At 66.6% G+C, this 53,965-nt stretch carries 47 protein-coding genes (1 of these 47 running past the window's edge); 19 read left to right on the top strand and 28 right to left on the bottom strand.

Translation table 11 applies throughout. The features are described from left to right. The 4 genes in view from ACVOJ1_RS14625 to ACVOJ1_RS14640 are tightly spaced (each overlapping or abutting the next) and all read left to right on the top strand, a layout consistent with a single transcriptional unit that may run on beyond the window. Positions 1–75, top strand: the 3' end of a protein-coding gene (locus ACVOJ1_RS14625) for a TolC family protein (RefSeq protein WP_430542967.1). The gene continues 1,332 nt to the left of window position 1, outside the view; 75 of the gene's 1,407 nt are visible here — the last part of the coding sequence; the start codon falls outside the window, past its left edge; the stop codon is at positions 73–75. Continuing rightward, entirely contained in the window at positions 68–1,078 is a 1,011-nt protein-coding gene (locus tag ACVOJ1_RS14630; protein ID WP_346475542.1) for an HlyD family secretion protein, read from the top strand. Before ACVOJ1_RS14625 ends, ACVOJ1_RS14630 begins: the two co-directional genes overlap by 8 nt. Then, positions 1,063–2,250, top strand: a complete 1,188-nt coding sequence (locus tag ACVOJ1_RS14635; protein WP_164150758.1) for an ABC transporter permease — start codon at positions 1,063–1,065, stop codon at positions 2,248–2,250. The genes ACVOJ1_RS14630 and ACVOJ1_RS14635 overlap by 16 nt, the downstream gene beginning before the upstream one ends. Then, complete coding sequence (locus ACVOJ1_RS14640) at positions 2,247–3,371, top strand: ABC transporter permease (protein ID WP_111185859.1); 1,125 nt, start codon at positions 2,247–2,249, stop codon at positions 3,369–3,371. The genes ACVOJ1_RS14635 and ACVOJ1_RS14640 overlap by 4 nt, the downstream gene beginning before the upstream one ends. Before the next feature lie 66 nt (positions 3,372–3,437). Here ACVOJ1_RS14640 and ACVOJ1_RS14645 read toward each other — a convergent pair whose 3' ends face one another. Further along, positions 3,438–3,800 (bottom strand): glycine zipper 2TM domain-containing protein, encoded by a 363-nt coding sequence (locus tag ACVOJ1_RS14645; RefSeq protein WP_081284341.1) that lies wholly within the window; start codon positions 3,798–3,800, stop codon positions 3,438–3,440. A 292-nt stretch (positions 3,801–4,092) separates the two neighbouring features. On the opposite strand from ACVOJ1_RS14645, the gene ACVOJ1_RS14650 reads away from it, so the two are divergent. Next, positions 4,093–4,788 (top strand): response regulator transcription factor, encoded by a 696-nt coding sequence (locus ACVOJ1_RS14650; RefSeq protein ID WP_227255210.1) that lies wholly within the window; start codon positions 4,093–4,095, stop codon positions 4,786–4,788. On the opposite strand, the gene ACVOJ1_RS14655 is transcribed toward ACVOJ1_RS14650, so the two are convergent. Beyond that, positions 4,730–6,112: a sensor histidine kinase gene (locus tag ACVOJ1_RS14655; protein WP_197571951.1), complete on the bottom strand. Its 1,383-nt coding sequence runs from the start codon at positions 6,110–6,112 to the stop codon at positions 4,730–4,732. The genes ACVOJ1_RS14650 and ACVOJ1_RS14655 overlap by 59 nt on opposite strands. Before the next feature lie 202 nt (positions 6,113–6,314). Here ACVOJ1_RS14655 and ACVOJ1_RS14660 point away from each other — a divergent pair, with 202 nt between their 5' ends. From ACVOJ1_RS14660 to ACVOJ1_RS14680, 5 genes are all read left to right on the top strand, one after another. Then, on the top strand, positions 6,315–8,606 hold the full coding sequence (locus ACVOJ1_RS14660; RefSeq protein WP_111185865.1) for an ESPR-type extended signal peptide-containing protein: 2,292 nt from the start codon (positions 6,315–6,317) through the stop codon (positions 8,604–8,606). Between the two features lie 59 nt (positions 8,607–8,665). Then, positions 8,666–10,543, top strand: coding sequence for a S8 family peptidase (locus tag ACVOJ1_RS14665; RefSeq protein WP_164150750.1), 1,878 nt, complete (start codon positions 8,666–8,668; stop codon positions 10,541–10,543). A 51-nt stretch (positions 10,544–10,594) separates the two neighbouring features. Further along, positions 10,595–11,980 carry a GGDEF domain-containing phosphodiesterase gene (locus ACVOJ1_RS14670; protein ID WP_111185869.1) on the top strand — a complete coding sequence of 462 codons (1,386 nt, stop codon included), beginning with the start codon at positions 10,595–10,597 and terminating at the stop codon, positions 11,978–11,980. A 229-nt stretch (positions 11,981–12,209) separates the two neighbouring features. Then, the gene (locus ACVOJ1_RS14675; protein ID WP_193395636.1) at positions 12,210–12,866 is read left to right on the top strand and encodes a chemotaxis protein CheW; all 657 of its coding nucleotides are present in this window, start codon (positions 12,210–12,212) and stop codon (positions 12,864–12,866) included. After that, the gene (locus tag ACVOJ1_RS14680) at positions 12,856–13,137 is read left to right on the top strand and encodes a hypothetical protein (RefSeq protein ID WP_146256219.1); all 282 of its coding nucleotides are present in this window, start codon (positions 12,856–12,858) and stop codon (positions 13,135–13,137) included. Before ACVOJ1_RS14675 ends, ACVOJ1_RS14680 begins: the two co-directional genes overlap by 11 nt. Before the next feature lie 18 nt (positions 13,138–13,155). On the opposite strand, the gene ACVOJ1_RS14685 is transcribed toward ACVOJ1_RS14680, so the two are convergent. After that, complete coding sequence (locus ACVOJ1_RS14685) at positions 13,156–15,981, bottom strand: M16 family metallopeptidase (RefSeq protein WP_346480576.1); 2,826 nt, start codon at positions 15,979–15,981, stop codon at positions 13,156–13,158. A 191-nt stretch (positions 15,982–16,172) separates the two neighbouring features. Beyond that, entirely contained in the window at positions 16,173–16,748 is a 576-nt protein-coding gene (locus tag ACVOJ1_RS14690) for a DUF6624 domain-containing protein (RefSeq protein WP_346480577.1), read from the bottom strand. A 294-nt stretch (positions 16,749–17,042) separates the two neighbouring features. On the opposite strand from ACVOJ1_RS14690, the gene mutS reads away from it, so the two are divergent. From mutS to katG, 3 genes are all read left to right on the top strand, one after another. Continuing rightward, positions 17,043–19,598, top strand: coding sequence for a DNA mismatch repair protein MutS (mutS, locus tag ACVOJ1_RS14695; RefSeq protein WP_253119072.1), 2,556 nt, complete (start codon positions 17,043–17,045; stop codon positions 19,596–19,598). 137 nt (positions 19,599–19,735) lie between these two features. Further along, positions 19,736–20,344 carry a DUF937 domain-containing protein gene (locus tag ACVOJ1_RS14700; RefSeq protein ID WP_346480578.1) on the top strand — a complete coding sequence of 203 codons (609 nt, stop codon included), beginning with the start codon at positions 19,736–19,738 and terminating at the stop codon, positions 20,342–20,344. Positions 20,345–20,491: 147 nt separating this feature from the next. After that, on the top strand, positions 20,492–22,732 hold the full coding sequence (gene katG / locus ACVOJ1_RS14705) for a catalase/peroxidase HPI (protein ID WP_283219447.1): 2,241 nt from the start codon (positions 20,492–20,494) through the stop codon (positions 22,730–22,732). Between the two features lie 108 nt (positions 22,733–22,840). On the opposite strand, the gene ACVOJ1_RS14710 is transcribed toward katG, so the two are convergent. Both ACVOJ1_RS14710 and ACVOJ1_RS14715 read right to left on the bottom strand, forming a co-directional pair. Further along, positions 22,841–23,248 (bottom strand): RNA-binding S4 domain-containing protein, encoded by a 408-nt coding sequence (locus tag ACVOJ1_RS14710; protein WP_053518953.1) that lies wholly within the window; start codon positions 23,246–23,248, stop codon positions 22,841–22,843. Between the two features lie 9 nt (positions 23,249–23,257). After that, on the bottom strand, positions 23,258–23,494 hold the full coding sequence (locus ACVOJ1_RS14715; protein ID WP_053518955.1) for a hypothetical protein: 237 nt from the start codon (positions 23,492–23,494) through the stop codon (positions 23,258–23,260). Positions 23,495–23,556: 62 nt separating this feature from the next. Between ACVOJ1_RS14715 and ACVOJ1_RS14720 the strand changes: the two genes are divergently transcribed. Continuing rightward, positions 23,557–25,014: an MATE family efflux transporter gene (locus tag ACVOJ1_RS14720; RefSeq protein ID WP_053518957.1), complete on the top strand. Its 1,458-nt coding sequence runs from the start codon at positions 23,557–23,559 to the stop codon at positions 25,012–25,014. A 19-nt stretch (positions 25,015–25,033) separates the two neighbouring features. On the opposite strand, the gene ACVOJ1_RS14725 is transcribed toward ACVOJ1_RS14720, so the two are convergent. The 10 genes from ACVOJ1_RS14725 to ffh form a co-directional block, all read right to left on the bottom strand. Beyond that, on the bottom strand, positions 25,034–25,441 hold the full coding sequence (locus ACVOJ1_RS14725; RefSeq protein ID WP_053518959.1) for a DUF1801 domain-containing protein: 408 nt from the start codon (positions 25,439–25,441) through the stop codon (positions 25,034–25,036). A 38-nt stretch (positions 25,442–25,479) separates the two neighbouring features. Next, positions 25,480–25,914, bottom strand: a complete 435-nt coding sequence (locus ACVOJ1_RS14730; protein ID WP_053518995.1) for a DUF1801 domain-containing protein — start codon at positions 25,912–25,914, stop codon at positions 25,480–25,482. A 79-nt stretch (positions 25,915–25,993) separates the two neighbouring features. Then, positions 25,994–26,374 carry a DUF6404 family protein gene (locus ACVOJ1_RS14735; RefSeq protein ID WP_053518961.1) on the bottom strand — a complete coding sequence of 127 codons (381 nt, stop codon included), beginning with the start codon at positions 26,372–26,374 and terminating at the stop codon, positions 25,994–25,996. Between the two features lie 82 nt (positions 26,375–26,456). After that, a complete protein-coding gene (rplS, locus tag ACVOJ1_RS14740) occupies positions 26,457–26,858 on the bottom strand; it encodes a 50S ribosomal protein L19 (protein ID WP_053518963.1) in 402 nt (133 codons plus the stop codon). Positions 26,859–27,012: 154 nt separating this feature from the next. Next, complete coding sequence (gene trmD / locus ACVOJ1_RS14745; protein ID WP_053518966.1) at positions 27,013–27,771, bottom strand: tRNA (guanosine(37)-N1)-methyltransferase TrmD; 759 nt, start codon at positions 27,769–27,771, stop codon at positions 27,013–27,015. Positions 27,772–27,773: 2 nt separating this feature from the next. Further along, positions 27,774–28,286: a ribosome maturation factor RimM gene (gene rimM / locus ACVOJ1_RS14750; RefSeq protein ID WP_053518968.1), complete on the bottom strand. Its 513-nt coding sequence runs from the start codon at positions 28,284–28,286 to the stop codon at positions 27,774–27,776. 44 nt (positions 28,287–28,330) lie between these two features. Continuing rightward, positions 28,331–28,591, bottom strand: a complete 261-nt coding sequence (gene rpsP / locus ACVOJ1_RS14755; RefSeq protein ID WP_005415733.1) for a 30S ribosomal protein S16 — start codon at positions 28,589–28,591, stop codon at positions 28,331–28,333. A gap of 137 nt (positions 28,592–28,728) precedes the next feature. Further along, positions 28,729–29,511 (bottom strand): aminotransferase class IV family protein, encoded by a 783-nt coding sequence (locus ACVOJ1_RS14760; protein WP_346480579.1) that lies wholly within the window; start codon positions 29,509–29,511, stop codon positions 28,729–28,731. Continuing rightward, a complete protein-coding gene (locus ACVOJ1_RS14765; protein WP_111186816.1) occupies positions 29,508–30,584 on the bottom strand; it encodes an NAD(P)H-dependent flavin oxidoreductase in 1,077 nt (358 codons plus the stop codon). The genes ACVOJ1_RS14760 and ACVOJ1_RS14765 overlap by 4 nt, the downstream gene beginning before the upstream one ends. A gap of 90 nt (positions 30,585–30,674) precedes the next feature. Beyond that, entirely contained in the window at positions 30,675–32,051 is a 1,377-nt protein-coding gene (gene ffh, locus ACVOJ1_RS14770) for a signal recognition particle protein (protein ID WP_346480580.1), read from the bottom strand. Positions 32,052–32,173: 122 nt separating this feature from the next. On the opposite strand from ffh, the gene ACVOJ1_RS14775 reads away from it, so the two are divergent. Further along, entirely contained in the window at positions 32,174–32,968 is a 795-nt protein-coding gene (locus ACVOJ1_RS14775) for a cytochrome C assembly family protein (protein WP_346475529.1), read from the top strand. Positions 32,969–33,047: 79 nt separating this feature from the next. On the opposite strand, the gene ACVOJ1_RS14780 is transcribed toward ACVOJ1_RS14775, so the two are convergent. From ACVOJ1_RS14780 to radA, 3 genes are all read right to left on the bottom strand, one after another. Further along, a complete protein-coding gene (locus tag ACVOJ1_RS14780) occupies positions 33,048–35,354 on the bottom strand; it encodes a tetratricopeptide repeat protein (protein WP_263177827.1) in 2,307 nt (768 codons plus the stop codon). A 48-nt stretch (positions 35,355–35,402) separates the two neighbouring features. Beyond that, complete coding sequence (locus tag ACVOJ1_RS14785; RefSeq protein WP_346480581.1) at positions 35,403–37,259, bottom strand: ATP-binding protein; 1,857 nt, start codon at positions 37,257–37,259, stop codon at positions 35,403–35,405. Between the two features lie 198 nt (positions 37,260–37,457). Next, the gene (radA, locus tag ACVOJ1_RS14790) at positions 37,458–38,834 is read right to left on the bottom strand and encodes a DNA repair protein RadA (protein WP_053518980.1); all 1,377 of its coding nucleotides are present in this window, start codon (positions 38,832–38,834) and stop codon (positions 37,458–37,460) included. A gap of 149 nt (positions 38,835–38,983) precedes the next feature. Between radA and ACVOJ1_RS14795 the strand changes: the two genes are divergently transcribed. Next, positions 38,984–41,041: a putative bifunctional diguanylate cyclase/phosphodiesterase gene (locus tag ACVOJ1_RS14795; RefSeq protein ID WP_164150733.1), complete on the top strand. Its 2,058-nt coding sequence runs from the start codon at positions 38,984–38,986 to the stop codon at positions 41,039–41,041. 115 nt (positions 41,042–41,156) lie between these two features. Here the strand turns inward: ACVOJ1_RS14795 and cyoD are convergent, their stop codons facing one another. From cyoD to cyoA, 4 genes are read right to left on the bottom strand one after another with little or no spacing between them, the layout of a single operon-like run. After that, positions 41,157–41,498 (bottom strand): cytochrome o ubiquinol oxidase subunit IV, encoded by a 342-nt coding sequence (gene cyoD, locus ACVOJ1_RS14800; RefSeq protein ID WP_053518984.1) that lies wholly within the window; start codon positions 41,496–41,498, stop codon positions 41,157–41,159. Continuing rightward, on the bottom strand, positions 41,498–42,130 hold the full coding sequence (gene cyoC / locus ACVOJ1_RS14805) for a cytochrome o ubiquinol oxidase subunit III (RefSeq protein WP_253118952.1): 633 nt from the start codon (positions 42,128–42,130) through the stop codon (positions 41,498–41,500). Before cyoC ends, cyoD begins: the two co-directional genes overlap by 1 nt. After that, positions 42,127–44,124, bottom strand: a complete 1,998-nt coding sequence (gene cyoB / locus ACVOJ1_RS14810) for a cytochrome o ubiquinol oxidase subunit I (protein WP_053518988.1) — start codon at positions 44,122–44,124, stop codon at positions 42,127–42,129. The genes cyoC and cyoB overlap by 4 nt, the downstream gene beginning before the upstream one ends. Positions 44,125–44,126: 2 nt before the next feature. Further along, complete coding sequence (gene cyoA, locus ACVOJ1_RS14815; RefSeq protein WP_164150731.1) at positions 44,127–45,167, bottom strand: ubiquinol oxidase subunit II; 1,041 nt, start codon at positions 45,165–45,167, stop codon at positions 44,127–44,129. 322 nt (positions 45,168–45,489) lie between these two features. On the opposite strand from cyoA, the gene ACVOJ1_RS14820 reads away from it, so the two are divergent. From ACVOJ1_RS14820 to ACVOJ1_RS14830, 3 genes are all read left to right on the top strand, one after another. Continuing rightward, positions 45,490–45,912 (top strand): VOC family protein, encoded by a 423-nt coding sequence (locus ACVOJ1_RS14820; protein WP_197572119.1) that lies wholly within the window; start codon positions 45,490–45,492, stop codon positions 45,910–45,912. Between the two features lie 378 nt (positions 45,913–46,290). After that, positions 46,291–47,151 carry a hypothetical protein gene (locus ACVOJ1_RS14825; RefSeq protein ID WP_346480582.1) on the top strand — a complete coding sequence of 287 codons (861 nt, stop codon included), beginning with the start codon at positions 46,291–46,293 and terminating at the stop codon, positions 47,149–47,151. An 11-nt stretch (positions 47,152–47,162) separates the two neighbouring features. Beyond that, positions 47,163–47,663 carry a hypothetical protein gene (locus tag ACVOJ1_RS14830; protein WP_346480583.1) on the top strand — a complete coding sequence of 167 codons (501 nt, stop codon included), beginning with the start codon at positions 47,163–47,165 and terminating at the stop codon, positions 47,661–47,663. A 943-nt stretch (positions 47,664–48,606) separates the two neighbouring features. On the opposite strand, the gene ACVOJ1_RS14835 is transcribed toward ACVOJ1_RS14830, so the two are convergent. From ACVOJ1_RS14835 to ACVOJ1_RS14855, 5 genes are read right to left on the bottom strand one after another with little or no spacing between them, the layout of a single operon-like run. After that, a complete protein-coding gene (locus tag ACVOJ1_RS14835) occupies positions 48,607–48,783 on the bottom strand; it encodes a hypothetical protein (RefSeq protein WP_263177825.1) in 177 nt (58 codons plus the stop codon). 58 nt (positions 48,784–48,841) lie between these two features. Beyond that, the gene (locus ACVOJ1_RS14840; protein ID WP_346480584.1) at positions 48,842–50,524 is read right to left on the bottom strand and encodes a TonB family protein; all 1,683 of its coding nucleotides are present in this window, start codon (positions 50,522–50,524) and stop codon (positions 48,842–48,844) included. Further along, positions 50,521–51,939 (bottom strand): hypothetical protein, encoded by a 1,419-nt coding sequence (locus ACVOJ1_RS14845; protein WP_346480585.1) that lies wholly within the window; start codon positions 51,937–51,939, stop codon positions 50,521–50,523. The genes ACVOJ1_RS14840 and ACVOJ1_RS14845 overlap by 4 nt, the downstream gene beginning before the upstream one ends. A 4-nt stretch (positions 51,940–51,943) precedes the next feature. Further along, positions 51,944–52,699: a PP2C family serine/threonine-protein phosphatase gene (locus tag ACVOJ1_RS14850; protein ID WP_346480586.1), complete on the bottom strand. Its 756-nt coding sequence runs from the start codon at positions 52,697–52,699 to the stop codon at positions 51,944–51,946. A 2-nt stretch (positions 52,700–52,701) separates the two neighbouring features. Further along, on the bottom strand, positions 52,702–53,382 hold the full coding sequence (locus tag ACVOJ1_RS14855) for a vWA domain-containing protein (protein WP_277381510.1): 681 nt from the start codon (positions 53,380–53,382) through the stop codon (positions 52,702–52,704). Between the last annotated feature and the right edge of the window lie 583 nt (positions 53,383–53,965).

Here is a 53,965-nt window from a genome sequence, read left to right on the forward strand (position 1 = left end):
CTGGAGATCAGTGGGCAGATGGACCGCTTCGAGGAATTCCGGCGTCGCGCAGATGAGGTGATCGACCATGAGTGACGTATTGCAGGATGAAGCGACACCACCAGGCAAGCGCCGGCTTGGCCGGATCCTGCTCGTGGTGCTGCTGGTAGTGGTGGCGCTGGGCCTGTGGTTCGCCTGGCGCAGCCCGGCCGACCAGATCCAGGGCATGGCCGACGCGGACACGATCAACGTCGCCGCGAAGATCACCGCCCGTGTCGCCGAGCTGAAGGTTCGCGAAGGCGACCGCGTGCAGGCCGGTCAGGTCGTGTTCCTGCTCGACAGCCCCGAAGTGACGGCGAAGGAACAGCAGGCACGCGGCGCTCTGGCCGCTGCGCAGGCGGTGGCCGACAAGGCTGCCGAAGGTGCGCGCAGTGAGGACATCCGTGCTGCCGAAGCCAATTGGAAGCGTGCCGAAGCCGGAGCAACGCTGGCCGAAGCCACCTACCGCCGCGTGCAGAACCTGTTCAACGAAGGGGTGATGACCCGGCAGAAGCGCGACGAAGCACTCGCCCAGTCCACCAGTTCGCGCGAGCTGGCCCGTGCCGCCCGTGCGCAGTACGACATGGCACTGGCCGGTGCGCGGGAACAGGACAAGCGTGCCGCGCAGGGCCAGGTACAGCAGGCGCAGGGCGCCGTGGCCGAAGTGGATGCGGCCCGCGTCGAAGTGGAGGGCCGTGCACCGGTGGCCGGCGAGATCAACAAGCGCATGGCCGATCCCGGCGAGCTGGTACCCGCCGGCTATCCGGTATTCACCCTGGTCGACATCGATCGCATGTGGGTATCGATGAACCTGCGCGAATCACAGATGCAGGGCCTGAAGGTCGGCAGCACGCTGCGTGGCAGCGTGCCGGCCCTCGGTGAGGACAGCGAGTTCAAGGTCTACTTCATCAACCCGGCCGGCGACTATGCCACCTGGCGTACCACCCGGCAGTCGTCCGGCTACGATGTCCGCAGCTTCGAGGTGCGGGTGCGCCCGGTACGCCGCATCGAGGGCTTCCGCCCCGGCATGAGCGTGCTGTTCGCATGGCCCCAGCACTGAGCCCTGGTGGCAACGGCTTTGCTGCTGCCTGGCAGCGCGAGCTGCGGGGTCTTGGTGGCAACCGTGCCGACCTGGCGCTGGTCACGGTGCTGCCGCTGCTGATGCTGGTACTGATGGCCTGGATGTTCACGCCATCGGTCATGCGCGATGTACCCATCGCCGTGGTCGACCTCGATCACAGCAGCGACAGCCGGCAATTGCTGCGCATGCTCGATGCCAGCCCGGGGGTCCGCGTCGCCCGCCAGCCCGCCGACATGGACACCGCGCGCTCGCAGCTGCGCAGCCTGGAGGTGTTCGCAGTGGTGCTGGTGCCGCGCGACGTGACCCGTCAGGCCCTGCGCGGCCGCCAGGGCACGGTGTTCGCCTATTACAACGCCACCTACATGACCACCGGACAATCGGCCGCGCGCGATATCGCCGATGCGGTGTCGGCCTGGAATGCACGCATGCTGCGCGAGCGCATCGGCCTGCAGGTGGGGCCCGCAAAGCTGCGCGCCGCCCCGATCGCCGTGCAGTCCGACATCCTCTACAACCCGGCACGCAGTTATGAGCTGTTCCTGCTGCCGCTGATCTTCCCGGCCGTCCTGTCGCTGGTGCTGGCACTGGCCGTGGCCGGAAGCGTGGGCCGGGAAATCCGCGATGGCACGCTGCCGGCCTGGCTCGGTGACACCCCGTGGGCCTCGATCGCCGGCAAGCTCGCGCCCTACGTACTGTTGTTCGCGTTGTACGGCGCGCTGGGCGTCGGCTACCTCGCATGGCTGCGCGGGGACGGCATCGCCGGCAGTCTGCTCCTGCTGCTGGCTGCGCAGCCGGCGTTCTACCTGGCCACGGCCGCATATGCGCTGTTCTTCGTCGGCCTTGCCCGTGACATGGGTACCGCGCTGTCGGTGGTCGGCCTGACCATCGGCACCGCGCTGGCCTTCTCCAGTGCCACCTTCCCGGTACTGGATGGCCCGCTGTTCACCCGCATCTGGCACCAGCTGCTGCCACTCAGTGCGTACATCAAGGTGCAGACCGAGCAGCAGTTCGTCGGCGCACCGCTGTCCGTCTCGCTGTGGCCATTGGCCACGCTGGTGTTGATGTCGGTGGTGGCCGGCGGCATCGGCAGCCTGCGGTTGATCGCTTTCGGCCGCACCCCGGAGGCCGCGCGACCGGCCGGAGCCGACGCATGAGCACGGTCTGGCGCAGCCTGCGGCAGACCCTGCTGGCGGTGCTCGGCGACCGCTATGCCATCGTGGTGATGGTCGGTGCGGTCATCCTGTACTCGTTCTTCTATCCCGCCGCGTACCGCCACCAGGTGGCCGGCAATCTGCCGGTGCTGGTGGTCGACCAGGATCACAGTGCCACCAGCCGCGAACTGCTGCGCATCCTCGATGGCCTGCGCGTGGCGCGCGTGGTTGGCCAGCCGGCGGATCTGGACAGCGCGCGCCGGCAGCTGGAAGCGGGGCATGCCGAAGGCATCGTGCTCATCCCCGCGAACCTGGAGCGCGACATCCTGCGTGGCCAGCCAGCCAAGCTGGTCCTGCTGGGCAATGGCGCCTACCTGGGACGCGCCAGCTGGGTGCTGGGCAGCATCGCCGATGCGCTGGGCACATTCGGCCGCGACGCCGCCGTGACCCAGGCCGCGTTCATGGGCGCGCCGCAGGCAGCGCCGGTCACGCTCGTGCAGCGGCCCCTGTACAACACGCAGGAAGGCTATGGCAGCGCCATCGTACCCGGCGTGGCCGAACTGATCGTGCACCAGACACTGCTGATGGGCATCGGCGTACTGCTTGGAGGGCGGCGTCTGGTACTGGGCCGCCGGCTGCACTTCGATCTGCCGACCCTGGCAGGCATGGCGATGGGCTTCGGCCTGATCGGGCTGTTCGGCCTGTTCTACTACGCCGGCTTCACCGCCTGGGTACAGGACTACCCGCGCGGCGGAAATCCGCTGGGCCAGCTGCTGGGCGGCACGCTGTTCATTGCCGCCACCGTGGCCTTCGGGCTGTTCATCGGCAGCTTCTTCCGCACCCGCGAACGCGCCTTCCAGTACATCATCGCCACCTCCATTCCTCTGTTCTTCCTCGCCAACCTCTCCTGGCCGGCGGTGATGACGCCCCGCCCGCTGGTGTGGCTGGCGCAGCTGCTGCCGACCACCTCCGGCATCAATCTGATGGTGCGGTTGAACCAGATGGACGCACGCCTGGACGAAGTCAGCCGTGAACTTGCCACGCTCGCGGCGCTGCTGGTGATCTACGGCGGTCTTGCCATCTGGCGGCTGCATGGCAGGCCGTCGGGCGGGGTGCGCCCCTGAGCACAGACAAACGCCGGCACGGAGCCGGCGTTCGTTGCATCACTACGTGGAAGGGGAAAACGGCGATCAGCGGTAGACGCGCTCGCAGCGACGTTCCACCACCCGATCGCCGGTCTTCTGCTGGTGGTTGCCCTGGATCTGTCGTCCGGCGGCGCCGCCGGCGACTGCACCGGCGACGGTGGCGAGCTTCTTGCCATTGCCGCCGCCCACCTGGTTGCCCAGCAGGCCGCCCACCACCGCACCTGTGGCCGTACCGGCAATGCGGTTCGGATCGCGCGAGTTGCGCTGGACTTCAACGTTCCTGCATTCCACACGGCTGCCGTCGTTGAACTTGCGGCCTTCATCGCGGGGCCCGTAGGTCTGCGCACCCGCCATCGACGATGCCGCCATCAGGGTGCCCAGCACGAGCAGTCGGGTCGAGGTCTTCATGGCCAGCTCCTGTCTTCCGGGATGGGTCCAGTCTCCGCCTGCCGCTGGCAACTACGAGTGAAATCGGTGTCATCAGGACTTCATCGGCCATGCGTCGTTCATGAAGAGAACCGCGGCCATGGAACGATCCAGCGCCTGGCAGAGGCTCCCGTTTGGTCGCCGCGAAGGGAATCGGCCCCCTGCATCGGTGCGCCGACCCGCGCGGCCCCTCCCGGGGGCAGCGCGCATGCGGCTATGATCAACCGACAAAGGGCGCAGGCATCTGGACGTGGATGTGCAGGAATCAGAAAGCTTGAGGGTAGCGGTATTGGAGGACGAGCCTGCCCTGCGCGAGCGCATCATCCTGCCAGGCCTGGCGCGCTATGGATTCCTGGCGACCGGCTACGCCAGCGTCGCCGCCTTCCGCGCCGGAATGGAGAGACAGCCCGCCGACCTGCTCGTGCTCGACGTGAGCCTGCCTGACGGCGATGGCTTCAGCCTGGCGCGCGAAATGCGCCAACGACAACCGGGCCTCGGCGTCATCATGCTGACCAGCCTTGCCGATGTGAGTGATCGTATCCGCGGCCTGACCGAAGGTGCCGACGTGTATTTTTCCAAGCCGATCGAGATCGATCTGCTGGCGGCGGCACTGCACAGCCTGGCACGACGGATCGCCACGCCGGCAACAGCGAACCGGTCACTGCCCGGCTGGAGGATGAGTGAGGACCAATGGGGCCTGATCGCGCCCGACGGCACCTCGGCCGCGCTCACCCGCAGCGAGCGCAGCCTGTGCGCGGAACTGTTCCAGCACGCCGGAGCGCTGGTGTCACGCGAGCAGCTGATCCTGGCCATTGCAGATGATTCAGACGATTTCGATGCGCACCGGCTCGACGCCATGGTCTACCGGCTGCGCGTGAAGGCACGCAAGCGCTGTGGCATGGAACTGCCTCTTACGGTGGTTCATGGCCGGGGATACATGCTGAATCCTGCCGGGCGCACGGCAGGCTGATCAGGAACGTCGTTCCTTCGCCACAGATGCTCTCGACGCCGATGCCACCGCCGGCCTCTGTCACCAGCTCGTTCACGACCGCCAGCCCCAGTCCCGTGCCCGAATCCGCCGGCTTGGTGCTGAAGAAGGGTTCGAAGATCCGGGCCGCCACCTCGGCGCGCATGCCGCTGCCATTGTCACGCAGGTGGATCCGGACGCGATCTCCATCGCGGTCGATGTCGATCTCGAACCGCCCGTGATCGCTGAGCGCATCGCGGGCGTTGGACGCGATGTTCAACAGCATCAGCTCGAACTGGCTGCGGTCCATCCGCACCGGCGCCGCTTCACCATCGCTGCGCACGGACAGTACGATCCCCGGCCCAAGCAACTGGCGCAGCATCGACTCAAGTTCCCGGACCGCCTGCGCGGCATCAAACACGACGGCCTGCTCGCCATCACGACGGCTGAAACGGAGCAGCCGCCGGCTGATGGCCATGCCACGCCGCGCGGTCTCCTCCACGTCTGACAGGTGGCCTTCAAGCTGCACCAGACGCTGCCGGCTGCCTTCGCCGTCGTCTTCATGCCGCTGGTTGGCGAAGCCGACGATCACCGCAAAGATGTTGTTGAAATCATGCGCCATGCCGCTGGCCATGCGTTCGGTGATCTCCTTCTTCTGCGCATGGATCAGCTGGGCATGGGTGCGCTCGCGTTCGCGCATCTCTTCGGCAAGTTGCCGCCCGCGCTCGTTCGACTCGCGCAGGCTTTCGCGCAGAGCCTGGGTCGTCCGGTCGATCAGCAGTGTGACCAGCAGGTAGGTGAACAGCAGTGGGGGCAGGTTGTAGAACGCACGCGCGGGAGCATCGGCGAAGACGCTCATCGCATCGCGTCCTGCACCCAGCACCACGCTGCCCACCAGGACCGCCAGCGTGGTCCACAGCGCGCCGCGACCAAGCACCAGACCACTCAGCACGAGCACCAGCATCTGGGCGAGCTGGTCGGGCATCTGCCGTTGCAGGCCGTTCACGCCCAGATTGATCGTGGTGACCAGCAGCATGGCACCGATCAACAGCTTGACCGCCGCAGCGAACGCACCACGCCGCGTCAGTGCCAGTCCGATCCATGCGGCGGCGCCGATGGACAGGCTCATCGCCAACGAGGCATGCGTCGACCAGTGCACCTCGCTCGAGACCAGTTGGGACCAGGCCACGATCACCGCGAAGGCCAGGGTCGCCGGGATGGTCACCCCCAGGAACAGGAGCAGCAGCTGGATGACGCGCGCGTTGCGGCGGTCCACCGGGTCTTCGATCGGCGCCCGGTCCAGCCAGCGCAGGAATGAACGGAGCATGGGCGGCGTGAAGAGATGGCGAGAAACCGATCATATTTCTGTCAGGAGTTGCAGTCGACATGCCCCCTCGGTGGGCCTACGTTCATGTTGTCGGCGGGCGCCTACGCCACTGCCGTGACACGACGACTACACCGCCCCACTCGTCGACCCCCTGCGGGCAGCCACGACGAAGGGCCTGCACTCCAGATCGAGGATCAGAGCAATGAACCGGATTTACCGTATCGTGTGGAACGCCGCGCTGGGCCGGCAGGTGGTTGTGTCCGAAATCGCGTGCAGCCGGACGCGGTCCGGGCGCCGCCGTCAGGTCGCGGCGCTGCTGGCCACCGGCTCGCTGCTGGTGTCCTGCTCCGCCCTGGCCAGCGGGATCGTTACGGCGCTGGGCGTCGAGCAGGTGTCCGCGCCGGAGCAGATCGTGTACGCCGCCGATGTCGAGGCTGATCCAGTGCCCTACCTCGCCGCCACCGGCAGCGAGGACAGCAATGCCGGCGCCTACGCCGACGGCGACAACGCGCTGGCCGCAGGCGAGGCGAGCGCCGCGGTCGGGGAAGGCACGACCGCGCTTGGCGCCGGCAGCGTGGCCTACGCCAACCGCGCCACCGCGGTGGGCAATGAAGCGCTGGCCATCGCCGACTCGAGCACCGCGATCGGCGGCATGCTGGACATCGACTACCAGTCGCAGAACCCGTATGGCGTAGTGCTGTTCCAGCAGACCGCCGCCACTGGCGTGGCGTCCACGGCGCTGGGCGCCGGCGCGCAGGCCGAAGGTGACTTTGCCACTGCCGGGGGCGCCGGCGCCCTGGGCAGCGGCAAATCCAGCGTGGCGATCGGCGGCATTGCCGACGATCTGGAGGACCAGATCGGGGAAGGTTTTGCCGGCCAGCTGCTGCAGAACACGCAGGCCACCGGTCGCCTTTCCGTGGCCGTCGGCGGCGGCGCGCAGTCCACCGCCTATGCAGCCATCTCCCTGGGCGGGCTGGCCAGTGCCAGCGCTATCCGCTCCACCGCGATCGGCTACCGCGCGGTGGCCAGCGCATATGACGCCATGGCCGTCGGTGACCGGGCCCAGGCTCTGGGCGAGTTCTCCAATGCGTTCGGTTCGGGCGCACTGGCCCTGTACGACCTGACCGTGGCCGTGGGCAGCAATGCCCGGGCGGGCGCGCTCAACACCACGGCCCTGGGCGCCAACGCGCTGGCCCTGATCGAGGGCGCCACCGCAGTCGGTTATGGCGCCTGGGCCGCCGGCAAAGGCAGCGTGGTGGTCGGTGACGGCATGACCTGGAATGGCGATTTCTGGGGGGATACACCGCGGCTGTTCACCAACAGCGTGGCGATCGGCACGGATTCGGACGTGTGGGGCAGCGAGTCGGTGGCGATCGGCGGCGGCGCAACCGTGGGCGACCCGTCGTTCGTCGACGGCGTGACCCACCCCGTCGACCGCGCGGTGGCGCTCGGTGCAGGCTCTTACGCCGATCGTGACAACACCATCTCGGTGGGACGCGCAGGCAGCGAACGCCAGATCGTCAACGTGGCGGCCGGTACGGCGGCAACCGATGCGGTCAACAAGGCACAGCTGGATGCGGTGTCGGGTGCGCTCGGCAATTTCGCCGACAGTTTCGCAGCCATCGATGTGCAGATCGGCAGGCTGACCACCCGACTGGATGACATCGAGGCGGACGTCGGTGCAGGTCATGGCCGCAACGATCAGGTCGCCGTGGGAGGCGATTCCGCAGCCCAGGCGGGCGAAGGGACCAACGCCGTGGCAGTGGGATCCGGGGCGACCGCCAACGCGGACAACAGCGTGGCGCTGGGCGCCGGCGCCTACGCCCATGGACCCAACGACACGGCGTTGGGCGGCAACGCGCGGGTCAATGCCGACGGCAGCACGGCCGTCGGTGCCAACAGCCGCATCAGTGCCCAGGCCAGCAACGCCGTGGCCCTGGGTGAGTCGGCCTCCGTCAGCAGCGCTTCCGGCACCGCACTCGGCCAAGGTGCCAGCGTCACCGCCGACAACGCCGTCGCATTGGGGCGCGGCTCGGTCGCCGATCGCGCCGACACGGTGTCGGTCGGTGCCAGCGGTGCGGAGCGCCAGATCACCCATGTGGCCGCCGGTACCCAGGCGACCGATGCGGCGAACGTGGGCCAGGTCAATGCCGGTGTCAACGCGGCGAAATCCTATACCGATGCACGGTTCACCGCATTGAACGATTCCTTCGAAACCTATCGTACGGACGTGGACCGCCGCCTCAGCTCGGTTGATCGCCGCCTGGACCGCCAGGGCGCGATGAGCGCGGCGATGCTGAACATGGCGACCAACGCCGCAGGCACCCGCAGCGAACGCGGGCGCATCGCGGTCGGTGCGGGCTTCCAGAGCGGCGAGCAGGCGCTGTCGGTGGGCTATGCACGGAAGATCGGGGAACGCGGCTCCTTCAGTCTGGGCGGGGCCTTCAGTGGTGGCGAATCCTCCGCAGGCGTGGGCTTCGGCATCGACCTGTGACAGAGCGACACCGACCACTCCCGCTCCGACGCACTTCACCCTTTTCCTGGAGACCCACCATGTCCATCCACACCTCACTGGCCGCTGCAATCGCTTCGGTGTTGATCACCACCAGCGCCGCCCATGCCGCACCACGCCTGGATACCAGCAAGGTGATCAAGCGCAACGTGGCTGCCGCCACATCGACCGCCCAGCCGTCGGTCGGCCAGCGCTTCATCGTCAAGACCACCGGCACCACCACCCAGTCACGCAGCCTGTTGACGCAGTCGCTCGCCAGCTCGGCGCAGCGTTCAGGCATCACCACGGCGGCTGCGGCGACGGCACGCGCAGCCGCCCGTCCGGCCGCCAGGGCCAGTGTCCTGCGCAACATGGCCGTACCTGGCTGGTACGTGGTGCAGACCTCACGCCGGCTCAACTCCGCCGAGACGGCAGCCTTCGTCCGCGAGCTGGCGGCCGAACCCGGCGTGACGTCGGTCGAAGTGGACCGGCTCTACCAGGCGCTCGACACCGGGCGCGGCATGGTGCAGCCGAAACTGATCCCGAATGATCCTCAATATGCCCAGCTGCAGTGGAACTTCCACGATCAGACCGGTGGAGTACGCGCCGACCAGGCCTGGGACATCTCCACCGGCGCAGGCGTCGTGGTGGCGGTGATCGACACCGGCGTCGTGGAAAACACGCCCGACCTGAAGGACAACGTGCTGCCGGGCTATGACATGATCTCCGACCGCTTGATCTCCCGTCGCGACACCGACGCCCGCGTCGCCGGTGGCTGGGACCAGGGCGACTGGATGGAAGCCAATTACTGCACGGCGCTGGGCGCGCCTCCGCACGCCGCCCGCGACAGCTCCTGGCACGGCACCCACGTCTCCGGTACCGTCGCGCAGCAGACCAACAACGGTGTCGGTCTGGCCGGTCTGGCCCACAACGCCAGGATTCTGCCGGTGCGTGTGCTGGGTTCGTGTGGCGGGTACGGCAGCGACATTGCCGATGGCATGTTGTGGGCGGTCGGTGCGACCGTTGCCGGCCTGCCGGTCAATGCCAATCCGGCAGAAGTGCTCAACATGAGCCTGGGCAGCAATGGGCCCGACGCCTGCCCGCAGATCTACCAGGACGCCATCGACGAAGTGAACCGACGCGGTGCGATGGTGGTGGTGGCAGCCGGCAACTCCAACGCCGATGCCGGCACCTACACGATGTCCTCCTGCAAGGATGTGATCAGCGTCGGCGCCACGCGTGTCACCGGCGGCAAGGCCAGCTACTCCAGCTGGGGCAACCGGGTGGATCTGTCCGCGCCAGGTGGCGGTGGAGGTGTTGATGGAGACCCGAACGGCTACATCTTCCAGATCGTCAACACGGGCACCACCCGCCCCACGACCGAGTTCGGCATCGGGGGATATACCGGCACCTCGATGGCATCGCCCCATGTGGCCGCGGCGGCAGCGCTGGTCCAGAGCGTGGCCACCACGCCGCTGCGCTGGGATCAGATGCGGGACCTGCTGAAGTCCACTGCGCGTCCTTTCCCGGCCAGCATTCCCACCAGCACACCGATGGGCGCGGGAATCCTCGACGCCAATGCACTGGTAACCGCCGCGACCACCGAACCCTGCGATCCCACCGTCGAGAGCTGCACCCCGCCGAATGTGGAACTGAGCAATGCAGTCGAACTGCGCGGGCTGTCAAGCACCTCCGCAGAGCGGACCTACAGTTTCACCGCCCGGGCCGGCACACCGTTGACCATCATGACGCTGGGCGGCAAAGGCGACGTATCGCTGTATGTAGCGGCGCAGCGCGTCCCCAGTGCCTCCGATTACGATGCGAAATCAACCCGACCGACCAATTCGGAGTCGGTGCGGATCGGCTCGCCCTCGGCGGTCACCTACATGATCCGCCTCACGGGAACATATTCCGGGTTGACCCTGGTAGCCCGGCAGTAAACCTCAAGGGCGGCGCCACTCCGCGCCGCCCTCGATGCCCGGGGTCCTTCGATGGAAAGCCTGCCCAGGAAACTCTCCTTGACTGATCGGCGCACGTTGCCGTCCCTCATCGGGGCGGTGACACGCCCCCTGCGGCCGCATGCGTTGTCCAGCCGCCACGGGACCTCCAGCGGGCTGCTGGACAGACATACCTTCACGATCGACTACACCACACGATCATCCCGGTTACCGGGCCGATCGCCCGTCGCCGTCCTCGTCGATGTCCTTGACCTGCCGAATGCCGAGCCCTGTCAGGCCTTCGGCATGGCCTCGCTGGAGACGCGGGTCAGGCAGGACGCAGCACGCATCGAGGCCGCCCTGGACGGCCAGGCGGACGTCCACCATATGGGCGGCAGCCGTTTCGCCTTCATCGTGGAGCTGCCCGCCCGTGACGCCGTCGAGCGCCTGGTGGAAGCGCTGCACCTGCGCCTGACGCAGCCCAGGGAGGGTGCAGCGCAGCCCCTCCGGCCTCTCGTCCACGTCGGCCTCTGCCAGGCCGAAACCGGCAAGGACAGCGCCGACGACATCATCCGCGGGATGTTCGTGGGACTTCACTGGGCAGTGTCCAGCCAGGTCACCTACTGCTGGTACTCCGCCCCGCGCGATGAAAGTCTGCGGCGCGAGTATCACCTGCTTGCCGGCGCCCGCGACGGCCTGCGCCACGACGAATTCCATCTGCTCTACCAGCCTCGTTTCCGCGGGTCTGATCTCAGTGCGGTGTCAGCGGAGGCGCTGATCCGCTGGGATCATCCTCGGCTTGGCCCGGTCAGCCCTGCCGAATTCATCCCGGTATTCGAACGTAACGCACTGATGGAGAAGGTCACGGAGTGGGTCGTCGACCGAGCGCTGGAGCAGCTGTCATGCTGGAGACGCGACGGCATCACGCTGGGCCTGTCGATCAATCTGTCTGCACGGAATGTGGCCCGTGCCGGCATGGCCGATGCGCTGGTCGCCAGGATCCATGCCGAGGGGCTGCGCTGCAGCGACCTCGAGATCGAGATCACCGAAGGAGAATGGTTGAGGGTGAACTCCGTGCCCGGCGAGCAGCTCAGGCGGATGGCATCGGCGGGAATCCGCCTGGCATTGGACGACTTCGGCAGCGGCTACAGCAACTTCGCATACCTGACCGAACTGCCGATCCACACGCTGAAGCTGGACAAATCGCTGATTGATGGAATCTCGACCGACACGCGGGCCCGCCTGAAAGTCCGTGCCATCATCGGCCTGGCCCATGATCTGGGCTACACCGCCGTCGCTGAGGGGGCTGAAACCGCCGACCAGGTCACCACGCTGCGGGAGCTCGGATGCGACCAGATCCAGGGCTTTGCATTGTGCAGGCCCATCAGTGCGACCGAACTGACCGATAGACTCACTGTTGCACCCCACCTGCTCGAATGAGCCAGGCCTGCACCCGCGGATGGACTGCGCGGCGTGCGTTTGATCCCTTCATGGAAGCCGCCGAGAATCCCGGGGCAGTTGCCTGCTCCTGATCCATCCGAGAAGTCTGCCAGTGGCCAACACAGGTTCCTTTCTGCTTCGCCTTGTTCAGGGAGACCTGACCACTGAAGGAGCGCTGACACGCCTGCACGCCGTGCAAGCAACATGCCGTGCATGCAACCACACCTCGATGCTGAAGGCGGGCGCAGGCCTGACCGATCTGCGCGGCGCAGGGATCCTGGTCTGCCCCTGCTGCCACAACCGGCAGGCGGTCAGCCGCATGCGCTTCGAGGAGTTCGTCAAGCGGTTGCCCCGCGCGGATGCCATCGACCACAGTGCCCTCGCGCTTGCCGCCGCTCCCGCGCACCACGCGTCACCGCAGCCGTTCCTGGAACTGGTGGTTGTTCGTGCCGGTGCGGCGCTGTTCGGGATCGATGTTGAATCGGCGGTGGAAATACGTGGTCCGGAGGCTCTGACCCGGGGTACGGACGGCCTGTCCAGCGTGTCCGTACGCGGGCAGACGGTGCCCGTCGTGGATCTTGGCCTTGTCACGGGCGGCACCCGCTGCGGTGCCCGCTGCCCGGCGATGCTGCTGGTGCAGGCCGGCGTCCAGCTTGTCGCCCTGGCGCTTGACCAGGTGCTCACCATCGAGAGTGTCCCGCTCGGCCACGTCCACCCCATCAGCAACGATGGGCAGGGATTGCCGCTCTGCAGCCACCGGGTCTGCCTGGCATCCAACCAGGAGGTTGCCCTCATTGATCCGAGTGTCGCTCTCACTCTCCAGCGGCGGCTCGCAGGTTCGCGGACCGATGCCGCGATCTTCCCCGGGAGGTCCGATGAACACTGAGACGCGGGATGCCTTGCTGCGCCTCCAGGGGGCCATGAACCGGATGCATGTCCGTGTGGCGGCACTGGAAGCGGCCACCGTTCTTCTGCTCCGCACGAACGCAGGCAATCTGGACGCGGCCGATGAATTCGAACGCAGCATCCGCCACTACCTCAGCGGCATGGACCTGCACCGGGAACACGTTTTTGCATTCGAGCAGATCGTCGAGCCTTGGCTCGGCATCCTGCGGGATCCGCTGGCCGGCATTCGCTCCCCTCCACCATCGGCCTGAACCGAAGGAGTGTGCGACTCAGCGCTTCTCGTCGGGCCGCCCGCCGATACGACGTCCTTGTGAGTCAACCACTGTTGCCTCCCCGAAGCCCATGGCGCGCACGGGTGCCTCGACACGGGACAGGTCACCCACCACGACCCACGTCAACCTGTCGGCATCCAGCGCGGCAGCAGCGGCCCGGACCTCGTTGAGATCGAGTTGTCGGAGAGCGCTGCTGCGCTGTGTGGTCCAATCGTCTGGCCGGTCGAACCGCACGATGTCTGCGATCTCCGAGGCGACGGCCTCCCGTGTCTCGAAACTGCCCGCCAGACGCCGCACCTGGCTGTCCCGGAAGCGTGCAACCTCGTCCTGTCTGGCAGGCGCCGGTCCGGACGCGTACTCCGCAATCTCGCGCTGAATCTCCGCCATGGCCTCCGCCACGCGGTCGGACTGCACCGGCGCCACCACGCGCCAGGGTCGCGCTATCGGGGCATTGACCGCACTGGAGATCACGCCGTAGGACCAGCCCTTGGCCTCTCGTAGATTCATGTTGAGGCGCGCGCTTGGCGATCCGCCCAGGACGGAATTGGCGACCTCGAAGGCCAACGTCCGGGGGTCTGAACTCGGCGCGACCAGCTGCCCGGCCACCAGGGTGGCCTGCAGAGCGCCAGGGCTGTCGACCAGAAACACCCGTGGCCTCGCCTGCGCGGGCAGGCGGTCGTCGATGCGCACCTCAGGGATCCCACCCGACCCGCGCCAGTCGCCCAGATGCCTCTCAAGGACCGGGATCAGCTCCTGGAGCGTCGTATCCCCGACCACGACAAGCGTGCCCCGCTCCGGTCGGATCCAGGCGCGGTGGAACTCCACGAGGTCATCGCGGCGCAAAGCCTCCACGGAGGCCACGGTGCCGCGTCCGAAGGCTTGCGCGTAAGGGTGATCCAGCCCGAACAGCAATGCAGGGAGAAGGCTCGTGGCCAAGCGCTGCGGGTTGGCCGCGTCCTCTCGAAGGGCGCCCTGCCTGCCCACACGCATGCGCTCCATTGCTGCCGGCTCAAAACGCGGTCGGCGCAACATGTCCGCGTACAGCGCAACCGAATCGTCAAGCGTGTCTCTGAGACCGACCAGGGTCACCGCGCCGCTGCCCACGTCGACACTGGAACCCAGCTCCGCCCCCAGCGATTCAGCGCGCGCCGCGAACGCCAGGGCATCGTAATCCCCTGCCCCCTCCGCCAGCATGCTGAACGCCATGTCTGCCAGACCCGCAGTTGCCGCGGGATCCACCGGGAACTGATACGACATGCGAACAAGCGGGACGTCCTCCCGTCGAGCCAGTATCACGTGGGTGCCGTTCGACAGCGCCGCCCGCTCGATCGCAGGGAATCTCAACTCCGGATAGCTTTCAGGAAACGGCGGCCCTGCGCTGCGATCCACGCCCGGTGCTGCAGCGCGATGGCTTTTGCCTGGGCTTTGCGCGTGGGACACCGCGTCAGCCGGCTCGGCCTCCTCAGCGAACGCAGCGCGGGCACCTGGAATGACCGTCAGGATGTGATCCCCCTGCCCCAGCCAACGGCGAGCGACGCGAACCAGCTGGTCGGGCGCGGCTGCTGCCACCACGTCAGCGGACCGCCGATAACAGCCTGCATCGCCTTCAAATACCTCACAGGCGGCGAGCACTTCTGCCTTGCCGTCCATCCCACCGTTACGCTCGATGCTCTTCACGAACTCGGCCCGCATCGCGGTCCGCGCACGTTGCACCTCATCGAGGGTGGGGCCTTCCTTCAGCAGACGCTGAAGCTCCACCTCGATGGCGGTTTCCACGGCCGACGGGTCGACACCGTCGCGCACGTTGGCGACGATCATGAAGCGCGATCCGAGCTGCCCCCCTGCCTCTGCCGTGACGTCAGTGGCAAGTTGATCGGAGTGCACCAGGCGCTTGCCCAGCCGGGAGGCATTGCCTCCTCCCAGAATGTGAGCCAACACCCGCAGTTGATCAAAGTCCGGCGTCCCACGAGCTGCGATGTTCCATGTGCGGTGAACGCGCGCTTGAGGGACCTGATCGGACAACGTTTCCCGGGTGGTGGAAGCCCGCTTGGCGACGTCCACGGGATCCCTTGTTACGTCGGGCGCCGCTGGGATATGCCCGAAATAGGACTCGACCTTCTTCCTGGCCTCTTCAACGCCGACATCGCCTGACAGCACCAGCACCGCGTTGTTTGGGCCGTACCAGGTCCGGAACCAATCCTGGACGTCGGCAAGCGTGGCCGCCTGCAGATCGCGTGCGGATCCGAAGGTCGAATGATGGTACGGGTGCCCCGGCGGGTAGCTTGAACGGGAGAGCTGCTCCCATACGAGTCCGTAAGGCACGCCGCGCCGCTGCAGCTTCTCGTTCTTGACAATGCCCCGTTCGGTATCCAGCGCCTTCTGATCGATGGCACCCAGCAGATGACCCATGCGATCGGACTCCATCCAGAGCGCCAGGTCCAGCGCCGTCGATGGAACCACCTGCATGTAGTTGGTGCGCTCCGGTGTAACCGTGGCATTGACGTCGGTGGCGCCGACGCGTTGCAGCGGGCCGTAGTAGGCGTCGCGGTAATGCTCGGTGCCGCGGAACATCAAATGCTCGAAGAGGTGCGCAAAACCCGTGCGACCGGCAGGCTCATCACCGGATCCGACCTGATACCACAGGTGAACTGCCACGATGGGGGCCTTCCGGTCGGTGTGCACGATGACACGCAGCCCATTGGGGAGCGTGAAGCGCTCGAAGGGGATGTCCATCGCGTGCGGAGCTGCAGCCGGAGCGTGCGACGCCGCTGCCATGTCGCGCGCCGCCACTGGCACCGTGAAAGCGCCAACTGCCAGCACCATCCAAAGCAGCCTCTTCGCACCACCTACGAAAGCGCCCATGCGTCCATCCCCCGCCAAGTCGTTGCCCATCCGCAAGCCTTGCAACACCACGTTGGCCCACCGGAGTTGTCTGGGGCTGCCAAGGTCCATTCCAGAAAAGCAGGCCTCACCCCTGCCTCTCCGCGCGCAGTGCCGCAATTGCGGATCCGATCTTAACGCCCAAACTGCTCGCAATGCCTGGAGACCATCGCTTGATACTCCGCCATGGGCGCCAGGCCCATTCGAGCGCGACGCTCGTCAAGCGTCTCAGGTGCTTCAACCGCACGTGGCTCCCAACGCCCCGGGTCTGCACAACGCCCCTGCGTTCCATAGCGCTGGGGGTCGTGGGTGCGGTCCCAGAGGTAGGCGTAATTGGACGCTTTGACCTGCCCCGTCGCTACCAAGGGCTCCATGGCTTCCGCAACAGAGCGCTGGAACGCCGGATCCTTGTCGGCATGCTGGGCCAGCAGCCAGGCCGCGTCCGCCCCGTCCTGGCCCACCTGCGCCACGGTCGGCCAGCCATGGGCCGCAACGATCGCCTTCAGCCGAGCGGTGTGCACCGCATCGACGGCACTGAGCACCCTCTCCTCGCCCTCGGTGGTCAGCGGGAGGTCCCGCACCGCCTGATCGGCATCCTTCATCCGCAGGAGCTCACCGCGCAGCTCGGGGTCAGTGGGCGTCCCACCGCTGGCAGCCAGGGGCGCGAAGAGGATTGCAATCACCCACAATGGACCGAATCGCCGCGTCACAGCTCCATCTCCTGCGTGATGTCTCAGCCGATAATGCCCCGTTGGCAGATTTGCCGGTAGGTCGGCTTAAACTTGGTGCGTCGGCGGCGCCGGGCATCTGCCTGCGTCGCAACAACCGTATCCATGGTCGATCCGCTGTGTGCCTGTCGCGCCATCAATGTGATCCTGTTTGAGTCACTGCCGCCGGCGTGGCCCCGGATCGACCGCTACAACCGGTAGGAAGCTCTCTTGCAAACCACTGATTCAAAAGCGAAACCGTCTGCATCGAAGGCCAGTGCAGAGCACACGCCCCTCATGAAGCAGTTCTTCGCAGCGAAGTCCGAGTACCCGGATCTGCTGCTGTTCTTCCGCATGGGCGACTTCTACGAGCTGTTCTACGACGATGCACGCAAGGCTGCACGCCTGCTCGACATCACCCTGACCCAGCGCGGCAGTTCCGGCGGCGCCCCGATTCCGATGGCCGGTGTGCCCGTGCATGCCTACGAAGGCTACCTGGCACGGCTGGTGGCGCTGGGCGAATCCGTGGCGATCTGCGAGCAGATCGGCGACCCGGCCCTGGCCAAGGGGCTGGTCGAGCGCAAGGTGGTCCGCATCGTCACCCCCGGTACGGTCACCGACGAAGCACTGCTCGACGAACGCCGCGACACCCTGCTGATGGCCCTGTCGCGCACCCGGCAGGGCTACGGCCTGGCCTGGGCCGACCTCGCCGGTGGCCGCTTCCTGGTCAACGAGGTCGACACCGACGACGCGCTGGAAGCCGAGCTGGCGCGCCTGGAGCCGGCCGAGCTGCTGGTGCCGGACGAGGAGAACTGGCCGGACTTCCTGCGCCAGCGCAGCGGTGTGCGTCGCCGCGCGCCATGGCTGTTCGATGCGGACAGCGGTCGTCGGCAGCTGCTGGCCTTCTTCAAGCTGCATGACCTGAGCGGCTTCGGCATCGACGACAAGCCACGCGCCACGGCCGCCGCAGGCGCCCTGCTCGGCTATGTCGAAGAAACCCAGAAGCAGCGCCTGCCGCACCTGACCTCGATCGCGATGGAAACCGCCGGCGAGGCGATCGCCATGAACGCCGCGACCCGCCGCCACCTGGAGCTGGATACGCGGGTCGACGGCGATACCCGCAATACCCTGCTGGGCGTGCTCGACAGCACCGTCACGCCGATGGGCGGCCGCCTGCTGCGTCGCTGGCTGCATCGCCCGTTGCGCCTGCGCGAGGTGCTGGTACAGCGCCACCATGCGGTAGCGACGCTGATCGATCGCGGCAGCGATGGCGACATCCGCGAACAGTTCCGTCGCCTGGGTGACCTCGAGCGCATCCTCACCCGCGTCGCCCTGCGCTCGGCACGCCCCCGCGATTTCTCGACACTGCGCGATGGCCTGGGCCTGTTGCCTGCGGTGCGCGACGTGCTGGCGCCACTGGACTCGCCACGCCTGCAGGCGCTGTACGCCGCGCTGGGCGAGCATGACGACTGCGCGCAGCTGCTCGCGCGTGCCATCGCTGAAATGCCGCCGCTGAAACTCAGCGATGGCGGCGTGCTGGCCGATGGCTTCGACGAGGAGCTGGATGAGCTGCGACGCCTGTCCACGAACGCCGACCAGTTCCTGGTCGACCTTGAGCGGCGCGAGCGCGAAAGCAGCGGCATTGCCACACTGAAGGTCGGCTACAACCGTGTGCACGGCTATTACATCGAGATCAGCAAGGGCCAGGCCGACCGCGCACCGGTGCACTACACGCGCCGCCAGACCCTCACCAACGCCGAGCGCTACATCACCGAAGAACTGAAGGCGTTCGAGGACAAGGTACTGTCCGCGCGCGACCGCTCGCTGTCGCGCGAGAAGTTCCTGTATGAGCAGCTGCTGGACACGCTGGGTGCACAGCTGGAGCCGCTGAAGCAGTGTGCCGCCGCGTTGAGCGAACTGGATGTGCTGGCCGCATTCGCCGAGCGCGCGCAGGCACTGGACTGGTCGCGCCCGGAACTGGAAACGGCACCCTGCCTGAAGATCGAGCGCGGCCGTCACCCTGTCGTGGAAGCCGTGCGCGAGCAGCCCTTCGAGCCGAACGATCTGGACCTGCACCCGGACCGCCGGATGCTGGTCATCACCGGCCCGAACATGGGCGGTAAATCCACCTACATGCGGCAGAATGCACTGATCGTGCTTCTGGCCCACATCGGCTCCTTCGTACCGGCCAGCCGCGCCGTGATCGGCCCGATCGACCGCATCCTGACCCGCATCGGCGCCGGCGACGATCTCGCCCGCGGGCAGTCGACCTTCATGGTCGAAATGGCCGAGACCAGCTACATCCTGCATCACGCCAGCCCACATTCGCTGGTGCTGATGGATGAGATCGGCCGCGGCACCTCCACCTATGACGGCCTTGCCCTGGCCGACGCGGTGGCCCGCCACCTCGCCTACGAGAACCGCTGCTACACACTGTTCGCCACCCACTATTTCGAGCTGACCGCGCTGGCCGACGAGCAGTACGAGGGCGGCCGCAGCGGTATCGCCAACGTGCACCTGGATGCGGTCGAGCATGGCGAAGCGCTGGTGTTCATGCACGCTGTGAAGGACGGCCCGGCCAACCGCAGCTTCGGACTGCAGGTGGCCGCGCTGGCCGGCCTGCCTCGATCGACCGTGGCACAGGCGCGGCGGCGCCTGGCCGAACTGGAACAACGGGGCAGCGAGAGCCATGCGGCGGAGCTGGCCCCTCAGGCGCTGGATGCCCCGCAGCAGTTCGGCCTGTTCAATGCCCCGTCCAGCAAGGCGCAGGAGGCGCTGGCCGCCATCGATCCGGACGAACTGACGCCCAAACAGGCGCTGGAAGCGCTGTATCGGCTGAAGTCACTGCTGTAACCGGCATGGGACCGGCGCAACGCCGGCCCCCCTCCCGCCCCCGGTCAGAGCGAGCCTGCGCCCGGCAGCCTTCGCATTTCCGTCGTGCAGGCGGCGTTATGCTCGGGCGGTCCTTCCTTCACAGAACGGAGACCGCCATGAACACCGAATCCCTCGCCGCATCCCTCTTCCAGCAGCTGCAGCAGGGGCAGGGCCTGCAGCAGGTTTCCCAGCAGCTCGGCCTGGACAGCAGCCAGACCACCCAGGCGGTGGGCAGCGCCTTGCCGCTGCTGCTGGGCGCAATGGGCCAGAACGCCAGCGAGCCGCAGGGCGCGCAGTCCCTGCTCAATGCGCTGCAGCGTGACCATCTGGGCAGTGGTGGGGGTGGCGGCTTCGACCTCGGCAGCATCCTCGCCGCAGTGATGGGTGGCGGCGGCAGCGGCGCCACCGATGGGGCCGGCATCCTCGGCCACATCTTCGGTGGCCAGCAGCCGCAGGCCGCGCAGGTGCTTGGCCAGAAGACCGGCCTGGACAGCGGCACCTCCGGCAAGCTGCTGGCGATCCTTGCGCCCATCGTCATGTCCTTCCTGGCCCAGCGCTTCGCCCAGCAGGGCAACGCCAGCGAACTCAGCAGCGCCCTCGGCCAGGAGGCGCAGCAGTCCGGCGGCATCGGCAGCATGCTGGGCGGTGTGCTCGATCAGGACGGCGACGGCCAGTTCGGGGCCAGCGACCTGCTGAAGCTCGGCTCGGGGTTGCTCAAGCGCTGATCGCACACACCCGTACAAGCCCCGGACCTAATAGACAGCCACTATCGCATTGGTTGAATCAATCGAATTTACCGATCCACAGGCGCCACCTAATGTGGGTCGGGCCTCCCCCGATTCCACCTTTCGCCAGTCCACAGGTAGAGACCCATGAAAAGCGAAGCGAAGTGCCCCTTCAACCATGCCGTCGTCGGTGACGCGACGACCAACCGCGACTGGTGGCCGAACCAGCTGCGCGTGGACCTGCTCAACCAGCATTCCGCGCGCTCCAACCCGCTCGATGCCGGCTTTGATTACGCATCGGCGTTCAAGAGCCTGGACTATGCCGCGCTGAAGGCAGACCTGAAAGCACTGATGACGGACTCGCAGGACTGGTGGCCGGCCGATTTCGGTCACTACGGCGGCCTGTTCATCCGCATGGCGTGGCACAGCGCCGGCACCTATCGCATCGGTGATGGCCGCGGTGGCGGCGGCCGCGGCCAGCAGCGCTTCGCTCCGCTCAACAGCTGGCCGGACAACGTCAGCCTGGACAAGGCGCGACGCCTGCTGTGGCCGATCAAGCAGAAGTACGGCCAGGCCATCTCCTGGGCCGACCTGCTTATCCTGACCGGCAATGTCGCGCTGGAGTCGATGGGCTTCAAGACACTGGGCTTCGCCGGTGGCCGTCCCGATACCTGGGAACCGGATCAGGATGTGTACTGGGGCCGCGAAACCACATGGCTGGGCGGTGACGTGCGCTACAAGCACGGCTCCGAAGGCGTGGTGGAATCCCACGGCGTGCTGGTGTCCGATGACGATGCCGATGGCGACGTGCATTCGCGCAAGCTGGAGAACCCGCTGGCCGCAGTGCAGATGGGCCTGATCTATGTGAATCCCGAGGGCCCCGACGGCAATCCTGACCCGGTACTGGCTGCACATGACATCCGTGACACGTTCGGCCGCATGGCGATGGACGATGAAGAAACGGTGGCGCTGATCGCCGGCGGGCACAGCTTCGGCAAGACCCATGGCGCCGGCCCGGCAGACAACGTCGGCAAGGAGCCTGAAGCGGCCGATCTGGAGAGCCAGGGCCTGGGCTGGGCCAACAGCTTCGGCAGCGGCAAGGGCGGCGACACCATCACCAGTGGCCTGGAAGTCACCTGGACCCGTACTCCAGCGCAGTGGAGCCATGACTTCTTCGAGAACCTGTTCAAGTACGAATGGGAACTGACCAAGAGTCCGGCCGGCGCGCATCAATGGGTGGCCAAGGATGCCGAGGCGGTCATTCCCGATGCGCACGACGCCTCGAAGAAGCACCGCCCGACCATGCTGACCACCGATCTGTCGCTGCGCATGGATCCCGCCTACGAAAAGATCTCGCGCCGCTTCCTGGCCGATCCGCAGGCGTTTGCCGATGCGTTCGCGCGCGCCTGGTTCAAGCTGACCCATCGCGACATGGGGCCGCGCGCGCGCTATCTGGGGCCGGAAGTGCCGGCCGAAGAGTTCATCTGGCAGGATCCGCTGCCGGCCGCAAAGCACCCGCTCATCGATGCCAGGGACGTGGCCACCCTGAAGCAGGCGATCGCCGCAAGCGGCCTGAGCGTCCCTGAACTGGTCTCCACGGCCTGGGCATCGGCCTCCACCTTCCGTGGCTCGGACAAGCGGGGCGGCGCCAATGGTGCGCGCATCCGCCTGGCACCGCAGAAGGACTGGCCGGTAAACCAGCCCACCCGTCTGGCCAAGGTGCTGGCCGCGCTGGAAAAGGTGCAGAGCGGGTTCAATGCCGGCAGTGAAAGGCAGGTGTCGCTGGCCGACCTGATCGTGCTGGCCGGTGGCGTGGGCATCGAACAGGCCGCCAAGGCCGGTGGGTACAACATCAGCGTACCGTTCACGCCGGGCCGTACCGACGCCAGCCAGGAGCAGACCGACGTGGAATCGTTCGCGGTGCTGGAACCGGCGGCCGATGGGTTCCGCAACTACCTCAAGGGCGCCTACAGCGTTCCGGGCGAAGCGCTGCTGATCGACCGGGCGCAACTGCTGACGCTGACCGCCCCGGAGCTGACCGTGCTGGTCGGTGGCCTGCGCGTACTGGGTGCCAATGCCGATGGCAGCGCGCACGGCGTCTTCACCGATCGGCCCGGGACACTCAGCAACGACTTCTTCGTCAACCTGCTGGACATGGGCACGCAGTGGAAGGCCACCGGTCGTGAAACCTACGAAGGCCGCAGCCGCAACGACGGCGCCGCACGCTGGACCGCCACCCGTGCTGATCTGGTATTTGGATCCAATGCGGTGCTGCGTGCGCTGGCAGAGGTCTATGGCAGTGCAGACGGCGAGAAGAAGTTCGTGCAGGACTTCGTCGCGGCGTGGACCCGGGTGATGGAGCTGGACCGCTACGACCTGCACGGCTGATCACTGGCAGGCCCGGCGCTGCTGTCGGAAGGCCCACCGGGCATGGCCCGGCGCTACCACTGAAGGGCTCGCCGGGCATGGCCCGGCGCTGCCTTGGGGGCGTTCGCGTTACAGCGCGTCGATGTCGCCCAGCGCGCGGATCAGACGCCGCGCGCGCTTGTCCGGCTTGTGCTCCGGTGGCTGGAAGCCGTCGCGCGCGGCGATGCGCAGTGCGCGCTGCTCGGCGCGCCGTGCCTTCGAGGCCTCGCTCTCGGCATACAGCTGGTGCGCGACCGGGGCAGGCCCGCGCTGGTCGCTCAGGCCCATCACCTGGATCTCGAAATGCTCCTCGCCGCGATCGACCTGCAGGTGCTCACCCACGCGCACCGCGCGCGAGGACTTCGGCCGCTGACCGGCCACGCTGACCTTGCCGGTTTCGATGGCCTGCTTGGCCAGGCTGCGGGTCTTGAAGAAACGGGCCGCCCACAACCAGATGTCCAGACGGACACTGGGCGACAGCGGGGAAAGCTCAGGCATCGGCAGGTACTACTCCGTTCGCTTGTTCAGGGGGCGCGGATTGTCGGGGTCGGTGCGGCAGCCGCTGCCCCCGATCAGGGTCGGTGCTCCGGCAGCGAGATCCTGGCGCTGGCTGCCGACCAGACATTCGGGGCGGTCGGTCGGCCGCACCTGGGTATCGCCCAGCCGGTCTCCCGACGAACATGCGGCCAACAGGCCGCCAATCAAGGCCAACGTCATCGACCTCACCTGCTGTCGTTGATGCATTGCCACATCCCGCGAACCGGCTTGGTGCTAGTGTGCGCCTCCCGGGATTCGATCACCACCCCATGGCCAAAGCGCCGCTTGACCTGACCGCCGGCCCGATCGGCCGCAATCTCCTGCTGTTCTCGCTGCCGATCCTGGCGGGCAACATCGCGCAGTCGCTGAACGGTTCGGTGAACGCGGTATGGGTCGGGCGCTTCCTCGGCGAAGCGGCACTGACTGCCACCGCGAACGCCAACAACATCATGTTCTTCCTGATCGGTTCGGTGTTCGGCTTCGGCATGGCCTCCACCATCCTGATCGGCCAGGCCATCGGTGCACGGGATATCGCCCAGGCACGGCGCGTGGTCGGCACCAGTGCCACGTTCTTCATCGGCCTGTCGGCGATCATCGCCATCGCCGGCTGGTTCATGGCCCATCCGCTGCTGGCGGCGATGGGCACGCCGGCGGCCTCGCTGCCACTGGCCGAGGCCTATCTGCGCATCATCTTCCTGGCAATGCCGACGTTGTATGCCTTTGCCTTCCTCAGCGCCGCGCTGCGCGGTGCCGGTGACTCGCGTACGCCGTTCCGCTTCCTGCTGCTGTCGGTCGTGCTGGACATCGCATTGAATCCGGTACTGATCTTCGGCATGGGGCCGTTCCCGGAGCTGGGCATCGCCGGCTCGGCCTGGGCCACGCTGGTGTCGCAGACCCTCTCGCTGGGCGGCCTGCTGCTGTACATGCGGCACAAGCGCCACACGCTGTGGCTGGGTCGCGCCGACATGCGCCTGTTCAAGCTGGACCTGACCATCCTCAAGGCACTGGTGGTCAAAGGCGTGCCGATGGGCCTGCAGATGGTGCTGATCTCGCTGTCGGTGATCCTGCTGATGACCATGGTCAACCAGTACGGCACCGAAACTGCAGCGGCCTATGGCGCCTCGCTGCAATTGTGGAACTACGTGCAGATGCCGGCGATGGCGATCGGCGCGGCCTGTTCGACGATGGCCGCACAGAACGTGGGTGCCCAGCAGTGGGATCGCGTCCGCGGCACCGCACGCAAGGGCGTGCTGTTCAATTTCCTGCTGACCGGTGCGTTGATCCTGCCGCTGGTGCTGCTGGATCAGTACTCGCTGGCCCTGTTCCTGCCGCAGGGCAGCGAGTCGCTGCAGATCGCGCGCCACCTCAACCATGTGGTGGTCGGCTCGTTCCTGTTCTTCGGCGTGAGCTTCGTGATTTCCGGCGTGGTGCGCTCGACGGGTGCGGTGATTCCACCGCTGCTGATCCTGGCCGCGTCACTGTGGGGCGTGCGCGTTCCGTTCGCCGAACTGCTGCAGCCCTATTGGGGCGCAGATGCGATCTGGTGGAGTTTCCCTGTCAGTTCTCTGGTGTCGATGCTGCTGTCGCTGGCGTACTACCGCTGGGGGGGATGGCGCAAGGCGAAGATGATCAGCACACCCGCGAAGGCCGAGGCGATTGCCACACCGTCGGAGATTCCCGCCTGCCCGCCGTCACCGGTGGCGGACCCGGATGCCGTGACCCGGTAGCGCCGGGCATGGCCCGGCGCTACCGCTTGTTCTTCGCGGCGTTGTGCTTGGCCGCCGCGCGCATCAGGGTCTTGAACGCCGTGGCATCGGGCATGGTGCCTTCATGGATGTCGATCGCGCGCCGCGTGTTGCCTTCCAGGCTGGCGTTGAACAGGCGCTTCGGGTCCGGCAAGGCCGCCCCCTGGGCGAAGGTCAGCTTCACTGCCTGCTTGTAGGTCTCACCGGTGCACAGGATGCCGTGATGCTCCCATACCGGTGTGCCCCGCCATTTCCAGGTTTCCTGCACCTCCGGCAGCGCTTCATGGATCAGCGCCCGAACGCGTGCCAGCGTTTCACCGCGCCAGTCACCCAGTTCCGCGATGCGCGCATCGATCAGTGCGGCCGCGGGTGTTCCGGCGTCGTCGGGGTTCGGTGCATGCGTGGTCATCGTGTGCTCTCGTCGGCGGAACGTCCGGAATGGCGGGCTTACATGCGTTCGCCGGGCAATGCAGCGGCCTGGCGGACCCACTCGAGGAACTGCGCTTCATCCAGCATGCCCTCCTGCGTGATGTGCAGGTAGCGGGTATCGGCGCTTCTGGACGGCTCCGGTGGCATCGGTTGCAGGGCCGCACCGCGGAAAAACGCAACCTTGATGTAACGGGCGAAGCAATGGAAGCTGAGGAACCAGCCGGCATCGGCGGCCACCGCGTACATCGGCGAGTTCCACTTCACCGCCTTGTGCACGCCGGGCACGGCTTGGCCGATCAGTGCGTCGAGGCGTGCGCCGATGGGCTGCTTCCAGTCCGGCATGGCGGCGATGTACGCCTGCACCGGCGCATCACCCTCGCCCTTGGCGATCTGCGGATTTCCCCCGGACAGGAGCCTGGGTGCAGTGGAAGGTGCGGCTCGCTTGGAAGGCATCGCACGGCGCATGCATGGGAATGAAGCCGCAGACTAGCGCCATCGGCAGCCTGCGGTCACGGCGCACTGCGCCATCGCTTCAGTCCGCCAGCGAGGCCAGGAACTGGCGCCATTCGGGCAGCTGTCGTTGGCGTTGAAGCGAGCGCATCAGGAGCGCCATCACCACACCGAACAGGCCGCCCGCCAGCAATCCGGCACCCAGCAGCAGGCCGAGTGGACGCTCACCGCCCTGCCACAGCAGCAGCCACATCAGGGCGCACCAGAACAGGCCGAACAGCAGCCCCTGCACCAGCGCGTTGATGCGGAAACCGGCCAGGATCGGCGGCGGCACAGCGACGCCCATCCGCCACAGCGTCCGATGCAGCAACGGTGCGGACTGCGCGCGCGGCAGCCCCTTGTCGTCCAGCAGACGAAGCGCCGCGCGGATGCGGTCGGGATAGCGCAGGTCGTTCTTGTTCATCGCACGAACCTAGCGGATGCAGGAGCACAAACGCAAACGGCCGCCCGAAGGCGGCCGTCGCGGCAACAACCGGAGTTGTCTATCAGGCCTTTTCGGCCAGACGGGCAGCCTTGGCCTGCGCAGCGGCAGCCAGGTCTTCCTTGATGCGGGCAGCCTTGCCTTCCAGGCCACGCAGGTAGTACAGCTTGCCGGCGCGGACCTTGCCGCGGCGCTTCACTTCGACCGAGTCGATGATGGCGCTGTGGGTCTGGAAGACGCGCTCGACGCCGTAGCCGTGCGAGATCTTGCGGACGGTGAACGAGGAGTTCAGGCCGGCATTCTTGGTGCCGATCACAACGCCTTCGTAGGCCTGCACGCGCTCACGGTTGCCTTCCTTCACCTTCACGTTGACGACAACGGTGTCGCCCTGGCTGAACTTCGGCAGTTCGCGGGTGATCTGGGCGGATTCGAATTCCGCGACGATGGACTTGTTCAGCTTGCTCATGGGTTACACCGATTCTTGTTCGGGTGGGCGTGTCGATTCGACAACGTAGGCTCATGCAGTCACCGGACTGTGCTGCACGTTTGTTTTGGGTACTGCGCACGCCAGCCGGGGCCGGCGGGAATTGGCCATGATAGCCGATAACGCCAGCCCTGCGCTAGGGGCTGGCCTTTTGTTTCCGGGCCTGACGGCCCTGCTCCAGCAGTTTGCGGTCGGTCTTGCCCAGCGCCTGTTCATCCAGCAGGTCCGGGCGCCGCTGGGCGGTACGGACCAGGGACTGCTGGCGGCGCCAGGCGGCGATGGCCGCGTGGTTGCCCGAGCGCAGCACCTCCGGCACGTCACCCAGCGGGTGCTGGGCCGGCTGGCTGTAATGCGGGCAGTCGAGCAGGCCGAGGTCGCCCTCGAAGCTGTCCTGTGCCGCCGATTCAGCGTCGTTCAGGGCCCCCTCCTGCAGGCGGGCCACGGCGTCGATGATGACCGCTGCGCCCAGCTCGCCGCCGGACAGCACGTAGTCGCCGAGGGAAATCTCCTCGTCGACATTGGCTTCCAGGAAGCGCTCGTCGATGCCCTCGTAGCGCCCACAGAGCAGGACCATGCGCGGCAGCGCCGCCAGTTCACGGACCTTGGCCTGGGTCAACGGCGCCCCCTGCGGGCTGAGGTAGATCACCCTGGCCGGGGTCGGATCGGCATTGCGGATCGCCTGCAGGCAGGCCTGCAGCGGTTCGATCAGCATCACCATGCCCGGGCCACCGCCGAAGGGACGGTCGTCCACCCGGCGGTAGTTGCCTTCGGCGTAATCACGGGGATTCCAGCCGTGAAGGCTGAACAACCCTTTCTCCTGCGCGCGTCCGACCACGCCCAGTCCAGCAGACTGGGCGAGGAACTCGGGGAACAGGGTGATGACGTCGAAACGCATGCTCAGAACTCGGGATCCCAGTCGACCACGACCAGGTTCGCCTCGAAGTCCACCGAAACGACGAAGTCCGGCAGCACGAACGGGATCATCCGCTCGCGGTCGCCACGGACCACCACCACGTCGTTGGCACCGGTGCTGAACAGGTGCGAGACCTGGCCCAGGGCAACGCCCTCGGTCGTCTTCACGTCCAGGCCTTCCAGGTCGACCCAGTAATATTCATCCGGATTCGGCGGCGGCAGCGCGCTGCGCGGCACGTAGATCTCGGTGCCACGCATGGCTTCGACCGCGTCACGGTCCTCGACGCCGGGGAAACGCGCGACCAGGTGCTTGCCGCTGTCGCGACCCCGCACACCTTCAATCGTGGTTTCCACGCCGGACGGACTGCGCACGATCCATGGCTGGTAACGGAAAATGGCGGAACGTGGCTCGGTCCAGGACTCGAGCTTGATCTCGCCGCGCACACCAAAAGCGCCGACAATCCTGCCCAGCAGGATGCGGCGCTCGATATCTTTCATCTGCTTCAACCAGGAGGGCCACGCCGGAGCGTGGCCCGTCAGGATCAGGCCGCAGCGGCCTGGGACTTGGTCGCTTCCTTGATCAGGTTGCGGACCTTGTCGGTCGGCTGGGCGCCGTTCTTGACCCAATGGTCAACGCGGGCCAGATCCAGCTCGATGCGCTTCTCGGCGCCCTGGGCGACCGGGTTGTAGAAGCCAACGCGCTCGATGTTGCGGCCGTCGCGCGCGCTGCGCACGTCGGTGACGATGATGTGGTAGAACGGACGCTTCTTGGCGCCGCCGCGGGTCAGTCGAATCTTGACCATGGTGTGTTTTTCCTATTGCCCAGTCGCCAGGATGGCGAGGTAAGCGGGCGATTATAGCGGCAGAGCGTGGCCGAGCCAACCCCATGCGTCACGGTAGCGCCGGGCCATGCCCGGCGGCCGGCAGGCCATGCATCCGTTCAGGAAAGCGGTTGCCACGGCACGCCGGCCAGTACCGCCCTGCCCTGTTCAGCCAACGCCAGCGAGCCGGTCAGGGCCCGCCCATCAATGCTCTGCAGCGCCCAGAGTCCGCTGGCGTTGCAGGCAAACGCAGCCTGCACTCCATGCAGGGCGCCTGCCGGCAGGGGCCGGCACACCTGCGGTCCGTTCCAATGCGCACGCAGCAGGGCCTCTGCGGTACCCCGCAGCGCGGCGGCGCGTGGCCAGATCAGCTGGTGCCCATCATGCACGGCCACGTTCCAGGTCGTGCCCTCGCTGACGTGCCCCTGCGTGTCCACGAAAAGCGCGTCGTCAAACCCGTCGGCCATCGCCGCGCGCCGCTGCGCGAACAGGCCGAACGTGCCGACGTGCTTGATCTGCGGCAGCTCCCGCTGCCAGGTGACGCTGCGCACGCGCCGCGGCGCGGACAGCGATACCGGCGCGGATACCGCCACCAGCACATCGACCGCCACGCGGGCCAGTGGATCGCGAAAGTCGAAGTGACGCGAGAACACCGTCACCCGCAGCGAGGCGTCGGCAAGACCGGTCCTCTGCAGCGCCTGCGCCATCCAGCCCCGCACCTGCGCCGTGTCCAGCTCGCTGCCGAACAGTTCACGTGTGGCCTGCAACAGTCGAGCCAGATGCAGGTCCAATCCCTGCACTGCTCCGCCACGCACCTGCAGCGAGGTGAAGTGACCGTAATTCACCAGCGCCGGCAGCAGATCCTCCACCTGCGCCGGCTGGCCGTTGCAGGTCAGCATCATCGCAGCAGCGCCTGCGCCTGTTCCCACATGCCGCGCAGCACGTCGGCGGCCGGCTGGGCCGGCGCCATCCACGCCGCTTGCCCGGCCCAGGCCTGCATCGCCGCCAGCCGGTTCTCGCGTGTGGCCTGCGCGCGCATCGGCCCGGTCAGCCCGCGCTGTACCGGATACGGCCGTGGAGCCGGCGCACCGGCCGCCGCAGCGGCGCGTACATAGGGCGTTGCCAGGCCGCGGCCCAGTCGGCCACTGAACGCACGCGTCGGCCAGGTATCCTCCGGTTCCGTGATCGCCAGCGCGTCGGCCCAGGCCGGCGCCAGTGCTGCCTCCGGTGTGCGCAGGAACGCGGTGCCGATCTGCACCGCGCTGGCACCCAGCGTCAATGCCGCGGCGATGCCACGCCCGTCGGCGATGCCACCGGCCGCGATCACCGGAATTTGAAGATGGTCCGCAAGCCGCGGCAGCAGTGCGAACAGGCCGACCAGCTGGCGCTCGGCCAGCGCCGGATCGAAGGCCCCGCGATGGCCACCGGCTTCAGCCCCCTGTGCCACCACCGCATCGGCCCCGGCGTCCTGTGCAGCCCGCGCTTCGGCCAGCGTGGTGGCACAGGCGATCCAGGCAATGCCGGCGTCCTTCAACCGCTGCACATGCGCGGGGGAAAGCACGCCCATGATGGTCGAGGCCACCGCCGGGCGCGCGGCCAGCAACGCAGCGAACTGGTCTTCGAAATCGGCTGGCGTGGCATCGGCCGCACTGGCCGGCACCTCCGGTCCCCACTGCGCGAGGAAGGCACGGCTGGCGGATTCGGCGACCACGTCGCGCGTCGGCGCCGGGTCCGGCAACCACAGGTTCACCTGCGCCGGGCCGGTGGAAATGGCCCGGAACTCATCCATCCACCGCCCGATATCGGCGGCCGAGGAGAGCACCGCGCCCATTGCGCCCATGCTGCCGGCATTGGCCAGCGCCGCCGACAACGGCACCGGACAGGCACCGGCCATGGGGGCGAGGAGGATCGGAAGCTGCAATGAAAAACGCCGACAGAAGGCGTCGGCGCGTTCAAGAATCGGCGATGCGTTCACGCGACATACCTGCGGGAGAGGTCGCCGCCCAGCATACGCCAGTCGTTGCAGGCGGGGTCGGATCCGAACAGGTTCCGCCCCCGATGTTGATCAACGGAACGGCAGGCCGCGGCCACCCATGGCGCCCATCATGCCCTTCATGCTGCGCATCATGCCCTTCATGCCGCCGCCGGCCATTTTGCTCATCATCTTTTCCATCTGCATGTACTGCTTCATGAGCTTGTTGACGTCGGCCGGAGTCACGCCCGAGCCCTTGGCGATGCGCGCGCGGCGCGAGCCGTTGAGCAGGTTCGGGTTGCGCCGTTCCTTCTTGGTCATCGAACTGATGATGGCGATCATGCGTGGCACTTCCTTGCCCTGGCTGACCTGCTGCTTGAGGTGGTCCGGGATGTTGCCCAGGCCCGGCAGCTTGTCCATCAGGCCGCCGATGCCGCCCATGTTCTGCATCTGCTCCAGCTGGTCGCGCATGTCGTTCAGGTCGAACTTCTTGCCCTTGGCGACCTTCTCGGCCAGCTTGGCCGCCTTGTCCTTGTCGACCTGCTGCTCTACCTGCTCGACCAGCGACAGCACATCGCCCATGTCCAGGATGCGGCTGGCGATGCGGTCCGGATGGAACACATCCAGGCCGTCCGGCTTTTCGCTGACACCGACGAACTTGATCGGCTTGCCGGTGATGTAGCGCACACTCAGGGCGGCACCGCCACGGGCGTCACCGTCGGTCTTGGTCAGCACCACGCCGGTCAGCGGCAGCGCATCCCCGAAGGCCTTGGCGGTGTTGGCCGCGTCCTGGCCGGTCATGGCATCGACCACGAACAGAGTCTCGGCCGGGTTGACCGCTGCGTGCAGGGCCTTGATCTCGGCCATCATCGCTTCGTCGATGGCCAGGCGGCCGGCGGTATCGACCAGCAGCACGTCGACGAACGACTTGCGCGCATCGTCGATGGCGGCGCGGACGATGGCTTCCGGCTTCTGGTCGGCGCTGGACGGGAAGAACAGCACGCCGACCTGTTCGGCCAGGGTCTTCAGCTGCTCGATCGCCGCCGGACGGTAGACGTCGGCCGAGACCACCATCACCTTCTTCTTGCGCTTTTCCTTCAGGTGCTTGGCCAGCTTGCCCACGGTCGTGGTCTTGCCGGCGCCCTGCAGGCCCGCCATCAGGATGATGGCCGGCGCCGGCACGTTGAGGTTCAGGTCGCTGGCTTCAGCGCCCATCACCGCGGTCAGCTCGTCGCGGACGACCTTGATCAGCGCCTGGCCGGGGGTCAGCGACTTCAATACTTCCTGGCCAACGGCGCGCACCTTGATGCGCTCGATCAGCGCCTGTACCACCGGCAGCGCGACATCGGCCTCGAGCAGCGCGATGCGGACCTCACGGGTGGCCTCGCGGATGTTCTCCTCGGTCAGGCGGCCACGGCCGCGCAGGCGCTCGATGGTGCCGGAAAGGCGCTGGGTCAGGGACTCGAACATGCGGTGCGACCTGTCTGAAAACGGGGGACAATAAGGCACACAGTATAGCCGGTCCGCCCCTGCTCCCGGGCTGCGACACGGCGGCCGTCGCCAGCACCCCGGGGGTATGCGAAACTGCCACGATGACAATCGTTCTCATCGCCGTCCTGCTCTACCTGGCCGCCAGCGTCCTGCTGGTGCGCGCGCTCGGCCGCGATGGTGCCGTAGGTTCGCCCGCCTGGCTGTGGCCGGCGCTGCCAGCCATCGTGCTGCATGGCGGCTATCACGTGATGGTGGCGATGCGCACGAACGGCGGGCCGGACATGCATTTCTTCGCGGCGCTGTCGCTGGTCGGCCTGGGCATGGCCTGGCTGACGTCGCTGGTGGGTGCACGCGGCCGCATGTCCGCGCTGGGCGTGGTGGTGTTTCCGCTCGCGGCACTGTTGCTGCTGGCCTATCACGGCTATGGCCACGAGCCGAGCAAGGTGCTGGGCTGGCGGTTGGCCAGCCATGCCTGGCTGGCCCTGCTGGCCTACGCCACGCTGAGCATCGCGGCATTGCTGGCGATCATGCTGTGGCTGCAGGAACGCGCGCTGCGCCGCCGCGAATTCCGGCCCTGGCTGCACGCCCTGCCCCCGCTGGCCGATCTGGAAGCGCTGCTGTTCCGGGTCATCGCGGTGGGCTTCGCCCTGCTCACGCTGACCCTGGTCACCGGCGTCCTGTTCGTCGATGACCTGCTTGCACAGAAGCTGGTGCACAAGACCGTACTGAGCGTGCTGTCGTGGATCGTTTTCGGCGTGCTGCTGATCGGCCGCCGCCGCTACGGCTGGCGCGGGGTGAAGGCGGTGCACTGGACATTGACGGCCATGCTGTTGCTGCTGCTGGCCTTCTTCGGCAGCCAGTTCGCGATCGAGCTGGTGTTCGGACACTCCCGTTGATCGGATGACAGGTCCGCCGGGCATCGCCCGGCGGCGCAGAGCAGTGGCGCCGGGCCATGCCCCGGCGAGCGAGGCGTGCCTACAGGCCGTACCGCTCGATCACGTCAAGATGCGGCTGGCGATCCTGGTCGCAGGCTTCGGCCAGGCGCAGCCAGCACAGCGGATGTGCCCAGCCGGCGGTGGCCTGCTGCAGGAACCGGTGCAGCGCGAGCGGTGCGTGATCCTGAGGCTGGGCGATGGTGAACAGCAGCCCCGGCAGCGTGCCATCCTCGGCCTCCGGGTCGGTCACGGTGTAGTCGGGACGGCTGTGGGCCCAGATTTTCCAGCCCTGCGCCTCAACCGCCTCGACCAGGGCATTCCAGGCGTCCTCACCCGGATGGGCGCCGTCGATCAGCCAGCTGCGGGCGAAGCCGCCACGCTCCAGCACATGCACCTGTGCGTAGGTCGGGATGAAGTGCTCGCGTGCCTCCTCGTCTTCCGGTGCCGGATGCACCAGCGCCGCGTCGAACACCACCCAGTCACCCACCTGCTGGGCGCGGTTGGCCGGCGCGTTCTCGACGATGCGGGCGGTCACCGGGCCACTGCGCCGGGCGTAGTACTCCATCGGCTCGCCCTCTTCCTCGCTGCGGATGATCACCCAGCCCCACGGCTCTTCGACCACACCCTCGGTGCTGGACAGTTCCATGCCGATCGCCGCCGCCGACCGCCGCACGGCGTCCCAGTCATGCGCGGCGCTGGCGGCACTCATGTGGTCCCAATGCGCGGCATTGGGCTCCTCCAGCAGTTCGATCAGCTGCGCGTAGCAGGCCTGGGCATCGCTGAAGCGTCCGGTCTCCATGTACATGCGGGCCAGCGTGCCACGCGCGCCATGCGATCCCGGCGACAGCTCCAGCAGTGCCTTTGCGGCCAGCTCCAACGCCGGCCAGTCGGACACCCGGCGCGCGCGCTGCACCTCGCACCAGTGGGCGAACACCGGCACGCTGTCGCGGAACACATCCGCCAACCGGCGCAGGCCCGCGTCATCGCCCTGTTCGGCCAGCCACCGCATCAGCGTGTAGGCCGCGGCACCATCGTGCTGCGGATGCGCCGCCACGAAGTCCCACAGCAGTGTGCGTGCTTCGGCCTGCGCGCCGCAGGCATTGAGCGCCGAAGCCGCCGTGTCGGCCAACGGCTCATCATCGGGACACTGTGCGTGGGCCTGCAGCAACCATTGCGCCTCCTGCTCGGGATCGCGCGAGTGGTTCTGCTCCCCGCGCGCTTCCAGCCACGCCAGCAGCTCCGTGGCCGGCACCGGCAACGGCGCGACCTCCGGCAGGCTTTCCACGCGTGCAGCCAGGGCGGCCACCAGCGCGGACGCGCCGCGGTCCTGGCGCAGCTGCGGAAGGTGGGCACGGGCCAGGCCCAGCTGCCGCTGCGCCACCCAGCGCGCGCCCCGCTGCAGCGCCAGCTCCAGGCTGAGTGCAGCCACCTCGATCAACAGCCGGTGCGAACCGACGCGGGCGAAATGTTCGATGATGGTGTTGAAGCGCGTACCCAGGTCCCAGGTGTTGCGCGCCGGATCGCGCCGGCACAGCGCAGCGGCGGTGTTCGCCCACAGTCGCCAGTAGTTCGGCGTCAGTTCGCTCCACGGCACCATCTGCTGCAGCGCTTCTTCGTCGCGGCCCAGCTGTGCCAGCGCCCAGGCCTTGGACAGGCGGCGCGGCACGGTGCAGTTGGCCGGCTCATACTCGCCCGACGCGACCACCTCGGCCTCCCGCTTTTCGATCAGCGCCAGCGCTTCCTCAGCGCGGCCCAGGCCCAGAAGGATCTTGATCTGCATCTCCGGGAAGCTGTCGAACACCTCCTTGCCGCAGGCCTCGATCGCGTCGGCCTGTGCCTGCAGGTAATCCAGCGCCTCCTGGCCCCGATCGTCGTCCAGCAGCGCGTCCGCCTTCTCGCAGCTCAGGCACTGGAAGCAGGCCCAGCTCGGATCGATGCGTGCCAGGGTCTCGTCGCAGACCTCGACCCGTTCGGGCACCCAGCCGGGGCCGTCGATGTTGCCGTAGCAGGCGGCCAGATCCTGGGTCACGCAGATCGACTGCGGGCACTCCAGGGTGTCCTCGCGATGCGCACGCTCGAACAGCGCGACCGCCTCGCCCAGTGCACTTTCACCTTCGACGCGGTTGCCCACGCGGTTGCGCAGCGCCCAGTGGCCGACGTAGACATCGACCCAGGGATTGTCCAGCGCCTTGCCCAGCGCACGCGCCTCGGGCAACAGCGCATCGACGCGGTCGACCTGCAGCTCGCTGACGTCGTCTGCAAGGCGGTTCAGCAGGTGCGCGTTCTGCGCCTGCCCGGCCTGGCGCAGGTCGCCCTGCAGTTTTTCTACCCAGTTCCAGATGTCCATGAGGGAATTACGTGCTCCTGTCTAGCGAAGGCTGGATGAGAGCGGGCGTCAGCGCAGCATCTGCTGCAGCGCGCCCGCGATGTCGGTGAAGGCTCCATTGAGGTCGGGGCCTGCGGTTGCCGTCGTCCGCGCCAGGGGCCTGCCCTGCGCGGCGACGATGATCTTCAGGGAGCGCAGCAGGCGTGCGGCCGCTTCGGCCTGCGGGTGGCCTTCGCGCTGTGCGCGCAGCAGCGTCTGCACTGCGGTGTTGTCGAGGTTGAGATACAGCCGCGACGGTGCACGCGATTCGATGCGTGCAGTGAACTGGCGGGCCAGCCGCAGCGCGGCCATCGATACCCGCTTGTCGTTCTCGTCGTCCTCCAGCCGCTGCTTCAGTTCGGCCTCGCGGTCGGGCACCACCACCACCGGCAGTGCCTCCGGACTGAAGCGCGCCGGCAGCAGCTGCTCACCATCCCCCAACTGCTCACGCAGCCAGGCCAGCTGCCCCTCATCGAGGCTGTCATCGGTACGGAACAGTGCGCGGTTGCCCTGCTCGGTGCCCAGTTCCACCAGACGCAGGCCCTTGGCCTGGGCCCAGCGACGCAGGAACGGAACCACCGCATAACGATGGCCATGCGCGACCGGCACCCCCATCGCGCGGAACAGCATCTCTTCGAAACCGCCACCGTTGTCGAGGATCACATGCACGGCGCCGCGTGCCGGCAGCGCGCTGGCCGGCAGATCGCCCTGCGAGGTCGGCACGCGCACGTGCTCCACCAGCAGTTCGAACAGGCGGTCATCACACAGCGCCGCGCCCAGCAGCGCTTCGTTGTGGCGGGCCAGCACCCGGCGCCAGGCTTCAGGCTGCTGCCGTGCGACCTCGGCCAGGCCATCGATCAACGCCTCCAGCAGGGCATGCTGCACGGCGCGGTAATGATCATCGCGCTGCAGATCCTCACGACTGGCGGTGGGCGTCAGCCGCGAGGACTCGATCACGCCACCGATGAAGCCGGCCCAGGGCGGGAGCAGGTCACGTGCATCGTCGTCCAGCAGCATGCCGCGCACGAACACTGACAGATTGCGGTTGTCACTGGTGCCATAGGTGGCGCCATCCTGCACCCACAACAGGCCCGTGGCGTCGCTGACGCCATCGGCGCGCAGCGGCAGGGTGACGATGGGCTCGAAGTCATGCTCGAAACGCGCGGCGAACTGCAGGGACTGCCGGCGCGCCTGCACCGGGTGCAACGCGACCTCGCCCTGCCCCCGCCACGGCGGCGGCTCCGGATTGATCGCCAAGGTGGCGGCACCGATGAAGATTGGTTCGGACAGCAGTGCGCAGTACCGCCCCAGCACCTCGTGCAGGCGTGCTTCGTTGGCCAGCGGCAGGAAGTCAGGGTGCAGTTCCAGCTCGACTTCGGTTCCGATCTCGCGCGCGGGCACTTCGCTGACCGTGTACTGCTCGGCATTGCTGGACACGTACAGATGGCCGAGTTCCGGCGTCTGGTAGGAGGTGGTGCGAACGCTGACCCGACGCGCCAGCACGAAGGCGGACAGGAAGCCGAGACCGAACATGCCGATCAGGCCATCCTCGTCGGCGCCGCCCTGGCGCAGGCCACGGGTGTAGCCGACACCGACGGTCGCCAGGTAATCGTGGATCTCCTGGCGGGTCAGGCCCGCCCCGGTATCGCTGATGCGCAGCACGCCGGCGGTGGCGTCGACCTGGACGGAGATCCGGGAAGGCACGTCCCTGCCCGGCTGCTCGATGCGACGGCGGATGATCGAGTCATGCGCGTTCTGCACCAGCTCGCGCAGGGCCACCATCGGCGTGGAGTACAGGTGCTTGCCCAGCACCGTCATCAGTCCATTGAGGTCGACGCCCGCACGGCGGATTTCGGCGGCGGGGGCGGTAAGCGCGGGGTCCTGCATGTAATCGTTTACTCCTGGGCGCGGAAAGGCGCCACAGGGCGCCTTTGTCGAGCGGGAAAAACTAGCACACGGAGGCTGACCGTAGCCGCATCTGACGTCTGCTGGGTCTGGCCCATGCCCGGCGGTCCTTCGCCGGGGAAGCAGACGCGCGTGGCCCGGCTCAACAGGATCGCGGCCGCCGGCGCGCCTCCGATGGAATCACGCTGCGTCGATCGCCTCGGACAGGCGCTCCACGGCGATCACCTCCATGCCCTTGACCGAGCCCCCCTTGGGCGCATTGGCCTTCGGCACGATCGCACGCCTGAAACCATGGGTGGCCGCCTCGCGCAGCCGGTCCTCACCATTGGGCACCGGGCGGATCTCGCCGGACAGGCCCACTTCGCCGAAGGCGATTGTCTTCTCGGCCAACGGCCGGTCCTGCAGCGAAGACAGCACCGCCAGCAGCACCGGGAGGTCGGCGGCCGTCTCCTGCACGCGGATGCCGCCGACGACATTGACGAACACATCCTGGTCGCCCACCAGCACACCGCCGTGCCGGTGCAGCACCGCCAGCAGCATGGCCAGACGATTCTGCTCCAGGCCTACGGCGACACGGCGCGGGTTCGACAGCGGCGACGCGTCGACCAGCGCCTGTACCTCCACCAGCAGCGGACGGGTTCCTTCACGGGTCACCATCACGCAGCTGCCGGGCTGATGCGTACTGCCACCGGACAGGAAGATGGCCGAAGGATTGGAAACCTCCTTCAGGCCCTTGTCGCCCATGGCGAACACACCCAACTCGTTGACCGCACCGAAACGGTTCTTGAACGCACGCAGCAGCCGGAAACGGCTGCCGCTTTCGCCTTCGAAGTACAGCACCGCATCGACCATATGTTCCAGCACACGCGGGCCGGCGATGCCACCTTCCTTGGTGACGTGGCCGACCAGGAACACGGCGGTGCCGGTTTCCTTGGCGAAACGCACCAGCCGTGCGGCACTCTCGCGCACCTGGCTGACCGACCCCGGTGCGGCGGTCAGGCTTTCCGTCCACAGCGTCTGCACCGAGTCGGCCACGATCAGGCGCGGGCCGGCCTTGGCCGCGTGCTGGAGGATCGACTCGACGCCGGTTTCAGCGAGCGCGTTGACGCCATCCAGGGGCAGTTCCAGCCGATGCGCGCGACCGGCCACCTGGGCCAAAGACTCCTCGCCGGTGACGTAGAGCACCGGCAGCTCGGCCGCCATCCTGGCGACCGCCTGCAGCAGCAGGGTCGACTTGCCGATGCCGGGATCGCCGCCGACCAGCACCACCGCCCCCTCCACCAGGCCGCCGCCAAGCACACGGTCGAACTCGCCGATGCCGGTGCTGACCCGGCGATGCTCGGTCTGCTCCACGTCCTTCAGGGCGGTGATCTTCGGCGGATCGACCTTGCCCGCCCAGCCGGCCCGCCGCGATGCCGGCGCCTTGGCCGCCGCCGCGCTTTCCAGGACGATTTCCGACAGCGAATTCCAGGCATTGCACTCGGTGCACTGGCCCTGCCATTTGCTGTACTCGGCGCCGCATTCATTGCAGACGTAGGCGGTGCGGGCTTTTGCCATCTGGGAATTTCCTGCGGCGGGGACGGGCGTGGCAGGATAGCCGAGCCCGGTCGCAGGTGCTGCGACCGCTCAAGTACCGCCCACCTGCGCCGATAGGGGTCGCGGGCGTGCGCCTTGCGGGCGCCCCTCCCTTTCCCACTGGATTCAACATGACTGGAAGTTACAGTCAGAGCCTGGTCGCCATCTCTCTGCTGGTGGCCATTCTTGCTTCGTACACGGCCCTGGACATGGCCGGGCGTGTCGCCAGCGCGCAGGGACGCGTCGCCCGCTGGTGGCTGGCCGGTGGCGCCGCCGCGATGGGCCTGGGCATCTGGTCGATGCACTTCATCGGCATGCTGGCGTTCGATCTGCCGATCCCGATCGGTTACGACCTGGCCATCACCCTCTACTCCCTGGCGGTGTCGATCGCCGCATCGGCCTATGCGCTGTGGCTGGTCTCCCGCCCCAGCCTGCCGCGACGGCGGCTGCTGGCCGGTGCGGTGCTGATGGGCACCGGCATCGCCGCCATGCATTACCTGGGCATGGCCGCCATGCGCATGCAGCCCGGCATCGACTACCACCCAGGATGGTTCGCGACATCGATCGTGGTGGCCATCGGCGCAGCCGGCGCTGCGCTGTGGATCGCCTTCCGCCTGCGCACCGAGCAGCGCAACACGCTGCGCCTGCGCCTGCTCGCCTCGCTGGTGATGGGGCTGGCCATCGTCGGCATGCATTACACCGGCATGGCCGCCGCACGCTTTGCGGACGGCAGCATCTGCGGTGCCGTGGTCAGTGGCGGCATCGATGCCCGCTGGCTGGCGGTACTGGTCATCGTCACCACCGTGGCGACGCTTGGCATTGCGCTGGTGGCCTCCCTGTTCGATCGCCAGATGCGGGTCCGTACCGGGCTGCTGGCCGATTCGCTGGCGCACGCCAACAACCGGCTGATCCAGGCCGCGCTGCACGACCCGCTGACCCAGCTGCCCAACCGCATGCTGCTGCAGGACCGCATCGAACAGGCCATCGAGAAAGCCTGCCGGCACCAGCACGCGGTGGCCGTGATGTTCTGCGATCTTGACGGATTCAAGGCGGTCAACGACGCCTACGGTCATCAACTGGGTGATCGCCTGCTGGTCGCCGTCGCGCAACGCATCGGCGGCCTGCTGCGACCGCAGGACACCTTCGCGCGCCTGGGCGGGGACGAATTCGTGATCGTGCTGGCGATCGACATCCCGGATGACGCCGTGGTCGTCGCAGAGCGCATCATCGCCGCGGCCAGCGAGCCTTTCATTCTCGACGCGGCCGAGCTGCAGGTCAGCGCCAGCCTCGGCATCGCCCTGTACCCGGACGACGCCGGCAACGAACGCGAGCTGATGGCCCACGCCGATGCAGCCATGTACCACACCAAGGACACTGGCCGGAACGGCTACACGTTCTTCACTCCCTCGATGCAGCTCAGTGCAAACCGCCAGCTGCGGCTGCTGCAGGATCTGCGCAAGGCCATCGCCCGGGACGAACTGGTGCTGCACTACCAGCCGAAATTTCCCGCCGCCGATGCCCCCGCCAGCGGCGCCGAAGCGCTGCTGCGCTGGCAGCACCCGGAACTGGGCCTGCTGGCACCGGACGTGTTCATCCCGATCGCCGAGCGCAGCGGGCTGATCCTGCCGATCGGTGACTGGGTGCTGGATCGCGCCTGCGCCCAGCTGCGTGCGTGGCATGATGCCGGCCATCGCGGCTGGACGATGGCGGTCAACCTGTCTCCCCTGCAGTTCGCCTCGCCGACGCTGCTGGCCAGCGTGCGTGCGGCGCTGGAACGACACGCCATCGATCCGCCTCTGCTGACGCTTGAGATCACCGAAACGACTGCGATGAAGAATGTCGACGCGAGCCTGGCGATTCTCAACGATCTCACCGCGATGGGCGTGCACATCGCCATCGACGATTTCGGCACCGGCTATTCCAGCCTGCTCTACCTCAAGCGCATGCCGGCCACCGAGCTGAAGATCGACCGGGCCTTCGTGCACGACCTGGAACGCAATGCCGAAGACGCCGCGATCGTCTCCTCGATCATCGCCCTGGGCCGTACGCTGCAGTTGCAGGTGGTGGCCGAGGGCGTGGAGACCCAGGCCCAGCGCGAGTATCTGAGCGAACTGGGCTGCGACCAGCTGCAGGGCTACCACCTGGGTCGGCCGATGGATGCCGAGGAGTTCCTGCGCAAGGTGGGGTGAGGCCCGTCGTGCGAGTTCGGAGCCCTCGCCTGCGACATGGGATCCGACCCCATCCACCCGACAACAGAAAGGCCGCCCGGGGGCGGCCTTTCTGCGTGGCAACGTCGCGGGGACGTCAGTGCATCATATGCACGTTCATGTTGTGCATGACCCACAGGGTGCCGACCACGATGATGCCGATCACCACGATGGTGAAGGCAGCAGCGTTGACGTTCCAGCGGCTCTCCGAGGAGCGGTCCAGGTGCAGGAAGAACACCAGGTGGACCAGCATCTGCAGCACGGCGGTGATCGCGATCACCACACCGTTGACGGTGCGGGAGAAGTCGCCCGACATCACCATCCAGAACGGGATGACGGTCAGCACCACTGCCAGCACGAAGCCGATCAGGTACGACTTCACGCTGCCGTGGCTTTCGCCACCGGTGCCATGATCGTGTGCGTGGTTGTCATGTGCCATTACAGCGCTCCATTGAGGTAGACGACGGAGAACACGCCGATCCAGATCAGGTCCAGGAAGTGCCAGAACAGGCTCAGGCACGCCATGCGGGTCTTGTTGGTCGGGGTCAGGCCGTACTTCTTCAGCTGCACGAACATCACCAGCAGCCACAGCAGGCCGGCGCTGACGTGCAGGCCGTGGGTACCGACCAGGGCGAAGAACGCCGACAGGAAGGCACTGCGGTCCGGACCATAGCCCTGGTGGATCAGGTGCTGGAATTCCCACACTTCCATGCACATGAAGCCGAAGCCCAGCAGCCAGGTGATTGCCAGCCACAGGTACATCTGACCCACCTGCTTGCGGTGCAGGGCGATCATGCCCAGACCGAAGGTCAGCGAGGAGGTCAGCAGCAGCGCGGTTTCCCAGGCCACGAACGACAGTTCGAACAGGTCCTTCGGACCGGGGCCACCATCGGTGCCGCCGGCCAGCACCACATAGGTGGCGAACAGCGACGCGAAGATGAGGCAGTCGCTCATCAGGTACACCCAGAAACCGAAGACGGTGTTGCCGCCGGTGTCGTGATGCTCGTGGTCGTCATGGGCCGCCGCATGCGCGGCGTGCCCGTGGCTCAGGGTCGAGGTATTGGTGCTCATGCCTTCAGCTCCGACTTCACCAGGCCCTGGGCTTCCAGGTGCTTGCGGTGTTCGTTCTCGATGCGTTCCACCTCGGCGGCCGGGACCCAGTAGTCCACGTCCTGGTCGAAGGTGCGGTAGATGAACGTGGCGATCATGCCGACGAAGCCGACGATGGCCAGCCACCAGATGTGCCAGATCATCGCGAAGCCGAACACCAGGCTGAAGGCACCGATGACAACACCCGTGCCGGTATTGCGCGGCATGTGGATGTCGGTGTACTTCGCCGGCTTCGGCCAGGCCTCACCGCGCTGCTTGCGCTCCCAGAAATCGTCCAGCTCGGTGACGTCCGGCAGCGTGGCGAAGTTGTAGAACGCCGGCGGCGAAGAGGTTTCCCACTCCAGCGTACGGGCATCCCACGGATCGCCGGTCAGGTCGACGGTCTTCTTGCGGTCGCGGATCGACACGGCCACCTGGATGATCTGGCACAGGATGCCGGCACCGACGATGAAGGCACCTGCAGCAGCAACCAGCAGCAGCGGCTCATAGGCCGGATTGACCGTGCTCTGCAGGCGACGGGTCATGCCCATGAAGCCCAGCACGTACATCGGCATGAAGGTCACGTAGAAGCCGATGAACCAGCACCAGAACGCGCACTTGCCCCAGAACTCGTTGAGGCGGAAGCCGAACATCTTCGGCCACCAGTAGGTGATGCCCGCGAACATGCCGAACACCACGCCGCCGATGATCACGTTATGGAAGTGCGCGATCAGGAACAGGCTGTTGTGCAGCACGAAATCGATGGCCGGGATGGCCAGCATCACGCCGGTCATGCCGCCGATGGTGAAGGTGACCATGAAGCCGATCGTCCACAGCACCGGCGTGGTGAACTGCACGCGGCCGCGGAACATGGTGAACAGCCAGTTGAAGATCTTCACGCCCGTGGGAATGGAGATGATCATCGTCGTGATGCCGAAGAAGGCATTGACGTTGGCACCCGAACCCATGGTGAAGAAGTGGTGCAGCCACACGATGAACGACAGCACGCCGATGCAGGCGGTGGCGTAGACCATGCCCTTGTAACCGAACAGGGCCTTGCGCGAATACGTGGCGATCACTTCCGAGAACACGCCGAACGCCGGCAGGACCAGGATGTACACCTCCGGGTGGCCCCAGATCCAGATCAGGTTGATGTACAGCATGGCGTTGCCGCCACCGTCATTGGTGAAGAAGTGCGTACCCAGGTAACGGTCCAGGGTCAGCAGCACCAGGGTGATGGTCAGCACCGGGAAGGCAGCGACGATCAGCACGTTGGTCACCAGGGCAGTCCAGGTGAACACCGGCATCTGCATCAGCTTCATGCTCGGCGTGCGCATCTTGAGGATGGTGATGAAGAAGTTGATACCACTCAGCGTGGTACCCAGACCCGCCACCTGTAGACCCCAGATGTAGTAGTCCATGCCTACGCTTGGACTGTATTCGATCCCCGACAAGGGCGGGAATGCCAGCCAGCCGGTGGCGGCGAACTCACCGATCCACAGCGACAGCATGATCAGCACCGCACCGGCGACGAACAGCCAGAAGCTGAGCGAGTTGACGAACGGGAACGCGACGTCGCGCGCACCGATCTGCAGCGGCACGGCCAGATTCATCAGGCCGGTGATCAACGGCATCGCCACGAAGAAGATCATGATCACGCCGTGGGCGGTGAAGATCTGGTCGTAGTGGTGCGGCGGCAGGTAACCCTCGGAGCCACCGACGGCGATGGCCTGCTGGGTGCGCATCATGATCGCGTCGGAGAAACCGCGCAGCAGCATGACGAAGGCGACGATGAGGTACATCACGCCGATCTTCTTGTGATCCACCGAGGTGAACCACTCCTTCCACAGATAGCCCCACAGCTTGAACTTGGTGATCAGGGCGACGACGCCCAGGCCACCCAGCACCGCACCGACCAGTGTGGTCAGCACGATCGGATCGTGGGGGATCGACTCAAGAGAGAGTTTTCCCAGCATGTTCATTCTCCCGAGCCCGCATGACCGGCGTGGCCGGCGTGCTCGTGTTCAGTGGCATCCAGGTTTTCCCCGGACTCCTTGGACTTGTGCTCTTCGCTCGGGGCGTGGCCTTCGTGCCCTTCATGGCTGGCAGCATCGGCGGCAGCGGCGCCCGCATGGGCGTGCTTCATGCCGTAGTGCTTGTTGTCGCCCATGTGCTTGGCGATGACCCAGTCGAACAGGCCCTCCTCGGACCGGCCGTAGTAGGTCACCGGATACCACTCGGCATTGCGCGCTTCACCCAGGGCCTTGAACGAAGTCTTGTCCAGCGTCTGCTCACCGGCGCGGACCTGGTCCAGCCACTGGCGGTACTCGGCATCGGTGACCGAATAGGCAGTGAAGTGCATCTTGGCGAAGCCCGCACCGCTGTAGTGCGAGGACATGCCCGGGAATTCACCGGTTTCGTTGGCGATCAGGTGGAGCTTGGTCTCCATCGCCGCCATCGAATAGATCATGCTGCCCAGGTGCGGGATGAAGAAGGCATTCATCACCGTGTCGGAGGTGATCTTGAAGTTCAGCGGAGTGTTGACCGGGAACTTGATCTCGTTGACGACCGCGATCTTCTCTTCCGGATAGATGAACAGCCACTTCCAGTCCAGCGAGATCGCCTCGATGGTGACCGGCTTGACGTCCGATTCCAGCGGCTTGTACGGATCCAGCGCGTGCGAGGAGCGCCAGGTCAGCACGGCCAGCACCAGCACGATCATGCAGGGGATCGACCACACCACCACCTCGATCGCCGTCGAGTGCGACCACTTCGGCTCGTAACGGGCCTTGGTGTTGGAAGCGCGGTACTTCCACGCGAAGGTCAGGGTCATGATGATGACCGGGATGACGACCAGCAGCATGAGCACGGTGGCCGTGATCAGCAGGGTCTTCTCATCCTGGCCGATCTGGCCCTTCGGACTGAGGATGGCCACGGCATCGCAGCCGGTGAGCATCACCAGCACTGCGAGCAGCAGGCCCGGGCGCAACCAGCGCCCAAGGGTTTTCAACGGAATCATCGGTCGATCCAATTGCGAGGGAATGCCGTTCCCCGTCCTGCCCGCTCCGGCCAAAGCCGGTCCCACCCGTCCGGAGACAGGCAGGGAGGTGGGGTCGAGTCAGCCTTGCAATTTTAGGCCGTCACCCACCATTTAAGAAAGGCATTGACAATGATCCACCGCAGGAAAGGCCCCATTCTGGCTGCGACACGTTGTCGCACCGTGCGAGCGATGGGGCCCGGGGCATCGCAGCCGCAGGTGTCGCCGCGCCGGAATCCCTCGTTCGGCAAAGTCGAATGAACGCATTCAGGCAACAACACCCTCTACAGCGAGGAAGGATCGGATGACAAGGCCGTTTAGTGCTGAACGCATCGACCACGTGGTGTTCCGGGTTCGCGACCTGACGCGGAGCGTGGCGTTCTACGAGCAGGTGCTGGGCTGCGAAGTGGTGCGGCGGCGCGATCATCTGGGCCTGGTGCATCTGCGCGCCGGGGCTTCGATGATCGACCTGGTGAGCCTGGACGGCTCGTTGGGCCAGCGCGGCGGGCGCGGACCCGATGCGCAGGGTCGCAACACCGATCATCTGTGCCTGCGCATCACTCCCTTCGACGAGGCGGCCCTGGCGGCACACCTGCAGGCGTTTGGCGTCCCGGTAGCCGGCCCGGCCGAAGTCAATTTCGGCGCCGAGGGCGATGGACCATCGCTCTACTTCAACGACCCCGATGGCAACACCCTTGAACTGAAGGGGCCAGCCGCAACCGCATGAGCGCGGACGGTGACCGGGATGTCGGGCGTATCTGGGCGAGCGACGCGATGCGTGTCGTTAATGCCACCCCGATGCCATATGAATGAATCATGAACACTCAGGTGCAGGACTGGGCGAGACTTTCCCCATGCAGCGTTATCACATCCTGAAATCGGGGATTCGCATGTCGATGTGTCGGACCACCAACGCGGTGCAGGGCCGACACTCAGCACCCTTAAATTATGTTGAAAACCTGCCTGCGGAATCGTCTGGATCCCGCGCAGGAGGCTTGCGCCCGCACCGATCCGGAATGGCTGTCTTTGACCGCGCACTCCACCAAGGGACTCATATCGACCAATGAACAGATGGCTTACAGGAACAGTTGTAGCAGGGGCAGTGGTGGCGATCACGTTTGCCGCGATCTACTCCACTTCGCAGATACCCGCTCCCGGCGCCAACACCGGCGTAGTGGCGCTGACGCAAGGCCAGAACGGCGCTGCTTCAGTACCGTCACTCGCAGCGGCGCAGAGACTTGAGGCAGAGAACAAGATTCCGCCAGGCTCGTTCAAGCCCATGGGCCCCAAAGCCTACGAAATCATCCGCGGCAACCACATCCGGCCTCCCGGCGATGCACTGGCACACGTACTGCAGTTGATCGACCGATCCAGATCAGGTGACGCGAACGCGGCCTACGACATCTACCTGACGGTAAGGGAGTGCAATACCTTCACTTCGCAGCACGCGGATGAACTTGCGGAGTCGGCCAGATCGGTTGGAAACGAAGGGCAGTTCCTGCAGAGGTCCGAACGAAAACTCAAGGAATGCGAATCCCTGGTTCTGCAAAAAGACATCTATGAGGAAGATTGGTTGTCAACTGCCGCCGCGATGGGTTCGCAGTCGGCGATGAGGACGTATGCGAACTCGCCGGAGGAAGTCCTGGGCTCGCTGGACAAGGCGGTCAGCGATCCAGACAAGGTGGCTGAATGGCGGAGCAATGCCCGGCAGTACCTGACAGAGCTTTCCAGTCAAGGAAACGTCTCCGCCCTCTGGGATCTCGCCAGCGCCTACACCTACGGCGGCGTGGTCGACGCCGACCCTGTCATGGCAGCCGCGTACTCGCGCGTGGTGAGCAGGGTGAACTCCAGTTTTATCGCCCCGGACCAGGTGTCCGATATGGAAAGGAGATTGAACGCAAAGGAAATGATGCGAGCGAAGTCTGCTTCTGACGAGATCTACAACAAATGCTGCGTTAAACAATAAGGAAATCAAGCATGCAGAGTAAGCGTTTTGCAAACGCTGCAAGTTTCAAGGGAGTGATCTGTGCCTCGGCTATTGCAGCTGCGTTCTGCACGGCCATTGATACTGCGGATGCAGCCAAGCGAGCCAGTGTCCTGCAATGCGGTCATTGCGCGGTAAGCACGCCTGACCCGGATGGAAGCACCCGCAGTGTACTACTGGGCGAAAAAGGGCGATTGAACGCTTGGGGTGCCCAAGGGCTGAAGACAGGCGATACGGTGGTGGTCTGCAACGGAATCGAATGCGTCGAGTACACCTGGCGCGGAAATGATCGCTTCAATTCCGGAACGGTCATTTCAACGGTTCTGCCCCCACCCGCGCAGGGTGGTGGCGGCGGTGGTGGTGACTTCGGCGGAGGCTACGGGGGGGGGAGCTGGGGCGATTGGGGCGATTGGGGTGGTGGTGGTGGCGGTGGTGGTGGTGGTGGTGGTGATTGTTGCGGGCGGGTCATAGTTGGCCCCATCGAACAGCAGTGAATGCCGGCAGCAAACGCACAGGCGACTGCGACCGCAGCGCCACGCTGGTGTCAGTCATGAAGCACACTTGAACCTTCAACGGTCTGGAGACTGATCACCTCCAGGTAGCAAGACGGCGGATCCTGGAACTCGAGCAGGGATCCGCCAATCAACGCTGCCCCACCCTGTACAACAGGAACTCTGACTGACCGCCATCGCTTCGCCGTATCGAGTGACACGCGCTTGCAGTACGAGCAGCGGCATGAGTACATACAACCATGCATTTGGACGCCGCCGCCAAATGAAATGGACAGTTGCGCGTTACTGGGCACCATCGTCAAACGGGGCCGCCCCGGGGACTGCGAAGCCCTGAGCTGCCGGCTCGCACGCCCGGGAGGCGCCATTTGCCATCTGACGCCCAAGGCATGTCGCCTCAGCAAGTGACGATGCATTCTGCGCCTATCCGCTGCGGAGGCTGATGGAAGTGGCGTCGTGATCGGGACAGCGCCGTAATGCGTACCGTGCGGCACGCTACTGTTGGCAGCATCTCCTGGAACGCTTGTTCCGCAATCGATCTGCGGCGTGGCGCGTGTGCAGCGAATGACGAGAGCCGGACAGAGAACGATCGCGTACGACCCAGAGCGGCACGGATCTGCGCCTCGGCATCGGCATCGGCATGGATCAGATACGCGATGACGTCCTCCTCAATCGGCAGGGGACCGCGGATGAACGCAGTCAGCGCAGTACAGGAGGCTCGCCGCCAGTTGTCAGGAAGTCAACTGCCACCCGTCGCCGCTCCCCTCCAGCCGGCACCTTGACTGCGCTGTGCGGGCGGTAGAGGCGGATCAGCCGCCGGTGGACGCCTGACAACCGGCGACCGGACCGCATCGCTGGCGCCTGCATCACAGCCGACGTGCCGCCCGCAGCACGCCCCCGCCCGGCGGGCGAGGAAGTCCTTCCTGCATCAGAACCGGTAACCCAGCCCCAGCTGCACGCCATTCTGCAGCTGGCCGTCGCGGCGCTCGCCCACGTAGTCGACCATCACCGACAGGCGCTCGCTGGCCCGGCTGGTCACACCCAGGTTCCAGCTCAGCACCTGCTCGCCCACCGTCTGGCTGTTGCTGCCGAACATCATCCGCATGGGCCAGATACGCAATGACGTCCGCCTCAATCGGCGGGGGAACCGCGGATGAAGGCAGTCAGCGAAGCACGGGGGGCTCGCCACCCGATGGCAGGAACTCGACTGCCACCCCTCGCCGCTCCCCGCCAGCCGGTACCTTGACTGCGCTGCGCCAGCGCGCCGCCGCCGCCCGCGCAGCCTGGTCCAGCGCCAGGACGCCGCTGCTCCTCTGCACAAGGACCGAGGTCACCTGCCCGTCCTCCCAGACATCAACCACCAGCAACATACGCACGTTACGGGCAACGACGGTGCCTTCCGGCAAAGGCGGCAACGGCTCGGGTGTGAAGCCGGCCGCGGCCAGATCCACACGTAGCGTTCCCCGATCGCCCTCCGCCGTATTGGGCGGCCCGCCGTCTTCCTGCGCAGGGGCTGCGGGCGCCCGGGGCCGCGGCGGCACCCACAACCCTGTGCCATCGGCCAGCGTTCCGCGTGGCGGCAGCGCTCGCTCTGCGTCGGGCTCATCCGAGGGCGACGTCGCCGACACCACTGGCAGGCCCGGCTCTGCCATCCCGCCAGGCGAGGCCGCCGTGTCGCCGCCAGCGTCATCACTTGTACCCTCAGAAACCTTGTCGGCAGCCGGCCCGAGCAGCACCGAGGCCCGCGCCTCCAGAATGCGGGAGCGCTCCCTGCTGCCGCGCGACATCATGATGGCCCCCAGGCGCACGTCGCTGCCCAGCAGGATGTTGCCGGTATTGAGGTAGTCACGCGAGTCCACGCCGCTGCGCAGCCGTCGTTCCAACTGGCCGGCTACCACGCGCGCGCCCAGCGCCAGTTCCTCGTCCTGGTCGGCCATCACTTCGCTGTAGGCCTCCCATACAGGAACTTCGTTGGGCGCATAGGCCAGCACCTGTTCCAAGAGGGTCTGTATCCGATACAGGCGCTCCTGCAATGGCAACTCGTCCAACGCAGGGGGCAGCTGCCGCCTGCCGAAGAAGCTGCGCACCGACAGCGCTCGCATGTCCTCGGTCAACAGCGCCAGAGCAATGGCCGGGCGGCGTGGCGACGCAGCCCACATCTGCCGAAGCAGCTCGGTCGCTTCTGCGTCCAGCGCCTTGTATTCCGGCTTCCGCCTTGCCTCCAATACGCTGCGATCGGTGGCGCCGGTACGGCTGGGCGGCGAAAGTGCTTTCATCTTGCCCACCACTGCATTGTATTGGTCAAGCAGGCGCGCGAACTCAGTCGAATGGTCGGACGAGCGCGGCCAGAGCCGAGCAGATGCCTTCAGCCCGTCCAACAGGTGATCGACCTGCGCCAGGTCTCCGCGGGCGCCGGCGCGCATCGCCACCTCGAGTGTCTGCAGCGAATCCTGTTCGAATGCCTCGCGCGAACTCCATTGCCGCTTCTCACGCGCCGGGTCGTTCGCCCCTACGTAGATCGAATGTGGCGCGCTGCGATCAACAGGGTCCCCACCACCGGAAAACACCACCACCACGCCAAAACCCAGGCCCAGTATCAGCGCCGCCACCAGGTAATCGCCGGACCGATCCAGCCAGGCCACGCGCAGCAGCGACAGCACCGACACCGTGCCGCCCAGCATCACCGCTGCACGGAAGGCAGCGCGGCCATCGCTGATGGAAGGGCGGGCTCCCAGATGGCCCAGCACATCAAACGTGGAGTAAACCTGACCGCCCAGCCACGCCCACAACGGCGTCAGGCCAATCAGAACCGCCAGCAGAACGGCCAGCCAGCCCAGCCACTTCACGGCCGCTTTCCCAGGATCACGATCGGCACGCACAGGATGTAGAACAGCACGCCCAGCAGGAGCATGCCGGACTGCACGGCCAGCTCGAAGCCATCCCACCAGCCCGGCGAGGGCAGCGCGCTGTAGGCACGCCAAGCCGGCATGCCCCAGCCGGCCACCCAGCCCAGCAGCAGGGTGCCGATCACGGCCATCGTAACGCGCGACCCCAGGCCGGGAAGCTGGCTGGTCGCGGCAGCAGTGCCCGGAGCGGCCGGCCTAGCTGCCGGCCGCCCTGCCGGACGCGTCGCTACTGGCGGCTGTAGGGGCGAGGCCGTGCGGGTACGTTTGCGCTTGCGACCGCGGCCCTTGCCGCCGTTCGTCTGCTGTGCCACGCGCGCACTGCGTGCGACCAGGCCGGCGCGCGCGCACGCCGCGCAGGGTAGCCCGGCAAAGTGCTGGTGGCTGGCATCCTGACTGCACGCCACCAACTGGCCGCCGCTTCGCTGCGCGTAGCCCATCAGCAGCGACGACCACTCCTGCGCCGATGGACGGCGCTGCGGCTGCGCCGAGAACGCGCGATCAAACAGATCGCGCAGAGCCGGCGGGAACATTTCATGGCCACTGACCGGTGCGGGCAGCAGGCGGCTGATGCCGCGCCGGCCGTAGGGATACAACCGCGCAGCGATGCGCCCAGGCAGGTCGTTGGGCACGTCGCCCCCCTGGGGGCGCCCGGCGTACGGATGCAGGCCCGAATTGAGCAGCTGGAATACGATCACCGCCAATGCGAAGCGATCCTGCGCCTCTTCCTCGCCAGGCGTGACCCCACGCTGCTGGAACTCGGCCGCCAGATAATCGGTGGTCACCTGGCCGGCCGGGAAACGCTCGTCCTTGCCCTGGATGCTGAAGCCATCGCAATCAAGCATGGCGATGAACAGCGAATCGCGGTAGAAGCGGACATTCAGCGGCTTGAGATCGACCACGTAGTGCTGACAGCGGTGCAAGGCAGCCAAGGTCGCCGCCAGATTCGCAGCCAGGGTCATCTTCGCGCCCAGACCGGTGGGCAGCTTTTCAACGCGTGCCTGCCGTTCCTGCAGTACATGCTCAAGATCGGTGGTGGCCGACACGTCCAGGATCGGCATGCTGAAGCCGATGAAGCGCCCGCCACGGTCACGGAGCAGACCGGTCGGCCATGCGATCTGCACACGTTCGCGCCCACCCTCACGGAGCGTCGGCAGATCCGGCTGCAGTTCCAGCATTGCCCGCAGCTTGCGCTCGTAGAACGGCACGTCCTTGGCCGAGTGATACAGCTTGGCGACCTCGCGCGGACGCTCCTTCAGAGTGAACACACTGCCGGCGCCACCACTCTTGAGAAGGCGCAGCAGGGTCAGCGGCTGGCGCCGCTGGTCGAAGATGATTTCTCCACTGCGGCCAGGCATGTGCTCAGCCCGGCAATGCGATCAGCAGCGTCTTGTCATCGCCGGTAATGCCATCCGTGCGCGGGTCGGACAAGGTCGCCTGCAAGGCCTGGCTGCCATGTGCTTCATCCACGGCAGAGAGATAGCGCAGCACCGGCCCGAAAAACGGCTGGAACAAGGTGTCCCCTCGGCGTCCCATCGCAAAGGGCTGCACGCCGTCGGACATCAGCACCAGCGCCTGCACCGCCCCTTCGAAACGGGTCAGCCGCAACTGTTGACGCCAATTGGCTCCGGTAACGAACCAGGTTTCGTTGGCGTACTCGCCGTTGGCCGGCAGCGACACTGCATCGGCGGTGCCATCGCTGAACGCGCAGGCGGCGACCCCATCGCCGATATGGAGGAACCAGCCACCACGCGCATCGGCTACTACCCCCACAAGGGTGCAGGCATGGTCGGACAGGCGCAGGCCACGTCCGGCGGCCAACAGCGCCAGTTGACCGCGCGCGTCATCGATGGCCGTTTCGATGATCGGCCGCAGCACGTCCACGGGCACCGTCAGCGGTGCGTCGCCCAACGCCGGTGCCGCCGCCACTGCAGCGGCGACGCTGCGCGACACGTGTTGCGCCCCGATATCGCTGTGCGAGGCCGAACCGGCACCATCGCAGACCACCGCCACCAGCAGCGCACCGCTGCATACCGCGGCATGCGCGTCCTGGCAGGGCTGCCCGCGATCCACGTGCGACCGCCCCGTAGCCGAGGCAGCCATAACGCGCCAACTCACGGTCAGACCGGCACGTGCGACCAGCTATCGGTCGCCGGCAACTGGACCTGCCCGCCGGGCGTCGAATTGGACACCACGCGCATGCTCGCGCTGAGCCACAGGAACAGCTCCTTGAACTGCAGGCCCTGCAAACGCTTCACCCCGCGCTCGCCATTGCGGCTGAACCGGGCAAGCACACCGAGGTCGGCATTACCCACTGCAATTGGAAACACCGCCACCCTGTTCTGTTCCTCGGCACTGCGGCACTGTTCGGCCACCGCCTCCCAGGCATCGGTCGGTTGGCCATCGGACATCAGGAACAACCATGGCCGCGTGTAGGCCACGCCAGCCTGCCGGAAGCGCTGCTTCTCATCTTCGATTTCCTGTAGGGCAAGCTCCACCGCCGCGCCGGTGGGGGTGGTGCCGTTGGCCTTCAGGGTGGGCGCAGTGAAATCCATTGCATCGCACCAGTCACCACGTACGGCGGCATTGTCCATGCCACCGTATTCCACCAGCAACACGCGCACACGCTTGGCCGCTATCACATCGTCCTTCAGCTCCTTCTCCAGCAGCTTCAGACCAACGTTGAGCTGTTCGATCGGGCTACCATCCATGCTGCCGGAGCAGTCCAGTACCAGTATCAGCGGTGTGCGCTGTTCGCTGTTATCGACCAGAGAAACGTCAGGAATCGCGCCAATGGACATCGTGGTAAGCCTCCGTGCTATGGATCGGGCCGCTGTATGCGGTTGCATCGAGTATAGGCACAGAGGGAGAAGGGAAGCCATCAGCCGACTTCCGACACCCCGTGGCAATGCTTGCCCCATTTGCCGACGTGCCCGGAATCCGACTCTGTCCACGGGGTTATGGACAGCCAACCGACTCCCTGCCGATACCGTCGTTCTGGAACATCTGTTCAGAAGCAGGACGATCTTTACGGTGCAAATGCGACATAGCTCACATCCCGCCGGGCATGGCCCGGCGCTACCAGACCAGGCTACACGTTTGCCGGCCCGCACCATGAGATTCCATCTGAGCGATCCACGGAAGACCGCTCCTTCGCGACTCAAGACACTCCTGCGCCAACCTGTGCGGGCGGTAGAGGCGGATCAGCCGCCGGTGGACGTCCCCGCCCGGCGGGCGAGGACGTCCTCCCTGCATCAGAACCGGTAACCCAGCCCCAGCTGCACACCATTCTGCAGCTGGCCGTCGCGGCGCTCGCCCACATAGTCGACCATCACCGACAGCCGCTCGCTGGCCCGGCTGGTCACACCCAGGTTCCAGCTCAGC

Source organism: Stenotrophomonas sp. STEN225 (assembly GCF_056756445.1).

What these genes read in the sequence shown, in the direction of transcription:
- ACVOJ1_RS14630 (WP_346475542.1), top strand. Translation starts at nt 68, where the DNA reads ATGAGTGACGTATTGCAGGATGAAGCGACACCACCAGGCAAGCGCCGG.
- ACVOJ1_RS14635 (WP_164150758.1), top strand. Translation starts at nt 1,063, where the DNA reads ATGGCCCCAGCACTGAGCCCTGGTGGCAACGGCTTTGCTGCTGCCTGG.
- ACVOJ1_RS14640 (WP_111185859.1), top strand. Translation starts at nt 2,247, where the DNA reads ATGAGCACGGTCTGGCGCAGCCTGCGGCAGACCCTGCTGGCGGTGCTC.
- ACVOJ1_RS14645 (WP_081284341.1), bottom strand. Translation starts at nt 3,800, where the DNA reads ATGAAGACCTCGACCCGACTGCTCGTGCTGGGCACCCTGATGGCGGCA.
- ACVOJ1_RS14655 (WP_197571951.1), bottom strand. Translation starts at nt 6,112, where the DNA reads ATGCTCCGTTCATTCCTGCGCTGGCTGGACCGGGCGCCGATCGAAGAC.
- ACVOJ1_RS14660 (WP_111185865.1), top strand. Translation starts at nt 6,315, where the DNA reads ATGAACCGGATTTACCGTATCGTGTGGAACGCCGCGCTGGGCCGGCAG.
- ACVOJ1_RS14665 (WP_164150750.1), top strand. Translation starts at nt 8,666, where the DNA reads ATGTCCATCCACACCTCACTGGCCGCTGCAATCGCTTCGGTGTTGATC.
- ACVOJ1_RS14670 (WP_111185869.1), top strand. Translation starts at nt 10,595, where the DNA reads ATGGAAAGCCTGCCCAGGAAACTCTCCTTGACTGATCGGCGCACGTTG.
- ACVOJ1_RS14675 (WP_193395636.1), top strand. Translation starts at nt 12,210, where the DNA reads ATGCTGAAGGCGGGCGCAGGCCTGACCGATCTGCGCGGCGCAGGGATC.
- ACVOJ1_RS14680 (WP_146256219.1), top strand. Translation starts at nt 12,856, where the DNA reads ATGAACACTGAGACGCGGGATGCCTTGCTGCGCCTCCAGGGGGCCATG.
- ACVOJ1_RS14685 (WP_346480576.1), bottom strand. Translation starts at nt 15,981, where the DNA reads ATGGTGCTGGCAGTTGGCGCTTTCACGGTGCCAGTGGCGGCGCGCGAC.
- mutS (WP_253119072.1), top strand. Translation starts at nt 17,043, where the DNA reads ATGAAGCAGTTCTTCGCAGCGAAGTCCGAGTACCCGGATCTGCTGCTG.
- ACVOJ1_RS14700 (WP_346480578.1), top strand. Translation starts at nt 19,736, where the DNA reads ATGAACACCGAATCCCTCGCCGCATCCCTCTTCCAGCAGCTGCAGCAG.
- katG (WP_283219447.1), top strand. Translation starts at nt 20,492, where the DNA reads ATGAAAAGCGAAGCGAAGTGCCCCTTCAACCATGCCGTCGTCGGTGAC.
- ACVOJ1_RS14710 (WP_053518953.1), bottom strand. Translation starts at nt 23,248, where the DNA reads ATGCCTGAGCTTTCCCCGCTGTCGCCCAGTGTCCGTCTGGACATCTGG.
- ACVOJ1_RS14715 (WP_053518955.1), bottom strand. Translation starts at nt 23,494, where the DNA reads ATGCATCAACGACAGCAGGTGAGGTCGATGACGTTGGCCTTGATTGGC.
- ACVOJ1_RS14720 (WP_053518957.1), top strand. Translation starts at nt 23,557, where the DNA reads ATGGCCAAAGCGCCGCTTGACCTGACCGCCGGCCCGATCGGCCGCAAT.
- ACVOJ1_RS14725 (WP_053518959.1), bottom strand. Translation starts at nt 25,441, where the DNA reads ATGACCACGCATGCACCGAACCCCGACGACGCCGGAACACCCGCGGCC.
- ACVOJ1_RS14730 (WP_053518995.1), bottom strand. Translation starts at nt 25,914, where the DNA reads ATGCCTTCCAAGCGAGCCGCACCTTCCACTGCACCCAGGCTCCTGTCC.
- ACVOJ1_RS14735 (WP_053518961.1), bottom strand. Translation starts at nt 26,374, where the DNA reads ATGAACAAGAACGACCTGCGCTATCCCGACCGCATCCGCGCGGCGCTT.
- rplS (WP_053518963.1), bottom strand. Translation starts at nt 26,858, where the DNA reads ATGAGCAAGCTGAACAAGTCCATCGTCGCGGAATTCGAATCCGCCCAG.
- trmD (WP_053518966.1), bottom strand. Translation starts at nt 27,771, where the DNA reads ATGCGTTTCGACGTCATCACCCTGTTCCCCGAGTTCCTCGCCCAGTCT.
- rimM (WP_053518968.1), bottom strand. Translation starts at nt 28,286, where the DNA reads ATGAAAGATATCGAGCGCCGCATCCTGCTGGGCAGGATTGTCGGCGCT.
- rpsP (WP_005415733.1), bottom strand. Translation starts at nt 28,591, where the DNA reads ATGGTCAAGATTCGACTGACCCGCGGCGGCGCCAAGAAGCGTCCGTTC.
- ACVOJ1_RS14760 (WP_346480579.1), bottom strand. Translation starts at nt 29,511, where the DNA reads ATGATGCTGACCTGCAACGGCCAGCCGGCGCAGGTGGAGGATCTGCTG.
- ffh (WP_346480580.1), bottom strand. Translation starts at nt 32,051, where the DNA reads ATGTTCGAGTCCCTGACCCAGCGCCTTTCCGGCACCATCGAGCGCCTG.
- ACVOJ1_RS14775 (WP_346475529.1), top strand. Translation starts at nt 32,174, where the DNA reads ATGACAATCGTTCTCATCGCCGTCCTGCTCTACCTGGCCGCCAGCGTC.
- ACVOJ1_RS14780 (WP_263177827.1), bottom strand. Translation starts at nt 35,354, where the DNA reads ATGGACATCTGGAACTGGGTAGAAAAACTGCAGGGCGACCTGCGCCAG.
- ACVOJ1_RS14785 (WP_346480581.1), bottom strand. Translation starts at nt 37,259, where the DNA reads ATGCAGGACCCCGCGCTTACCGCCCCCGCCGCCGAAATCCGCCGTGCG.
- radA (WP_053518980.1), bottom strand. Translation starts at nt 38,834, where the DNA reads ATGGCAAAAGCCCGCACCGCCTACGTCTGCAATGAATGCGGCGCCGAG.
- ACVOJ1_RS14795 (WP_164150733.1), top strand. Translation starts at nt 38,984, where the DNA reads ATGACTGGAAGTTACAGTCAGAGCCTGGTCGCCATCTCTCTGCTGGTG.
- cyoD (WP_053518984.1), bottom strand. Translation starts at nt 41,498, where the DNA reads ATGGCACATGACAACCACGCACACGATCATGGCACCGGTGGCGAAAGC.
- cyoC (WP_253118952.1), bottom strand. Translation starts at nt 42,130, where the DNA reads ATGAGCACCAATACCTCGACCCTGAGCCACGGGCACGCCGCGCATGCG.
- cyoB (WP_053518988.1), bottom strand. Translation starts at nt 44,124, where the DNA reads ATGCTGGGAAAACTCTCTCTTGAGTCGATCCCCCACGATCCGATCGTG.
- cyoA (WP_164150731.1), bottom strand. Translation starts at nt 45,167, where the DNA reads ATGATTCCGTTGAAAACCCTTGGGCGCTGGTTGCGCCCGGGCCTGCTG.
- ACVOJ1_RS14820 (WP_197572119.1), top strand. Translation starts at nt 45,490, where the DNA reads ATGACAAGGCCGTTTAGTGCTGAACGCATCGACCACGTGGTGTTCCGG.
- ACVOJ1_RS14830 (WP_346480583.1), top strand. Translation starts at nt 47,163, where the DNA reads ATGCAGAGTAAGCGTTTTGCAAACGCTGCAAGTTTCAAGGGAGTGATC.
- ACVOJ1_RS14835 (WP_263177825.1), bottom strand. Translation starts at nt 48,783, where the DNA reads ATGCGGATGATGTTCGGCAGCAACAGCCAGACGGTGGGCGAGCAGGTG.
- ACVOJ1_RS14845 (WP_346480585.1), bottom strand. Translation starts at nt 51,939, where the DNA reads ATGCCTGGCCGCAGTGGAGAAATCATCTTCGACCAGCGGCGCCAGCCG.
- ACVOJ1_RS14855 (WP_277381510.1), bottom strand. Translation starts at nt 53,382, where the DNA reads ATGTCCATTGGCGCGATTCCTGACGTTTCTCTGGTCGATAACAGCGAA.